The sequence below is a fragment of the Parasedimentitalea denitrificans genome, assembly GCF_011813015.1.
Lineage (GTDB): Bacteria > Pseudomonadota > Alphaproteobacteria > Rhodobacterales > Rhodobacteraceae > Parasedimentitalea > Parasedimentitalea denitrificans.
In genome coordinates this window covers 57,672-115,342 of the sequence record NZ_QHLQ01000007.1, presented here as the reverse complement: position 1 = coordinate 115,342, position 57,671 = coordinate 57,672, and the positions used below count along the sequence as shown (strand labels likewise).

Sequence of the window (57,671 nt, the reverse complement as noted above, 5' to 3'; positions counted from 1 at the left end):
ACGGGCGGAGCCCTACGCACCTGACAGTGCAAATCAAAGAACTGCGCTAGCAGGAACTCCCCTTGGGACGTGCCACGCAGTGGCCCGGACCGCGCCTGACCTTCCCCCCGGGAAGGCGCATTCGCACCTCCCCAAGGTCAGGCACGGGCCTGATGTTGTAAACCAAGATTACTCCGGCTTACGGAACTGTGAGCGAAGCATCTTGGAGGCAGTTGAAGCTTGAACGGGAAAATCTTGAAGTAAAACAGATCTTAGTTTTTCTCCACGCTCGATAATGTTGCTGAATTCACTTTTCGCTGCTTTTAAGGAGTTTGTGGGGAAGCGGACTGAAACGGCGGTGCCTCGAAGTTCAAAAGCGTGGTGGAACTGTTTGCGGTTCGAAAGCTTGAGGTGATCTCCATTTGAGAGGATGTGAAATTCTCCAAACTTCCCAAATATTTCACTCAATATGTACAACCCAAAACCGGAGTTTCCCCAGTAGTCGTCTTGACTGAATCTCTCGTCGCGAGAAACACCACTTATTCCGGGAAAAATAGCTATCTTAAGGCCGGCTAAATTGTTTTCAAAGTCGACGTACTCATTGTCCCAAAGCGTTTCTGAAATGCCAACACCGTTGTCCATAGCAACGATTTCTGCTTCGCCACTTTGAGGCCAGTACTGTCCAAGAAAAACGCATTCCGTTCCCTGGCTGTGTTCCATTGAATTTCTTACGATCTCACGGATGGAAAACTGAACTAGATCAAAAATGTCGCCTTTGTCCGTTTGCATAAGGACTTTTGCCATCTCGGCAGCAAATTCGTCGACTTTTTCTGCGACAGGGCGATCACCTGCTTCCTCACGTACTTTGTTAATGTCCCAAACGGTAATAGGGAAAAAATTCGAGGAGCCAGTGACTTCACCAACCTTTCGACCCTCTTCGATTCCGATGAAGTCAAAGAAACCTATATGGCGAGCGTACCCTAGAAAAGGCTTTTCGGTATTTTTAGGGAGAATGATCCCCAGTTCGACGTCTGGGTTGTCCAGCCTAAATTGGCGGATACGAGAAGCTAAATATAGCAATGGAAAAGGTTCAGCGAAGGAACACCAACGAAAATCAAGTTCGACCCTGTTAAAACCCAGGTTTATTGACTTCAACACTTCGTCAATCATTTTTAAGCTTTTGATTTGATTCGGAATTCTAACATTTTTAAGTTTCAATGGGGCCTCTTTAAAATTTGAGATGCGAAAACAGAAAGGGGCAGAGAAATTCTCCACCCCTTGGTCTAAAACCTTACCGCACAAACTTCTTATGCTTCAACCGCTTGGGCTCTAGCGCATCCGCTCCCAGACGGCGTTTCTTGTCTTCCTCATAGTCCTCGAAGTTACCCTCGAACCACTCGACATGGGCGTCGCCCTCAAACGCCAGCATGTGGGTACAGATCCGGTCAAGGAAGAAACGATCGTGCGAGATCACCACGGCGCAGCCGGCGAAATCGACCAGCGCGTCTTCGAGCGCACGCAGGGTTTCCACGTCCAGATCGTTGGTCGGTTCATCGAGCAGCAGCACGTTGCCGCCTTCTTTCAACAAACGCGCCATGTGGACACGGTTACGCTCACCACCCGATAGCAGGTTCAGCGGTTTCTGCTGGTCGCCGCCTTTGAAGTTGAACGACGAGCAATAGGCGCGCGAGTTGACCTGCGCGTCGCCCAGTTCGATGATCTCGGCACCGCCAGAAATGGCTTCCCACACGGTTTCTTTGTCGTTCAGGTCATCGCGCGACTGATCCACATAGGACAGCTTCACCGTGTCGCCGTATGTCACCGAACCCTCGTCCGGGGTTTCCTGACCAGTCAGCATGCGGAACAGGGTGGATTTACCGGCGCCGTTGGGGCCGATCACGCCGACGATGCCACCGGGGGGCAGATCAAACGACAGGCCCTCGACCAGCTGTTTGTCGCCATAGTGCTTGGCCAGATTTTCGACCTCGATCACCTTGTTGCCCAGACGCGGGCCGTTAGGGATAACGATCTGGGCGCGGGTCAGTTTCTCGCGCTCGGACTGTTCAGCCAGATCGTTATAGGCGTTGATCCGGGCCTTGGATTTGGCCTGACGGGCCTTGGCACCCTGACGCATCCAGTCCAGCTCGCGCTCCAGCGTTTTCTGCTTGGATTTGTCCTCGCGGGCTTCCTGCGCCAGACGCTTGGCTTTTTGCTCTAGCCAATCGGAATAGTTGCCCTCGTTCGGGATACCCTTGCCGCGGTCCAGTTCCAGAATCCAGCTGGTGATGTCATCCAGGAAATAACGGTCGTGGGTAACGATCAGGATGGTGCCTTTGTAGTCCATCAGGTGCTGCTGCAACCATGCGATGGTTTCGGCGTCCAGGTGGTTGGTCGGTTCATCGAGCAGCAGCATGTCGGGCGCTTCGAGCAGCAGTTTGCACAGGGCCACACGGCGCAGTTCACCACCGGACAGGTTGGCAATCTCGGCGTCATCTGGCGGGCAGCGCAGGGCCTCCATCGAGACGTCAATCTGGCTGTCCAGATCCCACAGGTTCTCGGCGTCGATCTTGTCCTGCAGCTCGGCCATCTCGTCTGCGGTTTCGTCCGAGTAGTTCATCGCCAATTCGTTATAGCGGTCGAGGATCGCCTTTTTCGACGCTACACCCAGCATGACGTTTTCACGCACGGTCAGGCTCTCATCCAGCTTTGGCTCCTGCGGCAGATAGCCAACTTTGGCGCCTTCAGCCGCCCAGGCCTCACCTGTGAAGTCCTTGTCGAGACCGGCCATGATCTTCATCAGGGTCGATTTACCCGAGCCGTTAACCCCGACAACACCGATTTTTACGCCGGGGAGGAAGGACAGGTGGATGTTTTCAAAGCACTTCTTGCCACCGGGGTAGGTCTTGGAGACACCCTGCATGTGGTAGACGTATTGATAGGCGGCCATGAGACAGCTCCGTGATGGGGGGAATGTAATTTGGAAGGAGTGATAGCGGATGGCGCCGGTGGGGGCAATGTTGTGTTGGCATTGCGGTGGTTTATTCCGAGCCTCCAGTTTTGTTTGGGTCGTGGGTGGCGTCAGTACCCACTTGGGCCGTAAGGCAAAGCCGCACGGCCCGCGCCCTGGGCTCCGCCCGTTTCGATCTGAAATGATCCCCCGGATCATTTCCAAGACGATCTCAACTCCCCCCGGAAGGCGCTTTGCACCTACCCAAGGTCAGGTGCGGGCCTTGGGAGCTGAAGCGTATCATACTCTTCTCAATACCATTGCTCAGTTTGGAACTAGGAAACGTCAAAATATTCGACATTTATCATGTTTCGCGGTTGTTACTTGTCGTTTGTCTTTTGAAAATGCAAGTAATCCCGAACCCCGTATGCAACGAGAGCTGTGAGGCAAAGAAAGATCATGCTCTTAACTTGAACCAAAGAAAGTCCATAGGTGTCACGCATGGTATCTTCGGTTGCAAAAATTATGGCTGCGATGCCGAAAACGAAGAGTGTCGAAAATATAATTGTTTTTCGAATGCCACCCTTTTGGTTCATCTTTTGCTTCAAATATTTCAAAATTTTCGCCCTTGAGTAGACGCTTGTTCCGATTTCATTGGTCATTAAATGCAATCCTGTTTGAGGCCTGGTACACCGAGAAAATAGACAGTTTCCCTACTGCCCATCTGCCTTTTATCCGTCTAAGCTACTCTGTCAAAGAAGGCATGCAGCGCAAATAGAAAAGCCCTTTTGGCAATGTTCTCCCAAGTCATGCTGCGGGAGGCCGAACTGCTTCAGAATGAAGATTGAGGAGAATGCGGCATAGGATGCAGTAAACAAAGCAAATCGAACGAATCTTTGTATTGCGTTTCTGTTCGTTTGGACTTTGGCGCGTGCGAAGCACGGGCCGCGCCCGACCCTCCCCCCGGGAGGGCGCTTTCGCACCCACCCAGGGTCGGGCGCGACCCTCGGTTGCACTTGGCTTCCCCCCTATTTCCGTGCATCAAGCCCCGGATGAGACATGGTTTTCCATATCTGCGTGCGGGCATGACTGTTGGTCTGTTGGGGGGGTCGTTTGATCCGGCCCATATGGGGCATGTGCAGATCAGCCGGGCGGCGTTGCAGCGGTTTGGGCTGGATCGGCTGTGGTGGCTGGTCAGTCCCGGCAATCCGCTGAAACGGCATCAGCCCGCTCCGCTGGACAAACGCATGGATGCGGCGCGGCGGATCATGCAGCATCCGCATGTGCATATCAGTGATGCCGAGGCACAACTGGGCACGCGCTATACTGCGCAGACCCTGCGGCACTTGCGGCGGATGTATCCGGGTGTGCGCTTTGTCTGGTTGATGGGCGCGGATAATCTGGCGCAGTTTCACCGCTGGAAAGACTGGCGACAGATCATGGATACGGTGCCGGTTGGGGTGTTGGCGCGGCCGGGTGATCGGATCTCGGCTCGATTGTCGCCAGCGGCGCGGATCTATGCGCCCTATCGGTTGAAAGGATCACAGAGCCGTTTGCTGGCCCACGCGACATGCCCGGCCTGGTGTTTTGTGAATGTACCGATGGTCGACGCCAGCTCATCCGCGATCCGGGCACGGGGCGAGTGGTCAGCGACGTAGCATCGCCGAGCCAAGGCCGGCGCTGATGACGACGGCCAGACCTAACCACGTCAGCATGTCTGGCAATTGTCCAAAAGCGGCCCAGCCCAAGGTGACAGCGGCGATCAGTTGGAAGTAGACCATTGGCGCCAGTTTGGTGGCCGCGACTTTGTTATAGGCAAACAGCAAAATCAGGTTGCCCAGCATCGAAAACGCTGCACTGCCCACGGTCAGGGCCGAGGTGCTTAGGGTGAATTCTGGCAGGTTTGTCAGGCCCAAGGGTAACATGAACAGGGCCGCAATGAGCAGTTGAATCAGGCTGAGTTCTAGCGGCGTCCCAAGATGGGCGAGCCATCGGCCGGTGGTCAGGAAGGCTCCGTAGAACCCACCAGCAAGCACCGCCCACAACAGGTTGATCGAGCCTCCGAAACCGGGGCGGACAACTAAGATAACGCCGGCAAAGCCGATGGCCATAAGCAGGGACCGCAGCCATGTGGTGGGTTCGCGCAGGAACACAGCCGATAGAACATAGCTGACAATAGGGCCAACAAAGAAGGCCGCAAAGACATCTGCCATCGGTTCGGTCCTGAGTGCGGTTTGGACCGAGAAAATGCCGCCGACCAATAGCAATGCCCGCAACCACATGCGCTTGTCCTTTAGCAGGGAATAGGCGCGGGGCGGGACAAAAGGGATTAACAATGCGCTGCCAACGACAAAACGTGACGATGCGATAAAGCCGGGTGTTGCAATGCCGCTGCCGGTCAGCAACTTGCCACACAGATCACCGGCAGGGATCATTGACATAGCGACGAACATGAGAATGACTGCCTGCAACATGGGCGCACCTTTAACAGGCAGTGTGCTTACTAAAAAGCCCAAATCGACAGTCTGACTGTTTGCCGTTTAGAAATGATTTTATTACACTATGCGTACTATGGTTACTCGACGATTTTTTCTGCTTTCTGGATCTGCCCTCATTGGGACAGGTGGTGCTTGGGCGAATGCTCCGGTCACGTCATTGCGGCCCCAAGCCCGACGTGAGGGCATTAGGATTAGCACTGCTGATGGGCTGAAGAGCATTCTGCGGGGGGCGGGGTTGCCGGGAGAGGTGGCCTGTGCTGTTGCAGACGTGGAATCGGGCCTGCGGCTTGAGGCGGAGAACGGCACGGCTGGGCTGCCGCCGGCCAGTGTTGCCAAGGCCCTAACCGCGCTATACGCGCTGGATACGCTAGGGGCTGATCATCGATTTCAGACCCGTGTTATCGCCACAGGCAGTATTATCGGTGGCGTCCTAAAAGGGGATTTGATCCTGGTTGGCGGTGGCGATCCGACATTGAACACCGATCATCTGGCGCAACTGGCTAAAACGCTGAAAACCGCCGGAGTGCGCGAGGTAAAGGGCGGGTTCAAACTGTGGGACGGGGCATTGCCCTATGTGCGCACCATTGACGCTGATCAGCCTGACCACGTGGGCTATAGCCCTGCAATTTCAGGGCTGGCCCTGAACTATAACCGGGTGCATTTTGAATGGAAGCGGGCAGGACAGAGCTGGTCTGTCAGTATGGATGCCCGCACCGAGAAATACCGCCCCGAAGTGTCTGTTGCTCGCATGAAAGTCGCAAAGCGGAAGGCACCGGTTTACACCTATGCCGACAGGGGTGGTGCAGATCAGTGGACTGTGGCCAATGCCGCGTTGGGCAAGGGCGGGTCGCGCTGGTTGCCGGTGCGACGTCCAACTGAATATGCTGGTGATGTTTTCCGCACTATGGCGCGTTCACATGGGATCGTGTTGTCAAAGCCGAAAGTTGTAAACTCTCTGCCGCAGGGCAAAGTACTGGCGCAACACAGCAGTGCGACCCTGTCGGTGATGCTGCGCGGGATGTTGAAGTATTCAAATAACCTGATGGCCGAGATGATCGGCATGTCTGCCACAGCAGCGGGTGGGCGTCGCCCCGGTTCGCTGAAGGCATCGGCGGACGCGATGAACCGATGGGCGGCTGCGAAATATGGCATGTCCAGCACCCGACTGGTGGATCATTCAGGTCTGGGCGAAGCGTCGCGAATGACGCCCAACGATCTGGTTGGAGCACTGATTGCTGCGCGCAAGGTGGGGCAGCTTAAACCACTGCTAAAGCCATTCCTGCTGCGCGATGCCGGTGGCAAGGTGAACAAGAACCATCCGATCAAGGTGAACGCCAAAACCGGTACGCTCAATTTTGTGTCTGGTCTGGGTGGTTTCATGACTGCCGCTGATGGGACCGAACTGGCCTTTGCTATATTTGCTGCCGATCAGGGTGCGCGATCACGCATCAAACGCGCCGACCGTGAAAGACCACAAGGGGCCCGCAGCTGGAACCGCAAGGCCAAGAAGATGCAGCAAAAGCTGATTGAGCGATGGGGATCCGTCTACGGCAGCTGAGGGTGTTCGGTCGGGGGCATATAATCTGTGCAATCTACAACACGGTCAGGCCAAGCCCTCGAAGCAGTTCGGTGGCTTGCTCTTTTGAGATGATTGCTCCTTTGAAGCTCGAAGCGCTGGAGAAACTAAGCTCGCCAAGATCGGCTGTTCTTAGGTCTGCCTTGCCAAAACGGGTTGTAGATAAATGCGCGTCATTCAAACGGCATCGATACAATAGGGCCTCGCGAAAATCGCAGTCGGCCAGATCTGCGCCTGAGAAGTCAATTTCTTCCAACTCACACTTACGAAAGTTCATTTTTCTAAGGAATGCATTGGACAGGATGGACCTGTGAAACTGCACACCGAGTGACCTTGCTTCATCGAAGTTTCCGCCCGTCAGTTTGCAATCTGTAAAACGTGCGCCTGACAAATACGTGCCTCTCCAATTAGAGAGCGACAGGTTGCAGTTGTCAAAACTGGCTTCGGAAAAGTCGCCGAAACTGAAATCGGCGTGCAGAGCGCGACAGGCCCTAAATTTCGCTCCTTCGCAGGTCATGCTTTTCATAATGCTGTCCCGGAAGGTGCATCCGTCAAACGAGCATTCGGTGAAATCCAGACCTGAAAGATCTGCGTTGATTATGTCGATACGCTGAAAGGTATTCTGCCCCTGGGACAGGTGGTGTTCAAAATCACTCCGCGTAAACCGCAGTTGTTCTTGCATCATTTGAGTAGTCGGCCACTAATTTTTTGGATGGGTAGGTCTGAGATGTCCAATCCTTCGATACAGCGCAGGTTGATGGCCCAGCCGTTAAAGGCGGCGTTTCCAGCGCTTAGCTCTTCCTCTGATACTGCGCGGGGGCGGCGGAAGGGCAGGATGCCACAGGTCTTGCAAAAGTAATCTTTGGCCGTTCCGGTGCCCCATTCGTACAAGGTCAAATCGGACAGAGGGGTATGCAGGGTAAACTGCTCTTCTTCGACACGGAAGATCAATGCACCGCGCTGGTGGCAAATAGAACAGTCACAGATGCGGGTGTGATCGATGTCTGCCTTCACCGAAAATCGGGTGCGGCGGCAGTGGCAGGCACCCTGCCAAATCTGGGTGCCGCCGGTGGTCATGTCTTAGATCACATGCCGCGCGCGGGCACCGCGTTCGATTGCGGCGGCGTGTAGGCGGTCGATGTTCAGCTCGTAGCGGATCTCGGCTAAGAACTCTAACTCGGTTTCGTTCAGGCGTCCGTCTGATGCTGCCACGTCGCAGGCCAGCGCATAGGCGGTTTCACACAGGCGCTCGGGCAGGTTATCGCGAATTAGGCCGAACAGCGCGTCCAGACCGTCTTCTTGTTCAAACAGGTCCAGCACGGTTTGCGACATCCGCTTGATCCGGTCGATGTCATAGTCTGCAAACACCGGCAGCATGTTCACGGCATTCTGGATCTCCATCAATTCCGAGGTGCGGATGTTTTCGTCCGATGCCGACACCGCCACCATGATCGCAACGAGGCAATCCTGCGGAGTAAGCGGATGGGGAGAGGACTCGGTCATGTGGCATCCTTTGAACTGGGTTGCAGAGCAGTGTGTTACCAATAGGATAGGGAGGCGGCGGTGTGGGTACAACAGTTGCCTGCTATTTATCGGCGTCAATCAGCCATGACGCTAGTTTGGCTGTTCTGCTGGATCAGGAAGCAGGATCAGTTTGAAAGAACGCCGAATCCTGATTTCGGCCAATGGCCTGCCAGTATCCGTCTTCCTCGGCCAGACCTTCGACTGTCAGGACGATGCCGTCGCGGTTTAGAATGTACAGGGAAGGAAAGGCATTGACGTTTAGCTGCGTGATGACGGAATCGGTGTCGTCAACCAGCACACGACATGGAACACCTGCTGCTTTCAGCTGATCTTCAATCTGGTTTTTGTCGTACCAATGGCTGTCTTCCGGGGCCTTGTTGTAGCCTGTGATGATATGCACATCGGCGATCTTGTCCGGGGCCAGTTGGTACAGAGCAATCAGATTTTCCAACTCCTGACGGAAAGGGCCATTGGTGCGATATTCCCCAAGGCAGTACACCAACAGGAACTGGTCGTCCTGCAGGTCGCTCAGCGTTTCGGGCAATGAAACCGGTGGGCCATCGGGCCAAGTGCCAAACGGATCATGCTGGGGTAGGCGATAGTTGCAAGGGAATGGTTTGCTCAAAAGGGGCGACCAAAGGATCAAGCCCTCTCGGTTTGCGATCGAGGCGTAAAGGCGTCGCAGCCCGTTTAGCTCTGGATACCCCGCAACGGCGGTTTCGGACATTTCCAGGGCTTCTTCGGTTGCGCCAATCCCCAGCTTCATCAAGGTATCAATGAACCAGATCAGGCCAAAATACTGGCTTGGCATGCGGTCAATGCCCTGTTCTTCGCGGCGCTGTTCGGCGGTATCAATGGCCTTGCGGGCCAGTCCGTCCATTCCCAGCGCCTTATAACTTAGGGCCAGAAGAACCAGGTTATTGTAGTCGTTCGATGCGAAAATTTGCGCCTGTCGACGTTCGGGATTCATGAATCGACCAAACAGTGACGGCACAAGGGGAAGGAGCGAGATTTCGAACGCATCCTTCAGTTTGGCAAATTCCCCCCAGTCGCCATGGTTCCAGATTGCGTGAAGCATGTACAAGTTCACCGAGCCCGATTTTATGTCGGCAATCAGCTGGTCGTTGACACTGGGAATGACTTTGATCCCATGCGGCCAGGGGCCGGCGGGAATGGACCAGATCTCATTCGTGCTAGGGTCTTGGACAGTTACGGTATTGATACCGTTCTGCTTTGATCGCGATAAGGCATCATCGGTGGGTGCCTGGCCGTCTATCTGCAGGATCAGCCAGCCGGGCATCAGTCCGATGGCCTGCGCGGGGCTGCCTTCAAACACTGCTGCGATCTCGCGGCATGACGAACGGGATTTCGTGACTTGTGGTAAAGGCCAGTTTTCAGCTGTGAGAGTGCGAGACAATCTGAGGTCTTTCCAGAAAAAATATGCTGCTGTCTGTAGTTGAATACTACGTAGGGTTGGTAAAATTATCCAAGGTTATTTTGCAGATCAGTCTGAAGTGGTTAATTTTTGCTCGGCGAAAGCGGTTGTCGGCATTGCGAACATTGACTCATGCTGCACTAGCACAATAGACCGTGCCAGTCTGCTGCATGGGGCAGCGGGCACGCGATGCGGCCCGATCCGGGCTCGCCGATGGAGAACAACATGTCTGAACTGCGCGAAACTGCTCTGAAGAGCAAAGCCTGGCCGTTTGAAGAAGCCCGTAAGGTGCTCAAACGTTATGCCAAGGGCGCGCCTGAGAAGGGATATGTGCTGTTTGAAACCGGTTATGGCCCGTCTGGCCTGCCGCATATCGGCACCTTTGGTGAAGTCGCCCGGACCACCATGATCAAACGTGCCTTCGAAGTGATCTCGGACATTCCGACCAAGCTGGTTTGTTTTTCGGACGATCTGGACGGCATGCGCAAGGTGCCAGGCAACGTGCCAAACCCAGACGCGTTGGTTGAGCACATGCAAAAGCCGCTGACCGCCGTGCCAGATCCGTTTGGTACGCATGAAAGCTTTGGCCATCACAACAACGCCATGCTGCGCCGGTTCCTGGATACCTTTGGCTTCGAGTATGAGTTCATCTCGGCCAATGATTTCTATGGTTCGGGCCAGTTTGACGAAGTGCTGAAGCGCGCGGTTGAAAAGTACGACGAGGTCATGGCCGTCATGCTGAAGTCACTGCGTGAAGAACGTCGCCAGACCTATTCGATCTTTCTGCCGATCCACCCGGAAACTGGCCGGGTTCTGTATGTGCCGATGAAAAAGGTCTGCGCCGAAACCCACACCATCACCTTTGATGATGAGGACGGCAAGGAATGGACGCTGCCGGTCACTGGCGGCAACGTAAAGCTGCAGTGGAAGCCGGACTTTGGCGCCCGCTGGGCTGCGCTGGGCGTTGATTTTGAGATGTACGGCAAGGACCACAGCACCAACACGCCGATCTATGACAGCATCTGTCGTATTCTCGGCCACCGCGCACCGGACCATTTCACCTATGAACTGTTCCTGGATGCCAACGGCCAGAAGATCTCAAAAACCAGCGGCAACGGGATTTCGATTGATGAATGGCTGACCTATGCTAGCTCGGAAAGCCTGTCGTACTTTATGTATCAAAAGCCAAAGACGGCGAAGCGGATGCATTTTGATGTGATCCCCAAGGCGGTGGATGAATATCACCAGCAGCTACGGGCCTATCACGGGCAGGACACCAAGGCACAGTTGAACAACCCGGTTTGGCATATCCACGGTGGCGACGTGCCACAGTCAGATATGGTGGTGCCGTTTGCGATGCTGTTGAACATCGCTAGTGTGTCCAATGCCGAGGACAAAGAAACACTGTGGGGCTTTATCAACAAGTACGCGCCAGACGCGACGCCGGAAAGCAACCCGACTTTGGATCAGGCGGCTGGTTTTGCCGTGGCTTACTTCAATGATTTTGTGAAGCCAGCCAAGACCTACCGTCTGCCGACAGATCAAGAGCGCGCGGCGTTGTCTGATCTCGCAGAGGCGCTAAAATCGCCTGAGGCGGCATTGGCAGCAATTGCAAAGAAGAATGAGATCGACGGCAAGGATGATGCGTTGCCAGAAGTTGATTTTGGTAGCGATGATTTCTTGCAGTCGGTGGTGTTCGCCATTGGTAAGATCCACGAATTTGACCCGCTGCGGGCCTGGTTCTCGGCTATCTACGAAGTGCTGCTAGGTGCGACGCAGGGGCCACGTTTTGGTGGTTTCATCGCGCTGTATGGTGTCGAAGACACCATTGCGCTGATCGACAAGGCGCTGGCAGGTGAGCTGGTCTGATTGCTGATATCAGGCAGCGATAATAACAATCTGCGGAGCCGGGTTTAGGCTCCGCAGACTTCAGTCAGGTGTCGTTAAAAGCTCTCCCAGATGTCATCTCGGGATGAACCACCATTAGCGGCCTTCGCAACTGGCGGTTCCTCAGCTTCGACTTCCCAGTCCATTCCATGCGCCGTTGGGGCGACCGGTTCAGGGGCAGGTCGGTTGTCGACCCGGTGACACTCAATATTGAAATGTGACACCATTTCGGACAGCTTTCTGGCGTCAGCGTCTAGCAAGTGGCTGGCTGCGGTGGCCTCCTCGACCATGGCGGCGTTTTGCTGGGTTACCTGATCTAGTTGGGTGACGCCGAGGTTGATTTCACCCAGCCCGGTTGATTGTTCCGTAGACCCAACCGCAATCTCGGACACCAGTTGCGAGATATGGCCGACGCGGCTTACAATGCTGTTCAGCGCCTCTCCGGCCTTGCCGACAAGATCAACGCCTTGTTCAACCTGTTTGGAACTGTCGCTTATCAGCTTTTTGATCTCCATTGCGGCATCCGATGAACGCTGGGCAAGGGCACGCACCTCTGATGCGACAACTGCAAAGCCACGACCGGCATCACCAGCGCGGGCGGCTTCGACCCCGGCGTTCAGGGCCAACAGGTTGGTCTGGAATGCAATGTCGTCAATCACTCCGATGATCTGGCTGATGTGGTGGGCGGACTTTTCGATCTCGGTCATGGCCGACACCGCATGCTGCACCACAACGTCACTTTCCTCGGCCTCAACTTTGGCTTCGTTTACGATGGTTTCTACACTGTGCGCCCCGTCAGCGGCGGACTTGACGCTTACAGTCATCTCTTCCAACGCGGCTGCGGTCTGCTCTAGGGTTGCCGCCTGGCTTTCGGTGCGCTGTGCCAGATCATCCGATGCGCGGCTGATTTCGGTCGCGCCACCACGGATACTTTCTGCCGAATTGATGACATCCACAATAGTATCGCTAAGCGTTGTCAGAGTCCGGTTAAAGTCATTGCGCAGCTGTTCGTGATCGGCGGGGAAGGGGTCAACCAGTGGGTTTGAGAAATCACCCTTTGCAAGATTGTCCAAACCACGGCTAAGTTTATCGACCACCTGTTGTTGTTCCTCTTGCTGTGCGGCGCGTTCATCTTCGGCGCTGCGAGCCTGTTTTAGATCATCTCTCAGGCTGACGAGGGTTTTGCCGATCTGGCCCAGTTCGTCGCCACGGTCTGCTGATGGGACATCTTCATCCAAATCACCCCCAGCTACCGCGTTCATGTTTTCGCAAATCTTGGCGATCGGGCGGGTGATGGTTCGGGTGGTGAACAACACGACTAGCATTATGCCAAGCCCGGCGAGGGCGACGCCAATCAGGATGTTGCGGGTCAAGGTATTCGCCGCAACCAGTGGGGCCTGAATGTTTTCTCGTACTTCAAGAACCCCGCGTACATCGCCAACCTGCCAATCGGATTTTGGGGTGTCAGGGTGTGCATTGTGGCAGGAAACGCAGCCCTCGGCGACCATTCGATCCGCCACTGCGACCCTTAGATGTGTCTCTCCGTTCGATACTTCGCGACGCTTGAAGGTGCCCTCAGGATTGGCGCTCAGATATTCCCAGGCTTCTTTCATGAAGCTGTCCATTTCGCGATCTGCTCGGCCTGGAAACGGATAAGCACTATACAGCGAGAGGCTGAGACCCTGACCTACCAATAAGCTGCTGACATCATGTACAAATGTTGCCGGTAGGGGAATAACACTGGGGTCGTCTTTATGGTCAATCCCCGGCGAAATATCAGTCGACGCCTTGACGTCCTTGATCACGTTTTTGGTATAGTATCCGCGTATCAGTTTGATTTGGTTGACGATATTTGTCGCTGCGGTGGTGGCGAAGTCAATTGTGTTCTTTTCCAAAACTCGGGGGACTGTAGCCCAGGCGAGACCAAGGCAAAGTATGATAAAGAGTGGGATTGGCATGGTCAGTCGAAAGGCGATCGATTGAATCATCTTCTGCATGTCTGGCGCTCCATTTTGTCCAAATCGATGCCTTCGCCATTTTAGGGGCCAGGATATTGAGGCTCCTGAGAGGGCATATTTTTGGGCTCACATTCTCATTTGTAAGCGTGAAACTACCATAAATCGGTTACGCAGGGCTTAAGTCGCAATTGCCGGATGCTGACCAAGCTTTGAAGGTGCTACACCGGCCTAGTTCTGGACAGTGTAGCACTGGCTTTACAGTATCTTAGAAGTCTTGCCAGATTTTACCGGCGCCGTCGTTTGCGGCCATGGCCAGAGGTTGGCCCTCTGATTTACAGTCATCCCAATCCCCGCCATGGGCCTGTGGCGCACCACTTTGGTTATGAGATTCGGGGGTTGGTATGCGATCGCCATCGCGGCGGCAGTGCGGATTGATACTAAATTCCGCTACCAGTTCGGACAGCTTGCTCGCATCCGTCGTTAACAAGTGGCTGGCAGCAGTTGCCTCTTCCACCATGGCGGCGTTTTGCTGGGTGACCTGATCCAGCTGGGTGACACCGACGTTGATTTCACCCAGTCCGGTGGACTGTTCAGCTGATCCTACAGCCATCTCTGACACCAACTCTGAGATATGGCCAACACGGTTGACGATGCTATTCAGCGCCTCGCCAGCTTTGCCGACCAGATCAACACCCTGCTCAACCTGCTTGGAACTGTCGATGATCAGTGTCTTGATCTCCATCGCTGCATCCGAGGACCGTTGGGCCAGAGCCCGGACTTCTGACGCGACAACAGCAAACCCACGACCAGCTTCGCCTGCTCGGGCGGCCTCGACGCCTGCATTCAGGGCCAGCAGGTTGGTTTGGAACGCAATGTCATCGATCACGCCGATAATCTGGCTGATGTGGCGAGCGGATTCCTCAATCTCGGTCATTGCCGAAACCGCATGCTGCACGACGACGTCGCTTTCTTCGGCTTCAGTTTTGGCTTCGTTGACGATGTTCTCTACACTGTGTGCCCCGTCGGCCGCGGATTTAACGCTGGCTGTCATTTGCTCAAGCGCTGCCGCCGTTTGCTCAAGCGTGGCTGCCTGGCTTTCCGTGCGCTGTGACAGATCATCTGCCGCGCGGCTAATTTCGGTCGCGCCGCCGCGGATACTGTCAGCTGAGCCAATCACGTCCATAATGGTTGAGCTAAGTGTGGTCAGAGTGCGATTGAAATCTTGACGCAGCTGTTCGTTGTCCGCAGGAAACGGCTTGTCTAGTGGTTTTGAGAAGTCTCCGTTGGCGAGGTTTAGCAGACCACCACTCAGTTGCTCGACAACATCGCGCTGTTGTTCTTGCTGCTTTACGACTTGCTCTTGCGCAATCGAGGCGGCCTTCAGGTCAGTTTTGAACCCCTCGAGTGTGCGAGCGATGGTTCCAAATTCATCACCTGCCTCTGAACCGGCAACAGGTTCATCATAATCCTTTTGCGCAATGTGTTCGACACTACGGGCAAGGGATGCAATGCGGCGGGCAACGCCGCGTGCCGCGAACCAAGACAACAGAGCAACGATCAAGGACACGACCACGACCTGAATTACGGATGACCGGAGCATTTCATTTTCTGTGGCCAAGGCCTCAGAGCTGTCTATCTCTAGAACGATCCCCCATGTTCTTCCCTTGAAGGTGAAGGGGATTGATTCAGCTTCTACCAGTTGGTCCGACAGGCCCTTAACTCCGGATAGGGAATGGTGCCCTTCGAGAAAGGATTCTGAGATCTGTGGTAACGTGGGCAAAGGGTCAAGAATTTGGTGGCCGCCAGAGTGGGGGGATGCGGTTAGCGCTACACCATCTTCACGTACAAGGTAGACCAACCCAGTCTCGCCCAGAATACTGGACTGAGACAGAATATCGGTCATGTGATCAATCGGGATCTGAAGTACAAATACGCCGAGTAATTCACCGCTGCGAAAAACCGGAGTGGAAATGAACATGGCAGGTGCCCCGTGGCTGGGAGCGTAGGCATCCATCGAAGTTAAATGGACTTCGCCTTCAGGCAGTGTTCTTGCCGCTCGAAAGGCTTCTCCGAGCCCTGAGGTGCTGTACTGGCCGGATTGGAAATTGGTTGCGAAGTCGTCTTCTTTGAAAACGGAATAGACCAAGTCGCCCTGAGGGTTCAGTAGGAAGAGGTCATAATACTCTAGCTCGCGTTGGAAAGTTTGAAACCCCAGATGGTACTCTTGGTGCAGGTCTGACCAAAGCGATTGGTCTGTGGCCTTTACGAGTTCATCCTTGGAACCCAATGGATTTGGGTTGTCGAAAATATAGGCGTTTCGCAGGTGTTCACCGGGAGTGTCACCCAGCTGCTGCCACGCTTGGTCAAATTCGCCTAGGGCTGTTCTGATGCTCTTGCTGGCAGCAATGGCCCGGGTTTCTGTTTCCACCCGTCCCAGCCAATCCTTCAGTGCATGTCGACGTTCGGATAACAGAGTATAAAAGGCAGTTTCGCGATTTTCTTGGAGAGCTGCATGGGATTGCCAAGCGTATATGAGCCCTGATGCGATAGTTAGCATGATCGTCGGTAGAGCAATCAAGAGCGGTAGTTTCTTACTTATTTTGAGGCCGTTCCACAGCGAGATTAGGCTGGTCATGATAGCGGATCTCTCTTTTAACAAGTGTTACTAGTTACATGGCCGAACAAAAGGTGGCCTGGTGGTAAAGTGCTCGTATTTCATTCGTGGGTTAGAAATCTTGCCAGATTTTACCGGCGCCGTCGTTTGCGGCCATGGCCATAGGTTGGCCCTCTGGCTCAACGTCATCCCAATCCCCGCCATGGGCCTGTGGCGTGTCACCTAAACCAGGAGATTCGGGGGGCGATACGCGGTCGCCTTCGCGGCGGCAGTGGGGGTTGGTATTGAAGTGTGACACCAGTTCAGACAGCTTGCTTGCATCTGCGATCAGCAGGTGACCGGCGGCGGTGGCTTCTTCGACCATGGCGGCGTTCTGCTGAGTTACTTGGTCCAGCTGTGTGACACCGACGTTGATCTCACCCAGACCGGTGGACTGTTCAGCAGATCCTACCGCCATTTCTGACACCAGCTCTGAGATATGGCTAACACGGTTGACGATGCTATTCAGCGCCTCGCCTGCCTTGCCAACCAGATCAACACCCTGTTCAACTTGCTTAGAGCTGTCGACAATCAGCGTCTTGATCTCCATCGCGGCATCCGAAGAGCGTTGGGCCAGAGCCCGGACCTCTGATGCGACAACGGCAAATCCACGACCAGCTTCGCCTGCTCTCGCGGCCTCGACGCCTGCATTTAGGGCCAGCAAGTTGGTCTGGAACGCAATGTCGTCAATCACGCCGATAATCTGGCTGATGTGGCGGGCAGAGTCCTCGATCTCGGTCATTGCCGAAACTGCATGCTGCACGACGACGTCGCTTTCTTCGGCCTCGGTCTTTGCCTCGTTGACAATGCTTTCCACACTGAGTGCACCATCGGAGGCGGATTTGACGCTGGCTGTCATTTGCTCCAGAGCCGCCGCTGTCTGCTCTAGGGTTGCTGCCTGGCTTTCGGTGCGCTGTGACAAGTCATCTGACGCCCGGCTGATTTCCGTTGCACCACCGCGAATGCTTTCGGCGGAATTGACCACATCATTGACGATTATGTTCAGGCTGTTTTGGGTGTGGTTAAAGTTCTGGCGCAGCGGCTCGTGCGCCTCGGGGAATGCTTCGTCGATTGGCTGCGATAGATCGCCATCAGCAAGTTGTTTCAGACCCTTATTGAGTGAGAGGATAACCTTTTCCTGCTCAATCCGAGCCTGATCTATTTCTGCCTGCATGTTTTTCTGATCTGTGACAGACTTACAGATGAACGAGAACGCATCCCACAGCTGGTTGACTTCAACAATGAAACTGCTGGTATTGTTGTTTTCAGTGATATTCCCGTTTGCGACTGCTGTCAGTGCATTTGAACATGCGGTTAGGCGTTGGGACAGGACACGCGCCATGTATACGCCAAAGGTTGCAAAGGCGAGCAAGACAACACCGGATATTGCCGCAGTGGCTGTGATTGTTGAATTGACTGACTTCTCTGACTGGCTAAACACCGCATCGATTTCAGCACTGTAATCATTCATTAATTCCACATAGATCGGATGGAATTTGGAATAGATGGATGACAGCGCGCTTCTAGTTTGAAGTTCTTGGCCCTTTAGGTCGGCGAGCGTTCCAAAAGTTGCACCATATGTTGCAATCAGTTCTTTGGCTTTTGTGGCGACCTCAGGGCTTTCAAATTGGGCGTCTGAAGTGGCAAGAAATGCATCAATCGACTCTTTAAGGCGGCCAGCGTATTTGAGATCACTACGCAGGAAGAAATCTTTCTCGTGTCGACGCATGGCCAGAACCTGGACAATCAGTTCTAGCTTTCCAACCTCTTGCATCATGGTTTCCACCTCGCGAACGCTTGCGCGCAGTTGTCCACGCAGGCCGGAGTTTTGGTCTAGTCCAATTTCCTTGGATAGCGTTACGAGTGCCGTGAACGTTTCGGTATATTCGTTGAGCAAAGCCTGCGCATGGGCTGTGTCTTCTTGACCGTGGGCATCGCCAACAGATTCGAAGTGGTGGCTGACCTTTTCAAGGATTGTATAAGCATGGCTCATGCTTTCGGCGTGCTTTGCCACATATTTCTCATCATGTCGCAGCAGGAAGTCTTTTTCGTATCGACGTGCTTCCAACAAGACTGCTTCGAGGGTTGAAGCCTCAAGCCTCAATTCGTTCAGCTCTGCTTCCTCTAGCGCTATGTCCTTTTGATAGTGCGACAGTTGGATCATTGCTGCGATCAAGCCGAGCATACCAAGGGTCGCAATTGCTATGATGACATAGAGGGATGTCTTCATCCGTATTGATTTCTTCATGACCTACAAACCTTTTAACAAACTACCGACTCAACTTATGCGAATGTGGTGAAGAAACGGTTTAGTGCGGGTTGTGGTGATTGAGGTCAGGCGTGAGATGGCCAATCCAGGATCGACGAAAAAAGGCGCCCCAACTGGGACGCCTTCTTTTTTCTTATGATACGCAGAGAGTTAGCCGATGATCGCGTTCAGCGTGGCGCTGGGGCGCATGACGGCTGCAGTTTTCACCGGATCAGTGTGGAAATACCCGCCCAGATCAGCAGGCTTGCCTTGGGCGGCTGCCAGTTCAGCTGTGATCTGCTCTTCTTTGGCAGCCAGATCCGCTGCGATTGGCGCAAAGTGAGCGGCCAGTTCAGTGTCATCGGACTGTGCTGCTAGGGCTTCGGCCCAGTAGCGGGCGAACCAGTAGTGGCTGTCACGGTTGTCAGGCTGGCCAACCTTGCGCGAAGGCGAGCGGTTGTTGTCCAGAATACCCTGTGTCGCGGCCTCGGCTGCTACACCCAGCACACCGGCCTTGGCGTTGCCCTGGCTGTCAGCCAGGAAGTTCAGGCTTTCACCCAAGGCGCAGAATTCGCCCATCGAGTCCCAACGCAGGTGGTTTTCTTCGACCAGCTGCTGCACGTGCTTGGGGGCAGACCCACCAGCACCGGTTTCGAACAAGCCGCCACCGTTCATTAGCTTCACGATCGACAGCATCTTGGCCGAGGTGCCCAATTCCAGAATTGGGAACAGGTCGGTCAGGTAATCCCGCAGCACGTTGCCAGAGATGGCGATGGAGTCGTTGCCAGCAGTGATAGTCTTCAGCGACTGGGCTGTTGCCTCACGTGGGGCCATGATCTGGAACTTGTCGGCTACACCAGCCGCATCCAGAACAGGGGTGACATATTCGATCAGCTGAGCATCGTGGGCGCGGTTTGCGTCCAGCCAGAAGATCGCCTCGGAACCAGTCAGGCGCTGACGGTCCATGGCCAGCTCGATCCAGTTCAGGATCGGAGCCTTCTTGGCAGTGCAGGAGCGCCAAATGTCGCCAGCTTCGACGTCGTGGCTGTGCAGGGTGTCACCATTGGCCAGAACCACACGGATCACACCGTCGGCAGGGGCTTCGAATGTGGTCGGGTGCGAGCCGTACTCTTCGGCCTTTTGCGCCATCAGGCCAACGTTGGCGACAGAGCCAACAGTTGTCACATCCATTGCGCCGTTGGCTTTGAAGAAGTTGATAGACTCATCATAGATGGTGGCATAGCAGCGATCAGGGATCACACAGTTGGTGTCGCCCTTGTTACCCGCAGCATCCCAGCCTTTGCCGCCAGCGCGGATCACCGCTGGCATCGAGGCGTCGATGATAACATCAGACGGAACGTGCAGGTTGGTGATGCCTTTGTCGCTGTCGACCATGTACATGCCGGGGCGGTCAGCGTTTACAGCTTCGATGGCAGCCATGATATCGGTGTTGCCAGCAACGCGGTCCAGCAGGTCGCCCATGCCAGAGTTTGCGTTCACACCCAGTGCTTCCATTTCAGCGCCGAACTTGTCGAACACTGGTGCCAGCCATGCCTTGACCGCGTGGCCAAAGATGATCGGGTCCGAGACCTTCATCATGGTGGCTTTCATGTGCAGCGAGAACATGGTGCCGTCGGCTTTGGTGTCCTCAATCGCACCAGCCAAGAAGGATGCCAGCGCCTTGGCGGACATGAATGTCGCGTCGGCAACAGTGCCTTCTTCCAGCGGCCAGCCGTCTTTCAGCGCAGTGACGGAACCGTCCTTGGCAACGAACTCGATTTTCGCGTCACCAGCCTGTGCAGCAGTGATCGTCGCGGATTTTTCGTTGGCGTAAAAGTCGTTGCCCGGCATGGACGAAACTTTGGTTTTGCTGTCGCCAGCCCATGCACCCATCGAATGTGGGTTGTTCTGAGCGTAGTTCTTCACAGCGCGTGCGGAACGACGGTCCGAGTTGCCTTCGCGCAGAACTGGGTTCACGGCGGAACCTTTGATGGCATCGTAACCGGCGCGAACAGCTTTTTCTTCGTCTGTCGATGGCTCTTCTGGGTAGTCGGGCAGGGCGTAACCCTGTGACTGCAGTTCAGTGATCGCAGCAACCAGCTGTGGAACCGAAGCCGAGATGTTTGGCAGTTTGATGACGTTGGCCTCTGGTGTTTTCACCAATGTGCCCAGTTCAGCCAAGTCGTTGGCTTGGCGCTGCTCTTCGGTCAGGCTGTCAGGGAAAGCCGAAATGATACGGGCTGCCAGGGAAATATCCTTGGTCCCAACGTTTACACCAGCGGCGCCTGCGAACTTGCGGATGATCGGCAGCAGCGAGGCGCTGGCCAGCTCAGGGGCTTCGTCTACGATGGTATACAATACGTCGGAGTTTGATTTATCTGCCATGTTCCATAACCTTTCAGCGATATTGGAAGCGTAGTATTTCGGCGCAGTGTGACTGCACCTTATTGGATCTCATATTGCCGCAAGAGAGTCAGGGATTCGGAATCTCGCGGTCTACGTTATGGGGACCATGTAGAACAAGCGGCCCCAACGTTCAATTGCCCGTGGCCAAATTTGCCGGAACATATTGCCGCGTTTGCGGAAATTTGTAGAAAAGCCCCCCTTGGCACAGGCAAGGAGGGCTTTTTATATTGGTGTGAAGCCCCCGAAGTTGGGGCTGGCCTGACTTCAGTCTAGAAGTCCTGCCACAGATCTTTGGCAGCGGAGCCTTCAGTGGCCGCGGCTCGCATTGGCACGGCTTCCACTTCCCATCCACCATCGTCACCATGTGACGTCGGCGCGGAGGGCGCGGCCGCTAAGGAAGTTCGCACTGGCGATACCTTTGACGAGCCGCTTGTAATCGCAAAGTGCGATACCAGACCGGCAAGTTTTGTGGCATCGGTGTTCAGCAGGTGACCTGCCGCAGTTGCCTGTTCCACCATGGCTGCGTTTTGCTGGGTCACTTGGTCCAGTTGGCTCATCCCGGTGTTGATTTCGGTCAGGCCGGTTGACTGCTCGCTGGCACCCTCGGCAATGCCCGATACCTGCTGCGAGATGTCAGTGACCTTTTGAACAATGCTGCTTAGGGCGCCACCGGCCTTGCCGACAAGGTCCACACCGCGTTCAACTTGCTGAGACGAGTCGCCAATCAGAGTTTTGATCTCGGTCGCAGCATCAGACGATCGCTGCGCCAGAGCGCGTACTTCTGAAGCAACAACAGCAAAACCACGGCCAGCGTCGCCTGCACGGGCCGCTTCGACCCCGGCATTTAGGGCCAGCAGGTTGGTCTGGAAGGCAATATCGTCAATCACGGTAATGATCTGCGAGATGTGATTAGAAGACGTTTCGATCTCCTTCATGGCCTCAACGGCGTTTTGGACAACAGTGCCGCTGTTCTGCGCTTCGGTTCTTGCTTCTTCCATCAGGTTTTCAACACTGCGTGCCCCTTCGGCCGCTGACCGGACACTGGCTGTCATTTCTTCCAGCGCGGCGGCGGTTTCTTCCAGCGTGGCGGCTTGGCTTTCGGTGCGGTGAGACAGATCATCCGAGGCCTGACTGATTTCAGCCGCACCGTTGCGAATGCTTTCAGAGGACTCGATAACCTGAACAACAGTGCCGTTCAGCGTTGCCAGGGACTTGTTAAAGTCCTGTCGCAACTGTTCGTAATCGGCAGGGAAGGCTTTTTGGATCTGAACAGTGAGGTCACCACGTGACAGAGAGGCCAGCTGTCGGCTAAGGGTTTCAACCACACCGCGGCGTTCCTTGTCACGGGCAACTTGGCCCTGTTCCATTTCCTGTTGTTTTAGAAGGGACTGTCGGAACACCTCGACGGTTTGCGCCATGTTGCCCACTTCGCTGCGGTTGTTCGTTGCAGGCACGTCAGTTTCGATCTCGCCATCGGCCATGCCTTGCATGCGTGCCTGCAAAGCCGCCAGAGGCCCGGTAATGCTGCGTGCGATCATGAAGCCGGCACCAGCGAGTAGAAATAGACAGGCCGCTAAAGTGGCGAATGCCGCCTTACGCACCCAGCTCAGACTGGCTTCGATGTCTGAAACGTAAGAGCCAGTGCCGACAATCCAGCCCCAGGGCTTATAAAGTTGAACATAGCCGATCTTCAGCTCCGGCTCTTCCGCATCTGGTTTCTGAAACCAATAGCGAACCGGGCCTGACCCGCTTGGCGCGGTGGCAACTTTGTGCATTTCTTTAAAGATCTTTAGGCCATTGATGTCCTCAAGGGCGGACTGGTCGGTCCCTTCCCATTGGGGCCGAAACGGATGGGCCTGAACGATGTTGTCCAGATCGTTGACAAAGAAGTAGCCGGCAGTCCCAAACCGAAGTGAATTCAGTTGGTCGCGCCCAAGCTGCTGTGCTTCTGTAAGTGTCAGTTCACCTGAACCAACCCTCTCTTCTAGCGCTATCAGCAGGCTTATTGCTGTATCGGTCTCATTGTGGAGCTCCATTTCACGCATCGAGTAGGCGTTATCGACAGCACGTGACAGCAAGAAAAAAGTAAGCAGGGAAACGATGGCCAGGGCCAGCGCAATCACTGCATAGATACGGGTAGACAAACGATAGAGTGCAGTAGTCATCGCAGATGAGTTCCTCTCGGTGCGTAATCCGATCCACCGCTAGGTATCGCCCCCTAAGAAAACCTTAGCGCCCCCCGGAATGGGGGCGTATCGCAGTCAAATGCAGGCGGAATGCTTTCTGAGGGTGAGCGCGAATCCCGCCACATCTCCCTTAGGTGGTTGTGTGGGAGGGGGCGTCTGAAACCCAAAGAGACTATTTCGCAAGAGTGATTCTAGCAGATTGTCAACGCCAGGTTGATGGATTTTCTCCGCGGACCAGCCTGCGTTTCAATTTTATCCATGCTTTTTTGGCCTTTGGCACTAAACTGGCCAGGCATCACACCTTGCCGGGCACTGACCGGTTTGAGGAGATGCAGCCATTTGTGACGATTTAAAATTTTGTCAGGGGGTAACATTGAACACCGAAACCAATACAGCCAACCAAGTCGCGCCAACCGTCGGGCACATGATTTTTGGCGATGGAACACCCAAAAAAGCCCTAGCTACGGCGCTTGTGGTTGGGTCCATTTTGACCCTGATTAATCATGGAGATCAACTTGTTGTAGGGGATATGCCGCCGGTATGGAAAGTGATGCTGACCTATCTGACACCTTATTGCGTGACGACCTGGGGTGCGGTGACTGGCAAATGGGCGCAATGGAAACTGGATTTCTCGCCGCCTGGAAGTGACCGGGATGCTTACCCAGGAGGGCGAAATGAAAGTTGAGGATCTTTTCAATCAAAGCAACATCGTCGATCTGAGCTTTTTCAACTTTAGAAATGCGATCACAGCAGCATATTACGCTAATCAGAGCTTTGAAATCCTCAAGGTGAACAAAAACTTCCTGCGGTTCTTCCCAGTCTTGGGCAATGTTTCCAACGCTTACTTTCCTGATGTGTTGGAACAGTTGGGGGTGCCAGGACCCCAGATAGATACCTGGATTACGGGTATCCGAGAGCATGGGGCAGTACGAATTCCGGAAATTCACATCTCGGACAATGGCAACAGTCGGGTCTATGCTCTGATGTCGGCGCGGACCGAAGATGAGAGCTTTTCCTATTTGAATGGAATTCAGGGGCAGTTTGTTGATCGAACAGATGAGTGGAACCTGCGGCACGAACGCGAGGAACTGCTGGAGCAGAAAATCCGTGACCGTGAGATCATCGAGGAAAAGAGCGCGCAGCTGGAACACTTGGCAACACGGCTAGCCAAGTATCTGTCGCCGCAGATCTATGAGAGCATCTTCTCAGGCAAGCAAGACGGCAGCACCTCAACCAAACGCAAGAACCTGACTATTTTCTTCTCCGACATTGAAGATTTCACCGACCTGTCAGAAACATTGGAGCCCGAACGCCTGACTGCGGTGATCAATTCTTACCTGTCCGAGATGTCTTCGATTGCCATCCAATGTGGCGGTACCATCGACAAATTCATCGGTGATGCGGTGATGGTGTTCTTTGGCGATCCTGAAAGTGACGGCGAAGAAGAAGATGCGCTGAAGGCGGTTGAAATGGCGATGCAGATGCAGCAACGCGTGGGCGAGCTGCAAAGCTATTGGAAAAAGCTGGGTGTGCCCCAGCCTATGCGGGTGCGTATGGGGATCACCTCGGGGTACTGTACTGTTGGAAACTTTGGGTCGGACAAGCGGCTTGATTACACCGTACTGGGCAGACCTGTGAATCTGGCTGCCCGGTTAGAGGGGTTGGCTGACCCGGGGAGCGTTTTGATCTCGGAAACGACTTGCAACTTGATCTCTGAACATGTGGCCTGTGAACCTGTCGGCGAGGTCAATCCCAAAGGGTTCTCGCGGCCGGTTGAGGTGTTCAAGGTTCTGGAGTTTCGATCAGACAAACACCGGGATCGGTTGTTACACCGGAGGTTGTCGCGCAGCGGTGATCATGTCGAGGTGAACGTGATCGACAGCAGTGATATTCGCGCCGCTATCGAAGAACTGCGCCGGATCCAGAAGGAGTTTGAGCAGCAGTTGGGGGGCTAGAGCGGCGTCCATTTGTTCTGCAACGCTGGTATATAATCACAAAGGTCAGGCGCTGCCCGGTGCGCCCGGCGGGACACTTGTAACAGCCGTTGTTCCTTAGCACTCTGTTTCAGATCGTTGCCATCAGCTCGCGCAATGAAGATACATTCATCCGCTTATAAGCCCGCTTGCGGTGGGTGATCACCGTGGTTTCGGCCACTCCCAAAATTTCAGCTATCTCGGCGGCGGTGCGGCCTTTGATGGTCATCGCCGCAACCTCGCGTTCGCGGTTGGTCAGGTCCGGGAAGTTGACGGCCAGACGGGTCTGCACGTCCTGCCCTTGCCATGTGTTGCCCCGTAGGGAAAAGGCGATATGGCGTTCGCTTGTCGCGAGCAAAACCCCCAGAACACTTGTCGCGGCGTCATGAATAGCGGTCGTAAAAGGGCCGTCTTCGATGCTGGAGTATAGGTTTACAGCGAGCCCAAATTTGGGAGTGCGGCGGATCAGGGAAATCCGAGCCGAAATTCCCGGCCGCTCATAGCAATCCCGCCGATAGGTGAAGGATTTGATGCTGTCATCGTGTTGAACCGTCAGAAAGTCACCGTTGCCTTCGGCGCCAGCCAAATAGGCTGCATTCCGGTCATCAGCACTGTGACGCTCATACCCCTTGGCTGCGCGGTCGGCCCGGCGTTGGCCCAGTAGACAAGCAGTATCAACCAATAGGGGATGATCCCGATCGCCCTGACAAAACAGCGAGATGAAGCTGGCCCCGGTTGTTGGCTGAGCAAAGTTGAGGGCTGCGGTGATATAATTCGGCGAGCCCATTGCAGCAGTCAGCCGTGTGACCTCTGCGGCGTCAAACGCAGCAGGTGGTAGGGCGCGCGCCATTTTCTGATCAATGATCATGATCGGGTCCACCGTTTTCTGTAAGCCACTTAAACAGGGCCGGTTTGTCTTGCTTTGGCGTAAACCATCACATGAACCATCCCGCAGGTCAAAGTTCCTCATCAATGAGGAATGTCTGGTGGTCAGAGGTGGTCATAATAGGTGGACCAGACCAAGACCAAAAGAAGCAGGGAGAGCAGCGGTGTTTTCAAAGGACCACATCGAGTATGAAGCCGTGGATCTGCCAGATCGCATGGAAATGAGCGACGCAGAGATGTTGGGGGCAGCCAAGGCATTTTATGACAACATCAAACGTCGCCACACGGTCCGGGACTATTCGGATCGGCCAGTGCCGCGCGGGGTGATCGAAGAATGTATCCGCGCGGCTGGCACCGCTCCGTCGGGGGCAAATCACCAGCCGTGGCATTTTGTGGCGATCTCGGATCCTGAGTTCAAGCACCGCATTCGCCTGGCAGCCGAGGAAGAAGAACAAAAATTCTATGACGGCGGGGCAGGGGAAGAATGGCTGAAAGCACTGGAGCCGATTGGCACCAATGAAGATAAGCCGCATCTGGACAAGGCCCCGTGGTTGATCGTGGTGTTTGCCCAGCGTTGGGGACATTTCGATGATGGCGAGCGGTTTAAAAACTACTATGTGCCGGAAAGTGTCGGCATTGCCTCGGGGTTCTTATTGACAGCATTGCATCAGGCCGGACTTGTTACGCTGACCCATACGCCGAACCCTATGCGGTTTCTGAACGAAATGCTGGGGCGTCCAGCGTCAGAAAAGCCGATCATGATAGTCGCAGTTGGCCATCCAACTGAGGATGCCAAAGTGCCAAAGGTCGCCAAGATGAAAAAGCCGCTGGATGAAATCCTGACGGTGGCTGAATAGGGGGCCGCCTGACCTAGCCGCGCAAACAGATCGAAGTGGTTTCCCTCCCCTAAATTTACACCTCGACGTTGCACGTCAATGAATTTGAGGCGACACTTCGGCAATACTAAAATCAAGGAGCCTTTTATGGCCTGGATCAAAACCATCCCCTACGACGAAGCGGTGGGGAAGCTGAAGATGCTGTACGACCGGGTCAAAGGCCCCGATAACAACGTCGACAACATCATGATGATGCACAGCCTGCGCCCCCATTCGATGGAGGGGCACATGGCGATCTACAAATATGTGTTGCATCACACGGGCAATACCGTTCCCAAGTGGTTTTTAGAAACACTGGGGGTGTGGGTTAGCCGTTTGAACGACTGCGACTATTGTGTTGAACACCACTTTTCAGGCCTGAAACGCCTGTTGCAGGACGATGCCAAGGCCGACGCATTGCGGGCAGCGATCGAGGCCCGAAACATTGATGCCGCTCCTTTGGATGAGGCGCAGAGGCTGGCGATGGACTATGCGCGTCAGCTGACCCGTGACCCCGGAGGGATGACACATGACATTGTGCTGCAAATGCGTGCGGCGGGGTATACTGACGGCGAAGTGCTAGAGATCAATCAGGTCACGGCCTATTTTAACTACGCCAACCGCACTGTTTTAGGGCTGGGTTGTTCAACCAAGGGCGACATTCTGGGCCTGTCGCCGAACAAGTCGGATAACCCTGACGATTGGAGCCACACATAGGGCGGGCTGATCTCCTAATACCGTTTCGCCCGGCGGCAACGCCGGGCGCGCCTGACCTTCTCTAGGTTTTTGGTTGGCCAGCTTATACGCGCCAGCGTAACAGCCGACGTTCGATTAGTCCGATGCAAGTGCTGAGCGTCACACCCAGGATCGACAAAATAGTAACCCCGGCAAACAGGCGCTCTAGATCGTACAGTGATCCGGCCTCTAGGATATAGGCGCCAATTCCGTATTCTGCGCCCAGCATTTCAGCCGCGACCAGCAAGATGATGGCAATTGCCAGACTAATGCGCAGCCCTGACAGAATGCCGGGCATGGCGCCGGGCAGCACGATCTTGCGCACAATCGACCACCAACTGAGGTTAAAGCTTTGGCCCATACGGATCAGACCACGATCCACATTGTCCACCGCGCCGTAAGTCGCGACAACGGTGGGGGTGAAAGTGCCAAAGGCGATAAGCGCGTATTTGGAGCCCTCATCAATGCCGAACCAGATCACAAACAACGGTAGCAGCGCGATTTTGGGAATTGGGAACAGGGCAGCCACCAGCGGCACTAACCCGGCGCGGACATAGGAAAACAACCCGATCATTACCCCCACGGCGATACCGACGCTGGCCCCCAGCGCAGCGCCGACGATCAGGCGGGACAGTGACACACTCAGATGTTTCCACAGCAAGCCTGTGCTGTAGAGCTCGCCAAAGGTTTTCAGCACATCCGAGGGTTTGGGCAGGGTCAGTGCCGAAATCCACCCTTGTCGGGTCCCCATCTCGGCCAGTGCGATGAGCACGACAAAGACCACCAAGCCAACCCAGCGGCGCGAAGAGGGGGCAAAGCCGCCGCCGCGAAATGGGACGGGGCGGATTGTAAAGGTGTTGACTTGGTCAGACATGGATCAGCTCCGCATCTGCTGCCTGCGCTTCTTCGCGCATCAGCTGCCACAGGTATTTCTGTTTTTCTTCCATCTCGACATTGCCCAGCCCACGTTGTTCCAGTGGTTGGTCCAAATGCACGATCTCGCGGATCTCGCCGGGGCGTCGGGACATCACTACGATGGAATGGCCTAGACGCACGGCCTCGGCCAGATTGTGGGTGACGTAGACGGCGGTGAAAGGTGTGCGGGTCCATAGGTTGACCAGATCGTCCATCAGCAACTCGCGGGTTTGACTGTCGAGCGCGGACAGGGGTTCGTCCATCAGCATGACTGCCGGGTTCACGGCTAGTGCGCGTGCGATTGCCACCCGTTGTTTCATGCCGCCGGACAGTTGCTTGGGCAGGGCCTTGGCAAAATCGCTAAGCTTGGTGCGGGCTAGCACGTTCTGGATGATGTCATCGGCGTCTTGGCTAGGAATGCCGTGATCCTCTAGCACCAGAGAGATATTGCCATGCACAGTGCGCCAGGGCAGCAGGGCAAAATCCTGAAAGACATAGGTCAGCGGGTTCAGGCAATCGGTCGGTGGAGTGCCGACCTGCAGGATCTCGCCAGCGCTGGGCTGTTCCAGACCGCCGATCAGGCGCAGAAGGGTGGATTTTCCACAGCCTGATGGGCCAACGATGCAGACAATTTTGCCGGATGGGATTTCAAGCGAAATGTCCCGCAAGACTTCGGTTTGGTCATAGCGGTGGCTGACGCCTGATAGGCGGATGTCCATAGGTAACGTCCTGTGGGTGTTGGATCTGAAAATGCCATGACACTATGGGGAGCAGGGCGGCGCTTGACCTTGGGGAGGTGCAAAGCGCCTTCCCGTGGGGAAGGTCAGGCGCTGCCCGGCCTGTCGGCCGGGCATAAGACTTTTGAAATTAACCCAGTGTCTTGACGTAGCTGCTGTCCACAACTGTATCCAGGGTGATGTCACCACCAACCAGACCTTCGGACTGGAACCAGCTTAGCTGATCTTGCAAGGACGCGGTGTTCATCGCGGCGCCTTCGTTCAGGCGCATGGTGCCATTGATGATCGACTTGGCCGCCTTTTCACGTGGGCGATCAGCATAAACGTACTTGTGGATCAGATCGACCATCTCGTTCACGCCGTCATCGCCATGGGCGCGGTCGATCATGGTGCTGTTGTAATCGGAAACACCCTTGGAGAAGCCTGCCAGAAAATCACCAGTCATGCCACGTTCATCCGCAGCGTTCTTGGCCGAGGTGAACACGGTGGTAACCTGATAGTCGGGCAGAACGTCGGATACGTTGCCGATGATGTGGACTGCACCGGAACCAGCCAGTGGCTTGGCAATGTGCGGCACGATCGACCATGCATCAATCTGGCCCGATTTCAGCGCACCGATGATGGCGCCGACCTTTTGCAGCGGCTTGAAGGACATCGAGATGCCTTCTTTTTGCGCCAGCTTAGAGCCCATGTAGTGGAACGACGAACCGGCGCTGGTGATGCCATAGCTTTTGCCGTCCAGCATGGCCGGGCTAGTCACACCAGCCTGAAATGCCGCGTCAGAGACCAGGTATTTCTGACCGTCGATGCCTGCTTCCTCGGACAGTGCGCCACCGATGATTTTGATCGCCCCCTTATCGGCCAATGACACCAGACCGCCAGACATGGCTGTCACGGCGTAGTCGACATCACCCGAGGCAATCGCCACTGCCATTGGTGTGGCCGCCTGAAAGAACTTTAGTTCGACATCCAGACCGGCCTCTTTGAAATAGTCACGCTGTAGCGCGATGAAGCTGGCGGAGTGGCTGGTGAAACGCAGTGCGCCTACGGTGATCTTGCGAACCTGCGACAGCGCCGGAGTGGACAGGCCAGCGGCAGCAACAGTGCCGCCCATCAGTGCCAATGCCTTGCGGCGATTCAATGAAATCATGGTTTTCCCTCTCAAAGTCATGGCCCTTGCCGCGACGTATCGATCGGATGGTCGCGGTAACAATTGGCCATATCTTGACCGCAGGGATACCCAAGTCAATCCAAGGAATTGGGAAATCGCTCATCATGTTCAATAACGCCGCGAACGTGCGATTTCCGCACGAAAACCGTCAAAATATGCGGAAATTGGCGAGGTTACAGGGGCCTCTCGGCCGGGGGAAATTACTCGCGCAGTTCTTCTGGGGTAACACCCCATAGTTTTGCCTTTGGCGCCCAGCCACGGTAGCCGCCTGCGGAGATGCGGCACCAGTTCTGTGAGCATGATCCTAGTCGTGCAACCACGCCCAGTTCAAAGGCGGCAGTAATTGGCGCGGTTTCGTTGGGCTGTGCCCGAACGGTCAGCATGTCTTCTTCGATCAACACGGTGCGGGTACCTGACAGCAGCGCATAATGCACCCAGCCGCCAACGCCATCGCGGTCGCGAACCCGGCGCCAATGTCCGTACTCGGCGGTGATTTCCAGCGGCATGTCACGGCGTTTAAACACCCAGTCGATCCGATGAGTCAGCGACGGGCCACGGCGAACGTTGCCCTCTGACGCCTTCATCGACACATAACGGGGCAAGGGCAGGTTGGTCACCGAGCCGCGAATCTGATCTGGTGCCGTGTTTGCAGCCGCATGGGTGACGGAGGACATAAGCAGCACGCACAGCGCTGCCACCAAAGGGCGCAATCTTAAAACCGAAAATGTCACTGCCTGCTGCTCGCTCTTGTTATCGTTGCCTGTTTTCCACCGCGCCTGAAGCGTTTTCTTGCCGTTGCCTCTGCCGGGGATCCCGCGGGCTGGTTCCAGAAAACTGCGTCACTTGGCATCGATGGGATGCAAGGGTTCTTGTGCCCTGTGCCATCCTGCGCCACGATGGCACAAAACAGGCTAAATAGAAATGCTATGGGAGTGGGCAAGTGGCAAGAGAACGTCTGAGTGTTGTCGTAACGCGACGGTTGCCGGAACCGGTTGAGAAGCGGTTGAGCGAATTATTTGATGTTACCTTGCGCACCGAGGACACGCCATTAAGCCGCGCAGAATTGGTCGAAGCGATGTCGCAGGCAGATGTGCTGGTGCCGACTGTGACAGACAACATTGATGCGCGTTTGCTGGGGCAAGCCGGTGAGCGATTGAAATTGATCGCTAATTTCGGCGCTGGGGTCGACCACATTGATGTGGCTACCGCCCGCCAACGCGGAATTTTGGTGTCTAACACTCCGGGCGTGCTGACCGATGATACAGCCGACATGACTATGGCGTTGATCATGGCAGTGGTGCGCCGCATTCCCGAAGGCCTGTCGATCATGCAAAAGGGCGAATGGCAGGGGTGGTCGCCAACAGCCCTGCTGGGTGGTCGTATAGCTGGCCGTCGTCTTGGCATTTTGGGCATGGGGAGCATTGGTCAGGCCGTGGCGCGCCGAGCATCCGCCTTTGGCATGCAGGTGCATTACCACAATCGCCGTCGTTTGCGCAGTGAAACCGAACAGGCGCTTGAAGCGACCTATTGGGAAAGTCTGGATCAGATGGTGGCCCGAATGGATGTCATCTCGATCAACTGCCCATCGACGCCTTCGACCTTTCACCTGATGAACGCCCGCCGTCTGAAATTGATGAAGCCAGAGGCGGTGATCGTGAACACCTCTCGTGGGGAAGTGATCGATGAAACGGCACTGACACGGATGCTGCGCGCGGGTGAAATCGCCGGTGCTGGTCTGGATGTCTATGAGCAGGGCACCAACATCAACCCGCAACTGCGCGAGCAGCTCAATGTGGTGCTACTGCCGCATATGGGGTCCGCGACACTGGAAGGGCGGATTGAGACCGGTGAAAAGGTCCTGCTGAACATCAAGACATTTGAGGACGGCCACAGACCACCAGATCAGGTTGTGCCTGCGATGCTCTGATGGCCTGCAGGGGGAATTGGGATGCGTGCCTTCCTGGCGATTGAGCTGCCTGATCAGGTCACGTCTGCCCTGTCTCAGGTGGCATTGTCCCTACCTGTCGGCAGGCCAACCCTCGAGGAAAACCTGCACCTGACACTGGTGTTTCTGGGTGATCAGTCTGACGCGCAACTGGAAGACCTGCACTACGAACTAACAGATATCCCGGTTCATGAGTTTGAGCTGGGTTTTGACGGGCTTGGCAGTTTTGGAACAGGTGCACCTAAGGTTCTGTTTGCACGTATCGCTGAAAACAAGGTGCTGACGGATCTACACCAACAGGTACGTCGTGCTGCGCATCGCACAGGTATCGTACTGGCCCGGCAACGCTATAGGCCGCATGTGACGTTGGCGCGGTTCGGACGTGGATTGCAATGGCGGGACGCTGAACGCCTTGAGGGTTTTATCGCAGACCATAGCCAAGTGGATATTCCAAGCTTTTCGGTAGCTGGGTTTTCGATGTTTCAATCCACATTGCACCGCGATGGGGCAATTTACGAGCCACTGGCGGATTACGGTGGGATTGATTTAGGTTGATTTTTTAGAGCCGAAAACGCGGAATGTCTTTTCAATTTTAAGTACGTTGCCGACGGAATCACCGGGGCTTTTTACTACCTCACCTTCCGAGTTCTCCGACCGCTTGAACAATCCGGTTACAGTTTCATCACAGGTGACCGTTTCAAAGCGGCAACTCGTCATCATCGAAGCTAGGGTGGAAGCGGTGTAGTCAGCAACATGAGCTATATGAAAGTACGATCTCAGATCGTTACTGTAAGATCCATCTGCGACAATGTTCAAACCTGGAACTTCTACAAAGGCGTAGTCTTCTGGCGTCATCGCTGAACGGATGCGATGCAATAGATCTTTGGGGTTAGGGACATGCTCAAGTACATGGGAAAGAATAAAGATTTTTGGCCCGCTAGGTATCGTCGAAGGAAAATGCGCAACCTCGGCGTTTAACGAATGAGTGTCTCGGGCGAACTGAATTGCATTCGCATCCAAATCACACCCTTGTACCGCCTTACAGTGCGCCGACAAGTAATTCAGAATTCCACCGGACGAGCATCCAATTTCAATGATACTGAAGTTTGACAAGCTCTGGCCCGAAATTGCGGTGTTCAGAAAGCCAAGAAATCGCTCGCCTTTTTCTTCCTGCTCTTCGCTGAACTTAGCATAGTCCACGTCCAACGATTTTGTGTAAAGCTTCCTGTAGTGATTTTCGTAGAATTCGTTGAGAAAACTTTGGCTCAGCGCTGGGTAGGTTTGAACTAGGCCGCAATCGTCGCAAATTTGCTTATTAAGGTCAAAGCCATAGCGGTCGCACTCGGCCAGGAGGCTAAAGTTTTCCCCACTGCATAAGATGCAGCCCTTTGTTACCAAATCTGTTTTCAAATAGAGTTCTCGGACTTGTCTGATCTGTTGGCGTCGGCTGCTAGTGGAACGCCTGATAAATCCGAAAATTTTGCCAAACCTGAAGTGTTTTAGTGCTCGAGAACTCATGAATAATCCTGCTTCGTGGGCGCTGTTTATTCGGCGTTCCAAGTGGAACGCCTAGTACTTCTAGTGGAGTTAAATTTAAGTCTGATCAAGCCTTTTTCTGCCTCCTGACGATCTTGAGCCTAACGAGGGGGAACCTCGTGGTCGTGTTTTCCAGAAAATTCTAAGGTGCTGATTAGGATGGGAAGGTTAGGAGTGCGGAGCGTTTGGAGCTGAAAAACGGTTCAGTTTTTTGCTCCGCTTGCCTAGGCTCCTCCTATTCGGTTTGTTTGGAGGTAATTATGCGTCATATTTTTCTAGGTCTATTGGCCAGTACTGCAATTGCAACCCAAGCCTATGCGCAGCAAGCAGCGGATGCGGTAGCGCCGGAATCAGCGACAAGTGGTGTGTTTGAAACTCTGTCGCCTGCGGTGGCGGCTTCGCTGAAGGCTAAAATGGCGGACAAACCGGTTGAGGCCGAGAACTGGATGATTGCCGCAGCCAACCCCCACGCGGTTGAGGTCGGGGCCGAGGTGTTGCGTGCTGGTGGATCTGCGGCGGATGCGATGGTGGCCGTGCAGGTTGTACTGGGACTGGTTGAACCTCAGTCATCGGGACTGGGTGGTGGTGCCTTTTTGGTTTGGTACGATGCCGAAAGCGGCAAGCTGACAACGCTGGATGGACGTGAAACCGCGCCTCTGGCGGCGACGCCAACCTTATTTCAGGATGACAATGGCGAACCGCTGAAGTTTTTTGATGCCGTTGTGGGTGGTCGTTCGGTTGGCACCCCCGGCACGCCAGCCTTGATGGCCGAGGCACATCGCCGTTGGGGACGTGCGGAATGGGCAACCCTGTTTGAGGCCGGAACGAAGCTGGCCAAGGATGGGTTCAATGTGTCCCCTCGGTTGGCCAGTTTGATCGAACGTGACGCAGATCGGCTGTCGCGGTTTCCAAGCACGGCGGATTATTTCTTCCCAGATGGGGTAGCATTGCAAGCGGGGGATCTGCTGTCCAACGACGAATACGCCCATACCCTTGGCGTGTTGGCCGAAAAAGGCGCCGAAGGTTTCTACTTTGGCCGCATCGCGGATGAGATAGTCGGCGCTGTGACCCATGCACCGGGCAATCCGGGCGTTTTGTCGTTGCTGGATATGGCAGTGTATCAGGTCAAGGAACGCGAACCGGTTTGTGTTGAATACCGATCGTTTGATGTGTGTGGCATGGGGCCACCATCCTCGGGCGCGCTGACGGTTGGGCAGATATTGGGGATGGTCGGTCACTATGATCTGGCCGCGTTGGGCGCTGACAATCCCGAGAGCTGGCGGTTGATCGGGGATGCCTCGCGGCTCGCCTTTGCTGACCGTGGCCGGTACATGGCCGATAGCGATTATGTACCGATGCCCACCAACGGCTTGGTGGATGCTGAATACCTGACGCAGCGGGCTGCCCTGTTATCCGGTGATGATGCTCTGCCCGAAGTGGCGCCGGGGTCGCCTGAATTTGACCATGCGCTTTGGGCTGATGACGAGTCGATAGAGCTGCCGTCGACCTCGCATATCTCGATTGTTGACCAGTATGGCAACGTGCTGTCGATGACGACAACCATTGAAAACGCCTTTGGTTCTCGGCTGATGGTGCACGGGTTCTTGCTGAACAACGAGTTGACCGATTTCTCATTCCGCAGCCACCGCGATGGGGTGCCGATTGCCAACCGACTGGAGCCGGGTAAGCGCCCGCGTTCGTCCATGGCGCCGACCATAGTGATGAAAGAGGGCAAACCGGTGATGGCCATTGGTTCCCCTGGTGGCAGTCGGATCATCGGCTATGTCGCCAGTTCGATCATTGCTTGGGCGGACTGGGGTTTGAACGTGCAGCAGGCCATTTCTTTGCCCCATGCGGTGAACCGGTTTGGCAAGTATGATCTGGAAGAGGGCACAGATGCCGAAATGTTGGAAGAGACACTAACCCAGATCGGCTATGAGGTAAGTTTTAGGGGGCTGAACTCGGGCCTGCATGCCATCGAGATTGGTGACACACTGCTGGGTGCGGCCGATCCACGTCGTGAGGGCATTGCGCTGGGCGAATAGCAACTGCTACCGGGTTGTGGGTATTGAACTAACTGGCGGCAATGCCCTAATCTTAACATGTGAAGTTTTGGCGCCGGCGCGCTACTCAAAAGGAGCCTACCAATGGTGCATGCAACGTCTCTTCCACGCAACGAGGCTGGGATTAAGGCCGCCATTGGTGTGCTCAAGCAGCTCTTTGGTGACCGTCTGCAAACTGGCGAAGCCATCCGAGAACAGCATGGCCACACCACCACTTGGATCGATAACCAAATGCCCGATGCGGTGGTCTTTCCGGTCGACACAAATGAGGTGTCGCAGATCGTCAAAGCCTGCGCTGAATACGCTGTGCCGATCATTCCCTTTGGCACTGGCACCTCGCTAGAGGGGCACGTGAACGCACCTGCTGGTGGCATATCTGTCGACACCAGCCAGATGAACAAAATTCTTGAGGTCCACGCCGAGGATTTGGACGTTGTGGTGCAGCCTGGTGTGACCCGTGAACAGCTAAATACCTATCTGCGTGATCAGGGGTTGTTCTTTCCCATTGATCCCGGTGCAAATGCATCGCTGGGCGGCATGGCTGCAACCCGCGCCTCGGGCACCAACGCGGTGCGATATGGCACCATGAAGGACAATGTTCTGGCGCTAGAGGCGGTTATGGCCGATGGCACCGTGATCCGCACTGCACAACGGGCCAAGAAGTCTTCGGCGGGTTATGACATGACGCGGTTGCTGGTCGGATCAGAGGGAACCCTGGGCCTGATCACCGAAATCACCCTGAAATTGCAGGGCATCCCCGAGGCGATCAGCTCAGCACGCTGTTCGTTCCGCACCATCGATGATGCCTGTCGCGCGGTTATGATGACAATCCAGTACGGCATCCCGGTTGCCCGGATTGAGCTTCTGGACGAGATGAGCGTGAAGGCGGCCAATGCCTATTCCAAGCTGGAGCTGCCAGAAACACCGCTGCTGCTGCTCGAATTCCATGGTTCAGAATCTGGGGTGGCAGAACAGGCTGAGACCTTCAGTTCCATCGCAGAAGAGTTCAACGGTTTTGACATCGCCACCACGTCCTCTACCGAGGAGCGCAACAAGCTGTGGCAGGCGCGTCACGACATGTATTGGGCCAGCCTGCAAATTCGTCCCGGCGCCAAAGGGATTTCGACCGACGTTTGTGTCCCAATCTCTCGGCTAGCGGAATGCGTAGTGGCGGCGCAGGACAAGGCAACCGATATGGGATTGATCTCGCCCATTGTTGGCCATGTTGGTGACGGAAATTTCCACTGCCTGCTTTTGATCGACATCGATAACGCCGAAGAGCGGGCGCGGGCAGGGGACTTTGTGTCGTGGCTAAACCAGATGGCGATATCGATGGACGGCACCTGTACTGGGGAACATGGCATCGGTCAGGGTAAGCGCGCATATCTGAATGCGGAACTGGGTGAAACGACCCGTTTTATGGCCGCAATCAAGGTGGCGCTGGACCCGGAGAACATTCTGAACCCTGGTAAGATTCTGGTCGATTAACAGGTGTTCGACCAGTCGATCTGATCACATAGGTGGCGCAAGGCACAGCCCTGCAACCTGCCATAATTTTGTACCACTTTATCCTGTACCTTTTCGGACAGGGCTGTGGTGCAATCTTGGGGCAGGCAAATGAGTGTGCGGAAATCGTTAGGGATCATTGTTGTCTGTACGCAGGCCGTTGTAGCCGTGGATTACAATATGCAGGCCCAAAAAGCTGGTCTGGGCCCTGGGGAACTAAGCATGAAGGACTACAGTGCCATTGTCCGGGCACGCTATAACAAGCCAGACATCACGGCATCCAGCGCGATTGCAGTCCGGCATGGTAATCAGGACCGTTTGGCACAGATTAGCCCCGCCTTAACGGGGCACGATACAGCTGTGGAGGCAAAGCCGCAGAGCAGCGAAACCGCACCCGAACCAGTTTGTGTCCGCCGCGGAAATGCGCTGAACTGTAATTAGGGTCACTGGGGCTTCGGCCAAGGATGCCTTGGTGACGCCTCAATATTGTCGAAATTTTTAATCAAATTGCATTGAGGAAGAAACCGACGCCCATCGCGCCTTTATGGAGAACCCTGATGGCGATTGTTCAGAATATCTGTTTTGCAGCAACCTGTGGCCTCGTCGCTCTCGGCGTGGACTATCACCAGCAGTCACGCCGCGCTCAGATGCCGCTAGGTCAAATGGGGTTGTCGCAATATGCTTCGGTGCTCAACACTCGGCTGTTTGCGATTGAGGGGGTCTCCACAATCAACCTGACCGCCTTTGCAGATTTGACCGCCAGCCTGTCTCTGGTCAATGGTGAAGAACCTGCGGACCCGACATTGCCGCAAGTTATGGGTGATCCCGACCGGCGTGAAAGCAGAACTGGCGTTCGTGTCAACAAGGGCTTGTCTCGCGACACGACGCGCCCCGTCGCCCGTTCCTCGATCAGTGGCTGTGTACGGCGCGGGACAATCCTGAACTGCTGAGGCGCCCGGTTCAATTCCCAAAACGCTCTTGCACCAGCCCATACGGCGCAACAGAACCCCACAGCTTCTTTTTGCTAAAAATACTCATTTTCCAACACCTCGTCAGAAAATAGGCTGTTGAATGAGGCGTAAGGTCGGTTTTGACAGTTTTTGCGTCGGATGGATTTCGCACACAGGATTAGGCTTGGGCATAACCATATCCAGCTGAGTCATTTTTCCGGAGAGCGGGCCTTATGAAAACCCAAGTCAAAGCATTGGTCGTCGGCGGTGGTGCCGTAGGCACGTCAATAGCCTATCATCTGGCCAAAGCGGGCTGGGACGACGTCATGCTGATCGAACGCGACGAGCTGACCTCGGGCTCGACTTGGCACGCCGCTGGTCTGTTGCCGTTGTTCAACATGTCCTACGCGACAACCCACATCCACAAATACTCAGTCGATTTCTACAAATCGCTTGAGGAAGAAACCGGCCTGAACGCTGGTTTTGCGGTGGTTGGCAACCTGCGCATGGCACAGACCGAAGAGCGCATGGATGAGTTTAAGCTTTATGCGTCCACCGCTGAAACTTGCGGCGTGGATTACGAGTGGCTGACTGCAGACCAGATCAAAGAACGCTGGCCGCTGATCCGTACCGACGATCTGAAGGGCGCGATTTATCACACCGAGGACGGCTATATTAACCCGGCCGATGTGACCATGGCGATGGCCAAGGGCGCGCGTCAACGTGGTGTGGACATTCAGCGCAAAGTTCAGGCTGATGCCTTCCACTGGAACGGCACCCACTGGGAAGTCACTTGCACCAAGATGGTGGAAAAGGGCGGCAACCTGGTGCCCAGCGACGAACAGTTCGTCATCACGGCTGAACATGTTGTGACGGCATCGGGCAACCACGCCCAACGCACCGCCAAGATGCTGGGCATCAAGATGCCTGCGATCCCGGTGGAACACACCTTTATCGTCATGGACAAAGACCCCGAGCTGGTCAAATGGCGCGAAGAGGGCAACCCCGAACACCCCGTTGTGCGCGATGCCGACTCGGAATCATATGCCCGCGAGGAACGCGGTGGCTGGATCCTGGGTATCTATGAACACGGCGCCCCTGCGCGGTTTGAACACGGCGTACCCGACAGTTTCCGCGCTGATCTGTTCCCGCTCGATCTGGACCGGATCGCAGAACAATACATGGCGATGACCGAACGTGTGCCGTCCTGCGCTGAATCCGGCCTCAAGGACGATTTCAACGGTCCTATCTGCTACACCCCCGACGGCAACCCATTGGTTGGTCCAGCTCCGGGCCTGCGCAACATGTGGCTGGCCGAGGGCTTCTCGTTTGGCATCACCGCCGCTGGTGGCACTGGCTATTACTTGGCGCAGATGATGGTTGATGGCGAAGCCGAGATCGACATGGCCTCGCTTGATCCTAAGCGTTACTCCTCGAATTGGATGACCACCGAGTTTGCCTCGCGCAAAAACGAAGAGTGCTACGAGCACGTCTACATCCTGCACCACCCGGACGAAGAACGCCCAGCCGCGCGTGGCCTGCGTACCTCGCCAGCTTATGACCGCCAGAAAGAACGCGGCGCGCAATTTGGCTGGGTCAACGGCTGGGAACGTCCGAACTATTACGCCCCGGTTGGTTTCAACGACGCTGAATCACGCAGCTTCCGTCGCGGCGGTTGGTGGAAACATGCGGTTGAGGAAGCCAAGGCAATCCGCGAAGGCGTGGGTCTGGTCGATGCAACTGCGTTCACCAAGCATGTCGTCAAGGGGCCGGGTGCCACTCAGTTCCTCGATTGGTTCACCTGCAACAAACTGCCCAAAGTAGGCCGTATCAACCTGACCTATGCGCTGACCGCAGCAGGCACCACCCGCACCGAATACACCATCGTGCGCAATGGCGAGAATGACTACTACCTCGTCTCGGCGGGTGCCTGGACAGAATATGACGCTGACTTCCTGCGCAAAGCCGCCGAAGATAAAATGGAAGAGTTCGGCTACATCGAGATCCAGGACGTTACCACCCAGTGGGGCGTCTTTGCCATCGCCGGCCCCAAGTCGCGTGACGTGCTGAAAGAGATCATCGTTGACGCTGATCCCGACACAGCGCTGAGCAACAAGCGCTTCCCATGGCTGTCGGCCCGGCAGATCGAGTTGGGCATGTGCCCAGTCAACGCGATCCGTGTGGCTTATACCGGTGAACTGGGCTGGGAGCTGCACCACCCGATTGAGATGCAGAACTACCTGTTCGACCTGCTGGAGAAGGCCGGTGAGAAGCATGGTATGAAGCTGGTGGGGGCCCGCGCGCAGAACTGGCTGCGTCAGGAAAAATCCTACCGTGCATTCGGCACCGAACTGGGCCGTGATGCCACTCCGCAAGAGGCCGATCTGCCGCGCTTTATCGACCTGGAAAAAGACTTCCACGGTAAAGAGGCGATGCTGGAAACTGGCGTTCGGGTAAAGTGCTGTACCCTGTTGATTGATGGGCCAGAGGATGCCGACCCTTGGGGCCGCGAAGTGCTGTACACGCCGGAAGGCGAGCGGGTAGGGCGTTTGACCTCGGGCGGTTATTCGGTGGCTTTCGAGAAAAGCATTGGCATGGGGTATGTCAAACCAGAACTAGCGGTGCCGGGTACCAAGTTGAAGGTAAAGATTATGGATCAGCTATGGGACGCCGAGGTGACCGTTGACAGCCCGTATGATCCGAAGAACGAGACTATTCGGGTGACTGGTTGATTTTTGAGCCGGGCCCTTCGGGCCCGGCAATCCATCTGCTTGATGGATTGAAGAGATTACGGGCTGAGCCCCGGATTTGTCAGAATTGCGCGTTTACCGGCTATCCCATCAGCTGAAGGCAAGGCAGGTACTCAAAACCTTCTGGCAATGTCTCCTGAGATTCTGCCGTTACGGGTGGCGGTGTCGCTCCGTTGTCATAGGTCACCGAGCCAAGCGCGATGCCTCCTTGGACACTCGACGTGATTTGGATAGCTGTCACGTCCTGAGTGTACTGGCACCGAACAAAAGCCGCAGAAAATGTAGCGCCAATTGCGAACCGTCGTTCACCAATCATGTTTCCATCCGAGTTGAAGGCCTTTACTCGAATATGATTGTCATCCTTGGCAGGGCGGTCAGTCTGCTCCATTCTGAACAACCTCTCTACCTCGATCCCAAAAGCATATTGGGCAACGGGAAAGACGATTGATAACGGAGAGGTTCCTAGGATTTCTTCGGTAATGGTTTCCACTTCGGCCGTCGCGCCATAGCCCGTATAGCGATTGTAACGTGTTATCCGACCTGTTGTTAGTCCGGATCGGGTAACTGTCATGAAAGGTGGGGCTAGCCCTTTTCGATTTTTGGGAAAGCGTTTGATCTTGGGCCCAAGATCCGAAGTCGTTCCGGTAAGATTACCACTCATGTATTGCCCTTCAAAGCTGTAGCCGATGGTCAGATCACCTACATCAAACGGCCTGATTTTTGGGGCAAAGTTAAATATGGTTGTACCAATTGTCCGAAAATCAATACCGCTCGACAGATAAGCCAATGCGGAGTCCAGAGGTGCTCTGTTCAGACCCTGGCTGACGCTGGGATCGACGTTCTCCCCCGCAAACAGCGGAGAGATAAAGAGGCACATGAAAAGAGTGATGCTTTTGTGGGTAATATTGCGGGGTAACATATGCATTTGAGTTTTGCCTACTCAATAGGGATGTCAACATAACGCCTATAGTGCGCAATCATAAGTGGAATGTCACGAAGCAGTTCTATCACTTCTTGTGTATGGGGTTGTTCATTGTCGATACCCCTTGATCCCAAAGTGAAACCATCTGTGTGTCCGGCTGGACCTGTTTGGCTTGCTGCGTGGCGCATGCTCTGATCTGCTTTCCTTTTATGTCAAAAAACTTTGCTGTTTGTCGCGTCGCCGCGTAAACGGGGCTAAACAAAATAAGCGTGCGGCTTTTGGCTGCGCACAATCTGGATTATTCGTGTTGTACCTCCCTTCGGGATGGGGCAGAAAACGACTATCCTTTACTAAAAGGCGACATACTTCATGCGGATGCGCGATACATTTATTAAACCGATGCACCCCGAGGGCCGCAAATTCGTCGCTATCTTTGCGGCGATCACCCTTGTGCTGTTCCTGCTGGCCGATTTCCTGGGCTGGATTGGTGTTGGTCTGACTGTGTGGTGCTACTATTTCTTTCGCGACCCAAAACGTGCCACTCCGACCCGTGAGGGGCTGTTGGTTAGCCCGGCCGATGGCATCGTGTCGTTGATCGAAAAGGCGGTTCCTCCGGCTGAACTGGGTATGGAAGACAAAGCCCTGACCCGTGTGAGCGTGTTCATGAGCGTTTTCAATTGCCATGTGAACCGGACCCCAATTGCTGGCAAAGTCACCGCTATTGGCTATCGTCCGGGCAAGTTCCTGAATGCATCGCTGGACAAGGCGAGTGTTGACAACGAGCGCAACAGCCTGTGTATCGAGATGGCAGATGGACGTCAGATCGCCGTGGTGCAGATCGCTGGACTGGTGGCGCGTCGGATCGTTTGTTTCGTCAGCAAGGGTCAGCAGATGCAGACTGGTGAACGCTTTGGCCTGATCCGCTTTGGCTCGCGTTTGGATGTTTACCTGCCTGAGGGCGTAGAGCCACTGGTTAACCTGGGCCAGACCATGGTTGCAGGTGAGAGCGTGATTGCTGACTTCACATCTGAGGAAGGCGCCCGCGTCGCGCGGACTGCGTAAGCCATGACCGAGAATGCTCGCAGCCCAAAGTCTAAAATGCCTATTGTGCACCTGCTGCCGAACCTGCTGACTATTGCCGCCATTTGTGCAGGACTGTCGGCCATCAAGTTCGGCTTTCAGGGCAATTTTGAGCTGGCGGTTTATCTGATTTTGCTGGCCTGCGTGCTGGATGGGTTTGACGGTCGCATTGCACGGCTGCTTCAAGCCCAGTCGCAGATCGGGGCCGAGCTGGATTCATTGGCTGATTTCCTGAACTTCGGGGTTGCTCCGGCACTGATCCTTTATGTCTGGGGACTGGAAGATCTGAGCCGCATCGGCTGGATAGCGGTGCTGATTTATGCCACCTGCTGTGTGATGAGGCTGGCGCGGTTCAACGTGTCCAGCAAGTCAGGCGATGACGAGGTCGACAACAATTACTTTGTTGGTGTACCTGCGCCAGCCGGGGCATTTCTGGTTATGCTGCCGATGTTTGTGTCGTTCCTGTTTCCCGAATTGCCAACTGTCCCGCCGATGGTGGTGGCGGTGTTTACGGTCATCGTGGGCTTGCTGATGATCAGTCATATCCCGACGTATTCCTTCAAGAACCTTACGATCATGCGCGATCAGGTCAAATTTTTTGTACTCGGAGTTGTCTTGTTCGCGGGGGCACTGCTGACTTATCTTTGGGCAACGTTGGTTATTCTGAATATCGTTTATATTTTTAGCATCCTTTGGGCGCTGCAATCGTCCAGGAAGACAAAGAAAATGCAAGGGTAGACTATGGAAATCAATGCAGTGAAAACCTCCTATGCAAGGTGGGCACCGGTCTATGACAAGACGTTTGGTGCGATCACCAATGTAGGGCGCCGTCACTCAGTTGCTTATGTAAATGAACGCAGTGCAGGCAATGTGCTGGAGGTTGGCGTTGGAACCGGAATGGCCCTGCCGTTATACGATTCGAGAATGAACGTCACCGGCATCGATTTCAGCGATCACATGTTGGAAAAGGCGCGCAACAAAGTCCGTGAAAAAGAGTTAAGCCACGTCAAAAGTCTGCGACAGATGGATGCGCGGAATTTGGATTTTCCTGACGATCATTTTGACACCGTTGCCGCCATGCACATTGTTTCCGTCGTGCCCGAGCCAGAGCGCGTGGTGTCGGAAATGGCGCGGGTTTGTAAGCCCGGTGGCCATATCGTAATCACCAACCATTTTGCGCGCGACAAAGGTTTCTTAGCCGCAGTTGAGCGGTTGTCGGCTCCGTTTTCTAACATACTGGGATGGCATTCGGATTTTGAGGTTAGCAAAGTATTGGGCGAGCCAACCCTATCACTGGTTGAACGCAAAACCCTGCCGCCGATGGGCATGATGACATTTCTGGTGCTGGAAAAGTCTCTCGCTGCATAAGAACACGCCCCCGTTTAGGAGGGCGTAACCTAGACACGACCTTAGCCTCAGTTCGTTAGTTCATCATAGCAAGCCATGGCCTTGGCGGCGTACATCATGGACGGGCCACCTCCCATCTGGATCGCCATTGCCAATACATCGGCAACTTCGCTGCGGGTTGCATCGGCTTTGATCAGCGCCTCGATATGCAGGCCGATGCAGTCTTCGCAACGTCCGGTGACGGCGATGCCCAGTGCCACAAATTCTTTCGTCTTAAAATCCAGAACGCCGCCCTGTTTGACCGCTTTGCTCAGCCCGCCAAAGGCCTGTGTCACCTCAGGGATGGCACCATTCAGGTTACGCAATCCTGTGCGGGTGTCTTTCAATTTATCTTGCCAGCTCATGGTCGTTCCTTACTATACGTATTCTGTTTAATGAATGCGTATAGGTGAAGATACGTGACCTCTTTGATTCAGATCAGGTAGACGCCTTTTTTGAAACAAGAGCCAGATTGTTGGCTGGCATTTCGACAGATTTGACCAAATCCAATCCGGCGCTTTGCAACCAGCTTATGGTCTCGACGTCATCCTTATACCCGGTCTCGGGGTCGTTGGCGGCTAGGCTGGCGTGGAAGGCGGTGTCGCCTGCACTGGTCAGTTTGCCGTCGCGCATGAAGGGTCCGTAGATCACCAGTTGGCCATTTAGGGCCAATGCAGTTGCGGCCTCGGAAATAAGGATGCGGGCCTCATCTTCGCTTATCAAATGCAAAAGATTGCTGAGCATGATCAGGTCTTGTTGTCTGTCCAGCTGGCTCCCCCAACCGGGCGATGTCGCGTCCAGTTCGCGGGCCGTCAGGATGTTGCCCAGCCCTGCCTCGTGGGCGTAGGCATCAATACTGGCCCTCCGCTCGGGGGCCACTTCGGTAGGTTGCCAGATCAGGCCGGGCTGGCGGGCGGCATAGCCCACCACGTGTTGGCCTGTGCCGCTGGCAATCTCTAATGCGTAGCCTTGCGTTGGGGCTACTTGTTCCAACAAATCGCACAGTGGGGCCATGTTGGTGGCAGCCGAAGGAGCAAACAGTTTGCCGCCCTTAGGGCTAGCGACCGAGGCTGTACCGGGGACCGAGCGAATGGGCATCAGCGAAACCGTCCGGGCGACAATTGAGCGATGATTTCTGGCTCCAGCTCGGATGCGCACCCTCCGACTAAATCAGCTACAAGGCGTGATGCGGCGGGGGCGGTCTGAAAGCCATATCCGGCTTGGGCTGCGCTCCAGATGAAGGTGGGCTGGTCGGGGTCGGGACCCAGCACCAGTGCCTTGTCCGGGGCAAAGCTGCGCAGCCCAGCCCAGTTGCTCTCTACCCGTGTCACCGGTTCGGTGACCATCTCTTCGTAGCGCGCCAGACCTTCGGCCAGTACCATGTCATCGGCATAGGCATCATGTGGCGTTGTCAGCTCGGCATCGGCGGGTGAGACGATCAATTTGCCAGCATCGGGCTTTGCATACCAGCATTCGCCTGCACCGATTAGCATCGGCCAAGTGCTGACATCATGGCCGCCGGGTGCGGGCAGGCGGGCCATGGAACGGCGTAAGGGCTGAATACCGATTGGGGTGACCCCAGCCATTTCCGCTATCTGATCCACCCAAGCACCGGCTGCGTTGACCAGTTGCCTGCATTCGTAGGATTCGCCACTTGCTGTTACTTGCCAGCCATGGTCAGTCTTGTCGATCTTGGTCACCGTGGCCTTCGTGATTACCTGACCACCATTGCCGCGCACCACTTTGGCATAATCTTGGATCAACCGATCTGTATCGATATCCTGTGCCGTATCGTGAAACGCAGCGCGACCGGTCGCTTCAAGGTTCAGGATAGGCACCCGAGTGACCGCCTCATCAAGACTGATCTCTTGTAGATCCAAGGCTTTGATGTCGCTTTCAAACACCTCGATCTGATCGGTGCGTGCCACCATTAGCAATCCGCGTGGCGTCAAATAACCACCATTGGCATTGTGGAAATGATCGGCACTGGCACGACTAAGGGCTACGGTAGACGTATTGCCATAGTCCTGTTCAAACAAGGCAGCCGAGCGGCCAGAGGCGTGAAAGCCAAGTGCCTCTTCCATGTCTAAAACGGTGACGGATCCGTGGTCTGAAAGCCGGGCCGCCGCACTAATTCCAGCAATGCCGCCACCGATAACGATAAAGTCTGTCATTCAATTGGTCCTGTTGATCCACCTGTCAGCCGCTGTAGCATTTCTGATGTTCGGGCTTTGATGGACAATTGCACGGCAACTTGAAGTGAGAAAGCTAAAATCGAACAATCTGAATAGTGGCAAATTCACCTTTGTTTTTCGGCGCATCTAATGCCAAGGTACTGCAAAGCAATAACTAGTTAGATTTTTTTGGAGGAAGTGCTGTGTCTTTAGACGTTACCGCCACCACACACGCCATGGCGACCGGGCATATCCCCGGGTTTTTACCCGGCGCTGATGGCAGCGATCCGCTGTTTACTGGGATGGTGGTGTTTACCATCTTGCTGGTGCTCTTGATCGGGGCATTTTATTTCAAACTACACGCCATCCCCGAACATATGGCGCATGAAGATAATCACACCCAAATGCAGGTCATCGGCATTCTAGCCCTGTTGGCGCTGTTCACTCATAACAACATGTTCTGGGTGATTGCTTTGCTTGTTGCAGCGTTCCGGATGCCGGATTTCCTGACCCCGCTGCAATCTATTGCCCGCTCGCTGGACTCGTTGAACCGACGCGAGCAATTGGCATCGGGCAATGCTGGCCTTGATAAACCTAGGTCAGCCGCGACATCAGACGTTGCACAACAGCAGACAAAGGGAGAGACAGATGCTTGAGCTCCTTTTCTGTTCCATGCTGACGGTCCTGCCTGATTTCCTATTTCGCCGCTACGCGCAGGGCAAAAGGATCGGCGAAGAGATAAACCTGTTTTCGGTCTGGTATGAATTGCGCTGGGGGATCACCGCCTGTGCCATCCTGACCATCTCGTTGATCACAACGATCTTTTACTACCATCCGGCCACAACCAATGTGGGGTCGTTCTTTCGCACCGTGACCATCCTGCCGGAAACCAGCGGTCGGGTTGTCGAAGTAATGGCAGATAACAATGAGTTGGTTGAGGCTGGTGATGTGATTTTCCGTCTTGATGATGCCAGCCAGGTTGCCGCCGTTGGAACCGCCGAGGCGAGGGTAAACGAAACAGTCGCCGCTCTTTCTGTCGCCTCAACCGATTTGGCCTCAGCGGACGCCGGTATTGCCCAGGTCCAGGCCGCCCTGCAGCAGGCCAAGGATGATCTCGCCCGAAATCTGGAACTGAAAGAACGCGGTTCTAGCGCCGTGCGCCAGACCGAGATCGACCGGTTGGAAAATTTGGTCAACAAACGCGAGGCGGAACTGGATGCTGCCGAAGCAAACAAGGCGTCGGTTCAAGAGAATATCTCGGTTCTGATCCCTGCTCAGATGGCAAGTGCTGAGGCCGCCCTGAAACAAGCCGAGGCCGAATTAGCCAAGACCGTAGTTCGTGCCAGTGTACCGGGACGGGTTGAACAGTTTGAATTGCAAGAGGGTGATTACATCAATCCAATTCTGCGTCCGGCTGGTATTCTGGTCCCAACCGAATTTGTTGAGCGTGAACGCTTTGCTGCCGGATTTGGTCAGTTGACGGCAAACGTGATTAAGCCGGGTATGTATGCAGAGATGGGCTGTTTGTCGAAACCCTTTACCATTATTCCGATGGTTGTGATTGGTGTTCAGGATGTCATTTCTGCCGGTCAGATGCGACCGTCGGATTCCCTGCGCGATGTGCAAGACACAGCCCGACCGGGGACGCTAACCGTGTTTCTGGAGCCACTTTACGATGGGCAGGCTGATGACATTCCGCCGGGCAGCAAATGCTTGGCCAATGCCTATACCAATAACCATGACATGCTGGATGATCCGAAGCTGAGCACCGGTAAATGGTTGTTCCTGCATATGGTTGATACGGTGGGTATCGTTCATGCGCTGTTATTACGGATTCAGATGTTGATGCTGCCAGTTCAGACGCTGGTCTTCTCGGGGCACTGACGCAGACCTGCGCGATTGGTGATAAACGCATCTGGGAGCTCAAGAATTAGCTTGGGCTGCCAGATGCCCTGATTAAGCTTCTAGCTGGAGACCCTGAAACCCCATGGGAGGGAACGTAAGGAAAAAGCAGTAAGACAATGGCTTGCGGTTTGAGCAAAATTTTAGCAAGGCTATAAGCATCATACAGCTGAGGAATTCACCATGCGCCCAATCACCAGGGAGCCATCTGCGCCTATATACTATTTTTGCCATGGGGTTCCGGGCAGCCCAGCCGATGCTGAACTGGTTGTCGACGGATTGCCAAATGGGGCCAAGCTACTAACCCCGAATTTGTTCGAAGCCACAAAAGTGGGGAGCGAGCTTGGGAAGACCGTGACTGCCCAGTTTGACGAGATGGTGCCGGACAATGATGCGCCGGTTTACGTTATCGGATTCTCCATCGGCGCTATGGTGGCCTGTCATATCGCAGCGAACAGACCTGAACGGGTAAAGAGGTTGAGCCTGATATCTCCAGCAGCCCCGTTGCAGATGGGGGAGTTCCTACCGCAAATGGCGGGTGCCCCGGTGTTTAAAATGGCAGAAAAACTGCCCTTGGTCTTTGCGGGCGCGACGATGTTGCAAGGGCTGATCCTGTGGATGTTCCCCGGCTTTCTGATAAAGTCCCTGTTTGCCAAAAGCGGCTGGCAGGAAAAAGAACTGCTGAAAGAAGCCTCTTTCCGTCAGGCGATGAAACAGTCGCTGGACAACAGTTATCGCCGCTACCCCTGGGACTATCGCCGGATCGTCAAGGCCTATGTGCGCGACTGGTCCGGGGTACTTGAACAGATCAAATGCCCGGTCGATCTGTGGCACGGTACCAAAGACAGCTGGGCGCCGATGGAAATGTCAGAAGCCCTGATCGATGCCATTCCTGGTGAGTGTGAGCTGCACAAGATCAAAGATGGGGAACACTATTCTACGCTCGCTAAGTACTGTGTGGATGGATAGCGAGTTGGTGAACCGATGAGATTTGCCAGGCCTCAAATACTGAAGCCTGACGTCCTAATTTAAGCCTTTAAGGGTTCAGCACGAGGTAAACGTGCCAACACCGTGATGGTAAGAACCAGAACCAGACATTCGGCTATCACTCCTGCATACCAGATGCCTAGCTCTCCCATCAGATAGGGGAGCGCCAGGATCAGTGGGATCGAGAAGCAATAGGTTCGGGATAGCCCCAAGACGGCAGCCCTCGCCGCGTCTCCGATAGCCTGAAAGTAAGTGGCGATCATCATCAACGGGCCAAACAGAAACGTCGTGAAGGTGGCGATAGGCAGGATCCGTGCCAGTTCGGCTCGGATCTGCGCATCATCGACAAACACTCCTCCCAGCCAAGGGGCGGAAGTCAGATATGCCGCCTGCACAATGATGCAATAACCGAAGGCAATTGTAACAGCTAGTTTGTTAGCAATCCGGGTTCGGTCTAGGCGGCCTGCACCGAAATTATTCCCGACAATCGACTGATAGGCAAAACTAAGACCCAGCAAGGGTAGAAACGTGAACGTCAACAATCGGGTCAGGATGCCAAAGGCGCCGCTGATCGGCTCAAACTGATCACCTGCCCAAACCTGTAGACTGTATAATGTGATGCCAGCCGACAGCGACAAGCCGATATATCCCAAGCTGGAAGGCGCCCCAAGAGCAAGCAGTTCAAGCCAGTAACGATGTACCAGCTTTGTCATCGACCAGCGTTGGCCTGTACGGGACCGGGATCGGTATACCAGAATCGCGGCCAAGCCGCAGATCTGCGACAGGACAGTGCCATAGGCTGATCCATTCACCCCCCAATGCATTTTCACCACAAACAGCCAATCGAACAGGATGTTTAAAAGTGCTGCCATAAGGGTAATAGCGGCCATCACGGGCAGCTGTCCCTCGGCGCGCAGGGCGTCAATGTTGATTGCCAGTACAAAGGCCAGCGGCGAACAGAAGATCAAAATAGCCATATAACCCCATCCTAGGTCGGCAAGGATCTGTGATCCGTTTGCGACCCACAGTGACAGGTGTGATCCAACTGCAGCAAAGCCAACAATCAGCACTGCACAGACCAGCAATGCCAGCTGCAAGGCGCTGCCAAAAATCACCTGCGCCTCGGCATGATCACCGGCCCCGATGCGACGGGCGTAGATGGACGAAAAGCCATTGGATACTAGGGTCGAAAGCGCCACTAGCATCATATAAAGCGGGAACATCAGGGTGACTGATATGACAGCATCCGTGCCAACGTAAATCCCAAGGAAATAGGCATCGACCACTGTGAACAATCCGTTCACCGTCATGACCAACACAATTGGCAGTGCGGTTTTCAGAAACAGCGGCAGGATCGACCCGGATAGATAGATATTGTTGGTCGGCGGACCGTCGGGAACCGGCCCCGCAACAGATGCGGAGGGTATTTTCTTAGACATCAAAAACCTCGTTCAGTTTTTAGGTGCGGATTTCAGGCTGGTGCTCGCATTTCAACTGGCCGCAAAAACGGAAGTCGGCTTGGTTTGTGTGATTGAGACTTCACCGTGGGATAATCCCGCGAGCGGCAGGGGCTCAGTCCCTGTATGAGTGTGTTGCTGGAATGGGGACCGGCTGTCAACCGTGCTTATTTATCTGATGAGTTGTAGTCTGAAACTACTGGCGATCTGTAGGGATAAAAAATTCAATAAATATATCGAGCATGTGGGTTTGAAATTTGACGCAAGCATTATGCATACTGATTATCGTTTTGAAAATGCATATGATTTGTAGGTTTGATATGCGAGTGGAACGCGCGAAGCCTTTTGGGGCTGTAAGTGAAAAAGTTAGTGTTTCTAATGCACTGTGAAGCCACCGAGGCCGAAAAGGAATCTGCATCAATGCCTGACGGAAAACACCCTTTGGGCTTGAAAAAGCTGATTTCGCTGTCGAATTTGAGTACCAAAACCAAAGTGCTGATGGTCGCTGCGGCCCCCCTTATTCTTACGATCGGGATAGGTGTTGTCGCCAGCCTGAATCTGAACCGCATGTCAGATACCGCCCGATGGGTGCTGAATACGCAAGCGGCAATGGCAAATGCCCAGACAATTATTTCTGCAGCTGTGGATATGGAAACCGGCATGCGCGGGTATTTGTTGGCGGGCAAGGAAACCTTTTTGGAACCCTACGAACACGGTTCTAATGAGGTTTATGAATCCATGGCCCTGCTAAGAGAGCAGGTCAGCGACACCCCGGATCAGGTAGTCAGGTTGCTTGAGGCAGAGCATGTTCTGAAGCAATGGCAAACAGAGGTTGCCGAAAAGCAAATCAGGCTGAGGCGTGCAATCGATACAGCTGCAACAATGAACACAATGGCAAAGATGGTCAGGAAGGGCGAAGGCAAGCTCTATTTTGATACGTTCCGCCTGCAAATTAGGGTTTTCATAGAGGCAGAAGAGGCACGTCTGCAGCAGAGGATTGAGGCGGTTTCACGCCAAGGGGACCAAGGGACAACCAGCGCAGAGATTACCGAAAAAGTAGCTCAGCTGGCAGAGGAGAGCCACCATGTGGTCGAGATGGCACAGGGCACCCTCGCGGCGGCGGTTGACATGGAAACCGGTATGCGCGGTTTCCTACTCGCTGGCGATCCAGAGTTCCTTGAACCGTATGAAGCGGGGCAAATGGCTTTTCGGCGACTTGTGAATAAACTTGCTGCGGAGGTTCAAGGCAATCGAACACAGGTTGTCCGAGTTAAAGAGATTCAGCGCCTCAATACAGAGTGGCGCACCAATATTGTTGAACCCGCATTGCACCTGCGTCGCACAATTGGCACGGCCAAGACCATGGACGACATGGCAATTCTCGTTGGCGAGGCCCGTGGGAAGATGTTTTTTGATCAGTTTCGCGAGATCATGGCGGCCTTCACTGCCGAAGAAGCCAAGCTGATGGAAGTTCGCAGCTCGGAAAACGAGCGTATGGTTTATGCCACCAAAGTAACACTCGCGCTTTCAGTTATAGCAGCGTTGATGTTTGGGGCCAGTTTGGCATGGTTCATCGGTTCGCGCATCGCCAATTCAATAACGTCGGTTACTCGATCCATGGCGCACCTTGCAAAAGGTGAAACCGGGCATCCGATCACAGGACAAGAGCGCCGCGATGAAATTGGCGCGATGGTACGAGCACTGGGCGTTTTCCGTGAATCCATGATCCGTGAAAAAGCGCTTGAGGTGGCTGTAAAGGAACGCACCGTTGCGGCCGAGGCTGGGATCAAGGCCAAGTCCGAATTCCTTGCAATTATGAGCCATGAAATCCGAACGCCCATGAACGGCGTATTGGGAATGACGTCGCTGCTTATGGAAACTGAACTGGACGAGGAACAAGAGTTATTTGTTCAGACCATTTCAGATTCTGGCCAATCGCTGTTGGTGATCATCAATGACATTCTGGACTTTTCCAAGCTGGAGGCCGGAAAGGTTGAGTTGGATGAGGCAGGCTTTGATCTCGAACGGTTGGTGCGAAGTGTTATTAATTTGCTGTCACGGCGTGCATCAAACAAGAATGTCGATTTAGTGATGAACTACGATGCCGGGCTGCCAAAGATCCTGATTGGGGACGAGGGGCGCATCAGGCAAGTCATTACCAATCTGGTTGGCAACGCCGAGAAATTCACGCCAGAGGGCAGTGTGACAGTAGATATTTCTGGCACAACGGCACAGGGTAGCGTTGCACTAGAAATTGCTGTTCATGACACGGGCGTCGGTATTCCGGATGACAAGTTACGGCATATCTTTGAAAGGTTTGCGCAAGCGAATGGCGGCGAAAGTCGCAAATTTGGTGGTACCGGGCTGGGGCTAGCAATTGCGTCTGATCTGTCGCGCTTGATGGGCGGAGACATCGTGGTTCAATCCGAAGTGGATAAAGGCTCAACCTTCACCTTTAGATGCTGTTTGAAAATGGCGAGAAACATAGAGCTGTTTTCCCAAGACGAAGATCCCGAGGTCGCCGCCATAATCAAGCAGGACTTGGTTCAAGTTGATGATGCGAATTCTCCTCCTAGAAAGATTTTGGTTGCAGATGACAACCGTACCAACAGGCTGGTGCTTGAGAAGATGTTAAAGCAACTCGATACTGAAATTATCTTTGCTGAGGATGGCAGCGATGCAGTGCAGAAGTTCGTGGCCCATCATCCGGAACTTGTATTTATGGATATTTCGATGCCCAAATTGACCGGGCTAGAGGCAACCAAAGAGATCCGTTTCTATGAGGCCGAACACGGATTGTCGGGCTGCCCGATTATCGCGTTGACCGCAAACGCGATGGCTGGAGACAGAGAGAAGTTCATCGATAACGGAATGGACGATTATCTTAGCAAACCCGTTAGGAAAGCGGACTTGTTAGAGGTGATCTCGCTGTGGTCAGAGCGTGATGGTGCTGGTGGGCACTCCGCTCTTTCGAGGGGAAGTGAACTATCGCGGGCCGTCGCACAATAACATGCTAAATGTTGGAATGTGGTACGAGCTGTGACTAAAGGCAGAACCTAACAAGTGTCACACCTGCGCCTGACCTACCCGCCATGCCTCATGCGTGTTTTAAGCACGACGAAGGCGCTTCACGCCTCCCCAAAGTCAGGCACTGGTGTTTGGGGTGATCTTGATTAAGCGAGCACTTGATTTGTCCGAGGAGGTCGGTGAGGGGCCGTTCGCTGCGCTCGTACAAATGACGGCTCTACGTAATAGAATACCAAGAGCAGATCTTATTGCTTTGCGAACACCATCTCCGCAAAATAAAACTATGCGATATTTTCGCGATAAAATAAGTGTAACCTGCCAGCAGCGAACTACGTTAGATTGTTCAGGCGAACTAATGTAGCCAGGAGTAATGATGGTGCGTTCTTTATTCTTGGGTCTAACGCTATTTTTTCTGGCAGCATGTGAGCCCCAGCCATTTGAAGAAGAAAAACCGCGAATCGTTATGCAGCCGACAGGAACTGTCGAGGCCGCGAGTCTTGTTTCAGCCTTCAACCAAACTTGCCTGCCTCACTTTCCGGACAATGAGGCAATTGTCGTCGCTTTCAAAAGAACGGGTTACTCCATCGTTGAGGAACCGAGTGACGATATCGAGAAAGATTTCTGGCGGTTTTCAAATAGGAACAGAAATATTTCAGCAGCTTCTGGAAATTCAATAATCTTGTGGCATGGTGCTAACAGCGCCGGGGAATCCGAACCATTCCAATTTTGCCAGATTGAAGCAGAGTTATCCAATCCAGAGCAGGCTGAGACTGCCTTGGAGCAATTGGTGACACCATCTGGCAAAAAGGTAGAACTTCTTGTCAACGAAGTGGTCTCAAGCACGCGCGACGGGACGGTACAGAACTCCTCAGGGACCTTCCGTGTCTCTTTTGAACAATCATTAATTGTCCATGGGCTCAATCAAGGGAAATTGCCCGAGAAATGCGGCGGATTGGAGAAATGCTTAGTATGGGGGCGAGCACGGTTGAGTATTGAAACGGCGATACAATATTGACGAGTTGAACTTTGTCTCAAATATCTGAGATAAAGCGCTATTGAATGCAGGGTTTGGCTATCTGAAGGTCGACTGTCCTGATTGATTTGCCCAACCGGCCCCCCAACAAAAAAGGCCCGCCAAAAAGACGGGCCTTTCTATATCTCACAAACGATCCGCTTACTGCGGGATGTCGCCTTCGATGCCTTCGACAAAGAAGTTCATGCCAGCCAGTGTGCCGTCATCAGCAGTTTCGCCGTCGGCCAACCAAGCAGAACCGTCCTGCTTGTTAATTGGGCCGGTAAAGGCGTGGTAGGAACCGTCTGCCAGTGCGGCTTTCATGGTCAGGGCCGCTTCTTTGACGTCAGCCGGAACCGCGTCTGAGATCTCGCCGATACCAACCATGCCAGCGCCGATGCCGTCCCAGGTCATCACGGATTCCCAGGAACCGTCCATGACAGCCTGTGTGCGAGCTACGTAGTATGGGCCCCAGTCATCGATGATCGACGATACGCGTGGCTTAGGACCGTACTCAGCCATGTCAGATGCCTGACCAAAGGTGATGACGTTGCCAGCGGCCTGAGCGGCTGCCTGTGGCGCGGTCGAGTCTGTATGCTGCAGGATCACGTCAGCGCCCTGTTCGATCAGAACCTTGGCAGCGTCAGCTTCCTTGGCCGGGTCGAACCAAGTGAACGCCCAAACGATTTTGAACTGAACGTCAGGGTTAACTTTCTTGGCGTGGATATAGGCAGAGTTGATGCCACGGATAACTTCGGGGATCGGGTAAGAGCCGATGTAACCGATGATGTTGCTCTCGGTCATGTTGCCAGCAATGGTACCCTGAACGGCGCGACCTTCGTAGAAACGAGCCGAATAGGTCGACACGTTTGGTGCGGTTTTATAACCGGTGGCGTGCTCAAACCGTACATTCGGGAACTTTTTGGCGACGTTGATGGTTGGATCCATGTAGCCAAACGAGGTGGTGAAAATCAGGTCAGCGCCTTCCAGTGCCATCTGAGTCATTACACGCTCAGAATCTGGTCCCTCGGCCACGTTCTCGACGTAGACGGTTTCAACCTTGTCGCCAAACGCCTCAACCACCGCCTTGCGGCCCTGATCGTGTTCATAGGTCCAGCCGCCATCGCCGACGGGGCCTACATAGACAAAGCCCACTTTGGTTTTGTCAGCCGCAACAGCGCCTGTAGCCAGGCCCAGGGCCATGGCGGCGCTGGTCAGAAGAGTAGTCAGTTTCATAAAGGTTTCCCCCAGTTGGTTTCTGTTTGGCCCCCGGTAACAGGGGCAGGATAGTGCGCCGCCCGGAGTTATCGGGAGGCGTGGAAATTGCGACCCAAAGCGGCCGGTGCGCTGCTTTTGTCAGCGGAAAGAATGACAAGTACAACGATTGTAATCACATAGGGTGACATTGCCAGATATTCGACAGGAATGGCAACGCCTGCTGCCTGCAGATTCAGCTGCACAACCGTCACTCCGCCAAAAAGATAGGCACCTAGTAGGGCACGCCATGGTTTCCAGCTGGCAAACACCACTAGGGCAAGGGCAATCCAGCCGACACCAGCTGTCATGCCTTCGGTCCACTGTGGCACTCGGATCAGGCTGATATAGGCCCCGCCAAGGCCCGCACAGGCGCCGCCGAACATGATTGCCAGAACACGGATGCGGATCACCTTGTACCCCAATGCGTGCGCCGCCTCGTGGTTTTCGCCGACAGCCCGCAAAATCAGGCCAGCACGGGTGAATTTCAGCAAGGCCCAGACTGCTGCCGTAAGTGCAAGACCAAGATACAGGATCGGGTCATGGCCAAACAGGATTGGTCCGACGACGGGCAGATCGGTTAACAATGGAATGTCCAGCATGCCCATCTGTGGCGGCTTAATGCCCACATAGCTTTGCCCCAGCAGTGCCGACAGACCCAGCCCGGACAACGTCAACGCCAGCCCGGATGCAACCTGATTTGCCTTTGCCACCTGAGTCAGCAGGACAAACAACAGTGAAAACACCGCACCAGCTAGGGCCGAGGCGATGAACCCTAGCCAAGGCGAGCCACTTTCCACGGCCGTGGCAAAACCACTGACCGCGCCGATGATCATCATACCCTCAACGCCCAGGTTCAGAACGCCGGATTTTTCTACCACCAGTTCGCCGATAGCGGCCAACAGGATCGGGGTAGCTGCCACCATTAGCGAGGCGATCAGCAGGACGGGATTAATTGCGCTCAAGTCCATTTCACGCCACCTCCACTTTGCGTAGGGTCACGCGGAAATTTGTCAAAAGGTCCAGTGCCAGCAGGAAAAACAGCAACATACCCTGGAACACTTGGATCGCGGCGGCAGGCAGGCCCAGATTTGACTGGGCGATGTCGCCACCAATATAGGTCAGCGCCATT

49 protein-coding genes (1 of these 49 only partly in view) are annotated in these 57,671 nt (G+C 54.6%); 22 read left to right on the top strand and 27 right to left on the bottom strand.

Going from position 1 to position 57,671, the window contains the following annotated elements; all coding sequences use genetic code 11:
• Nucleotides 1–168 precede the first annotated feature (168 nt).
• The 3 genes from DL239_RS09285 to DL239_RS09275 all read right to left on the bottom strand — a co-directional run bounded on the left by DL239_RS09285 (nt 169) and on the right by DL239_RS09275 (nt 3,588).
• On the bottom strand, nt 169–1,197 hold the full coding sequence (locus DL239_RS09285) for an ATP-binding protein (protein ID WP_167683728.1): 1,029 nt from the start codon (nt 1,195–1,197) through the stop codon (nt 169–171).
• 73 nt (nt 1,198–1,270) lie between these two features.
• Complete coding sequence (gene ettA / locus DL239_RS09280; protein WP_167683727.1) at nt 1,271–2,926, bottom strand: energy-dependent translational throttle protein EttA; 1,656 nt, start codon at nt 2,924–2,926, stop codon at nt 1,271–1,273.
• A 380-nt stretch (nt 2,927–3,306) separates the two neighbouring features.
• The gene (locus DL239_RS09275; RefSeq protein ID WP_167683726.1) at nt 3,307–3,588 is read right to left on the bottom strand and encodes a hypothetical protein; all 282 of its coding nucleotides are present in this window, start codon (nt 3,586–3,588) and stop codon (nt 3,307–3,309) included.
• Nucleotides 3,589–3,978: 390 nt separating this feature from the next.
• Here DL239_RS09275 and DL239_RS09270 point away from each other — a divergent pair, with 390 nt between their 5' ends.
• Complete coding sequence (locus DL239_RS09270; RefSeq protein WP_167683725.1) at nt 3,979–4,584, top strand: nicotinate-nucleotide adenylyltransferase; 606 nt, start codon at nt 3,979–3,981, stop codon at nt 4,582–4,584.
• On the opposite strand, the gene DL239_RS09265 is transcribed toward DL239_RS09270, so the two are convergent.
• On the bottom strand, nt 4,573–5,400 hold the full coding sequence (locus DL239_RS09265; protein WP_167683724.1) for a DMT family transporter: 828 nt from the start codon (nt 5,398–5,400) through the stop codon (nt 4,573–4,575). The two genes, DL239_RS09270 and DL239_RS09265, sit on opposite strands and share 12 nt — an antisense overlap.
• A 97-nt stretch (nt 5,401–5,497) precedes the next feature.
• Here DL239_RS09265 and dacB point away from each other — a divergent pair, with 97 nt between their 5' ends.
• Entirely contained in the window at nt 5,498–6,982 is a 1,485-nt protein-coding gene (gene dacB, locus DL239_RS09260) for a D-alanyl-D-alanine carboxypeptidase/D-alanyl-D-alanine endopeptidase (RefSeq protein WP_167683723.1), read from the top strand.
• A 34-nt stretch (nt 6,983–7,016) separates the two neighbouring features.
• On the opposite strand, the gene DL239_RS09255 is transcribed toward dacB, so the two are convergent.
• The 4 genes from DL239_RS09255 to DL239_RS09240 form a co-directional block, all read right to left on the bottom strand.
• Nucleotides 7,017–7,682: a pentapeptide repeat-containing protein gene (locus tag DL239_RS09255; RefSeq protein ID WP_167683722.1), complete on the bottom strand. Its 666-nt coding sequence runs from the start codon at nt 7,680–7,682 to the stop codon at nt 7,017–7,019.
• Entirely contained in the window at nt 7,682–8,077 is a 396-nt protein-coding gene (locus tag DL239_RS09250) for a GFA family protein (RefSeq protein ID WP_167683721.1), read from the bottom strand. Before DL239_RS09250 ends, DL239_RS09255 begins: the two co-directional genes overlap by 1 nt.
• A gap of 3 nt (nt 8,078–8,080) precedes the next feature.
• On the bottom strand, nt 8,081–8,503 hold the full coding sequence (locus DL239_RS09245) for a tellurite resistance TerB family protein (protein WP_167683720.1): 423 nt from the start codon (nt 8,501–8,503) through the stop codon (nt 8,081–8,083).
• 133 nt (nt 8,504–8,636) lie between these two features.
• The gene (locus tag DL239_RS09240; protein ID WP_167683719.1) at nt 8,637–9,941 is read right to left on the bottom strand and encodes a TlpA family protein disulfide reductase; all 1,305 of its coding nucleotides are present in this window, start codon (nt 9,939–9,941) and stop codon (nt 8,637–8,639) included.
• Between the two features lie 243 nt (nt 9,942–10,184).
• On the opposite strand from DL239_RS09240, the gene DL239_RS09235 reads away from it, so the two are divergent.
• On the top strand, nt 10,185–11,828 hold the full coding sequence (locus DL239_RS09235) for a lysine--tRNA ligase (RefSeq protein ID WP_167683718.1): 1,644 nt from the start codon (nt 10,185–10,187) through the stop codon (nt 11,826–11,828).
• Between the two features lie 74 nt (nt 11,829–11,902).
• On the opposite strand, the gene DL239_RS09230 is transcribed toward DL239_RS09235, so the two are convergent.
• The 5 genes from DL239_RS09230 to DL239_RS09210 form a co-directional block, all read right to left on the bottom strand.
• Entirely contained in the window at nt 11,903–13,843 is a 1,941-nt protein-coding gene (locus DL239_RS09230; protein WP_167683717.1) for a methyl-accepting chemotaxis protein, read from the bottom strand.
• Nucleotides 13,844–14,069: 226 nt separating this feature from the next.
• The gene (locus DL239_RS09225; protein ID WP_167683716.1) at nt 14,070–16,439 is read right to left on the bottom strand and encodes a methyl-accepting chemotaxis protein; all 2,370 of its coding nucleotides are present in this window, start codon (nt 16,437–16,439) and stop codon (nt 14,070–14,072) included.
• 91 nt (nt 16,440–16,530) lie between these two features.
• Entirely contained in the window at nt 16,531–18,705 is a 2,175-nt protein-coding gene (locus DL239_RS09220) for a methyl-accepting chemotaxis protein (RefSeq protein WP_206188408.1), read from the bottom strand.
• A 171-nt stretch (nt 18,706–18,876) separates the two neighbouring features.
• Complete coding sequence (locus DL239_RS09215; protein WP_167683715.1) at nt 18,877–21,090, bottom strand: NADP-dependent isocitrate dehydrogenase; 2,214 nt, start codon at nt 21,088–21,090, stop codon at nt 18,877–18,879.
• A gap of 290 nt (nt 21,091–21,380) precedes the next feature.
• Complete coding sequence (locus DL239_RS09210; protein WP_167683714.1) at nt 21,381–23,276, bottom strand: methyl-accepting chemotaxis protein; 1,896 nt, start codon at nt 23,274–23,276, stop codon at nt 21,381–21,383.
• Nucleotides 23,277–23,670: 394 nt separating this feature from the next.
• Here DL239_RS09210 and nrtS point away from each other — a divergent pair, with 394 nt between their 5' ends.
• Both nrtS and DL239_RS09200 read left to right on the top strand, forming a co-directional pair.
• Nucleotides 23,671–23,982, top strand: coding sequence for a nitrate/nitrite transporter NrtS (gene nrtS / locus DL239_RS09205; protein ID WP_206188407.1), 312 nt, complete (start codon nt 23,671–23,673; stop codon nt 23,980–23,982).
• Entirely contained in the window at nt 23,972–25,252 is a 1,281-nt protein-coding gene (locus DL239_RS09200) for an adenylate/guanylate cyclase domain-containing protein (RefSeq protein WP_167683713.1), read from the top strand. The genes nrtS and DL239_RS09200 overlap by 11 nt, the downstream gene beginning before the upstream one ends.
• A gap of 109 nt (nt 25,253–25,361) precedes the next feature.
• Here the strand turns inward: DL239_RS09200 and DL239_RS09195 are convergent, their stop codons facing one another.
• The gene (locus tag DL239_RS09195; protein ID WP_167683712.1) at nt 25,362–26,138 is read right to left on the bottom strand and encodes a helix-turn-helix transcriptional regulator; all 777 of its coding nucleotides are present in this window, start codon (nt 26,136–26,138) and stop codon (nt 25,362–25,364) included.
• Between the two features lie 181 nt (nt 26,139–26,319).
• Between DL239_RS09195 and DL239_RS09190 the strand changes: the two genes are divergently transcribed.
• Together DL239_RS09190 and DL239_RS09185 are read left to right on the top strand one after the other, a co-directional pair.
• On the top strand, nt 26,320–27,012 hold the full coding sequence (locus DL239_RS09190; protein WP_167683711.1) for a nitroreductase family protein: 693 nt from the start codon (nt 26,320–26,322) through the stop codon (nt 27,010–27,012).
• A 126-nt stretch (nt 27,013–27,138) separates the two neighbouring features.
• Nucleotides 27,139–27,747 carry a carboxymuconolactone decarboxylase family protein gene (locus DL239_RS09185; RefSeq protein ID WP_167683710.1) on the top strand — a complete coding sequence of 203 codons (609 nt, stop codon included), beginning with the start codon at nt 27,139–27,141 and terminating at the stop codon, nt 27,745–27,747.
• Between the two features lie 82 nt (nt 27,748–27,829).
• On the opposite strand, the gene DL239_RS09180 is transcribed toward DL239_RS09185, so the two are convergent.
• The 4 genes from DL239_RS09180 to DL239_RS09165 form a co-directional block, all read right to left on the bottom strand.
• A complete protein-coding gene (locus tag DL239_RS09180; RefSeq protein WP_167683709.1) occupies nt 27,830–28,639 on the bottom strand; it encodes an ABC transporter permease in 810 nt (269 codons plus the stop codon).
• Nucleotides 28,632–29,399, bottom strand: coding sequence for an ABC transporter ATP-binding protein (locus DL239_RS09175; RefSeq protein ID WP_167683708.1), 768 nt, complete (start codon nt 29,397–29,399; stop codon nt 28,632–28,634). Before DL239_RS09175 ends, DL239_RS09180 begins: the two co-directional genes overlap by 8 nt.
• 148 nt (nt 29,400–29,547) lie before the next feature.
• Nucleotides 29,548–30,567 (bottom strand): ABC transporter substrate-binding protein, encoded by a 1,020-nt coding sequence (locus DL239_RS09170; protein WP_167683707.1) that lies wholly within the window; start codon nt 30,565–30,567, stop codon nt 29,548–29,550.
• 221 nt (nt 30,568–30,788) lie between these two features.
• Nucleotides 30,789–31,262, bottom strand: coding sequence for an SH3 domain-containing protein (locus tag DL239_RS09165; protein ID WP_167683706.1), 474 nt, complete (start codon nt 31,260–31,262; stop codon nt 30,789–30,791).
• A gap of 266 nt (nt 31,263–31,528) precedes the next feature.
• On the opposite strand from DL239_RS09165, the gene DL239_RS09160 reads away from it, so the two are divergent.
• Together DL239_RS09160 and thpR are read left to right on the top strand one after the other, a co-directional pair.
• Complete coding sequence (locus tag DL239_RS09160) at nt 31,529–32,515, top strand: 2-hydroxyacid dehydrogenase (protein ID WP_167683705.1); 987 nt, start codon at nt 31,529–31,531, stop codon at nt 32,513–32,515.
• 21 nt (nt 32,516–32,536) lie between these two features.
• Nucleotides 32,537–33,088, top strand: coding sequence for an RNA 2',3'-cyclic phosphodiesterase (thpR, locus tag DL239_RS09155; RefSeq protein WP_167683704.1), 552 nt, complete (start codon nt 32,537–32,539; stop codon nt 33,086–33,088).
• Here the strand turns inward: thpR and DL239_RS09150 are convergent.
• Nucleotides 33,080–33,943 carry a class I SAM-dependent methyltransferase gene (locus DL239_RS09150; protein WP_167683703.1) on the bottom strand — a complete coding sequence of 288 codons (864 nt, stop codon included), beginning with the start codon at nt 33,941–33,943 and terminating at the stop codon, nt 33,080–33,082. The two genes, thpR and DL239_RS09150, sit on opposite strands and share 9 nt — an antisense overlap.
• Nucleotides 33,944–34,329: 386 nt before the next feature.
• Here DL239_RS09150 and ggt point away from each other — a divergent pair, with 386 nt between their 5' ends.
• The 5 genes from ggt to DL239_RS09125 all read left to right on the top strand — a co-directional run bounded on the left by ggt (nt 34,330) and on the right by DL239_RS09125 (nt 41,320).
• Nucleotides 34,330–36,114 carry a gamma-glutamyltransferase gene (ggt, locus tag DL239_RS09145; RefSeq protein WP_167683702.1) on the top strand — a complete coding sequence of 595 codons (1,785 nt, stop codon included), beginning with the start codon at nt 34,330–34,332 and terminating at the stop codon, nt 36,112–36,114.
• A 102-nt stretch (nt 36,115–36,216) separates the two neighbouring features.
• Nucleotides 36,217–37,620 carry an FAD-binding oxidoreductase gene (locus DL239_RS09140; RefSeq protein ID WP_167683701.1) on the top strand — a complete coding sequence of 468 codons (1,404 nt, stop codon included), beginning with the start codon at nt 36,217–36,219 and terminating at the stop codon, nt 37,618–37,620.
• A gap of 129 nt (nt 37,621–37,749) precedes the next feature.
• Nucleotides 37,750–38,079: a hypothetical protein gene (locus tag DL239_RS09135; RefSeq protein WP_167683700.1), complete on the top strand. Its 330-nt coding sequence runs from the start codon at nt 37,750–37,752 to the stop codon at nt 38,077–38,079.
• A gap of 116 nt (nt 38,080–38,195) precedes the next feature.
• The gene (locus tag DL239_RS09130) at nt 38,196–38,588 is read left to right on the top strand and encodes a hypothetical protein (RefSeq protein ID WP_167683699.1); all 393 of its coding nucleotides are present in this window, start codon (nt 38,196–38,198) and stop codon (nt 38,586–38,588) included.
• A gap of 233 nt (nt 38,589–38,821) precedes the next feature.
• Nucleotides 38,822–41,320: a GcvT family protein gene (locus DL239_RS09125; RefSeq protein ID WP_167683698.1), complete on the top strand. Its 2,499-nt coding sequence runs from the start codon at nt 38,822–38,824 to the stop codon at nt 41,318–41,320.
• 100 nt (nt 41,321–41,420) lie between these two features.
• On the opposite strand, the gene DL239_RS09120 is transcribed toward DL239_RS09125, so the two are convergent.
• The gene (locus DL239_RS09120; protein WP_167683697.1) at nt 41,421–42,263 is read right to left on the bottom strand and encodes an NAD-glutamate dehydrogenase; all 843 of its coding nucleotides are present in this window, start codon (nt 42,261–42,263) and stop codon (nt 41,421–41,423) included.
• 366 nt (nt 42,264–42,629) lie between these two features.
• Here DL239_RS09120 and DL239_RS09115 point away from each other — a divergent pair, with 366 nt between their 5' ends.
• Genes DL239_RS09115 through DL239_RS09105 form a run of 3 tightly spaced genes read left to right on the top strand, consistent with a single transcriptional unit; the run spans nt 42,630 to nt 44,708 of the window.
• A complete protein-coding gene (locus DL239_RS09115) occupies nt 42,630–43,322 on the top strand; it encodes a phosphatidylserine decarboxylase (RefSeq protein ID WP_167683696.1) in 693 nt (230 codons plus the stop codon).
• A 3-nt stretch (nt 43,323–43,325) separates the two neighbouring features.
• Nucleotides 43,326–44,078, top strand: coding sequence for a CDP-diacylglycerol--serine O-phosphatidyltransferase (gene pssA, locus DL239_RS09110; RefSeq protein WP_167683695.1), 753 nt, complete (start codon nt 43,326–43,328; stop codon nt 44,076–44,078).
• A 3-nt stretch (nt 44,079–44,081) separates the two neighbouring features.
• The gene (locus DL239_RS09105; RefSeq protein WP_167683694.1) at nt 44,082–44,708 is read left to right on the top strand and encodes a class I SAM-dependent methyltransferase; all 627 of its coding nucleotides are present in this window, start codon (nt 44,082–44,084) and stop codon (nt 44,706–44,708) included.
• A 47-nt stretch (nt 44,709–44,755) separates the two neighbouring features.
• Here the strand turns inward: DL239_RS09105 and DL239_RS09100 are convergent, their stop codons facing one another.
• The 3 genes from DL239_RS09100 to DL239_RS09090 form a co-directional block, all read right to left on the bottom strand.
• The gene (locus DL239_RS09100; protein ID WP_167683693.1) at nt 44,756–45,091 is read right to left on the bottom strand and encodes a carboxymuconolactone decarboxylase family protein; all 336 of its coding nucleotides are present in this window, start codon (nt 45,089–45,091) and stop codon (nt 44,756–44,758) included.
• Nucleotides 45,092–45,164: 73 nt separating this feature from the next.
• Nucleotides 45,165–45,824 carry a DUF938 domain-containing protein gene (locus DL239_RS09095; RefSeq protein WP_167683692.1) on the bottom strand — a complete coding sequence of 220 codons (660 nt, stop codon included), beginning with the start codon at nt 45,822–45,824 and terminating at the stop codon, nt 45,165–45,167.
• The gene (locus DL239_RS09090) at nt 45,824–46,900 is read right to left on the bottom strand and encodes an NAD(P)/FAD-dependent oxidoreductase (protein WP_167683691.1); all 1,077 of its coding nucleotides are present in this window, start codon (nt 46,898–46,900) and stop codon (nt 45,824–45,826) included. The genes DL239_RS09095 and DL239_RS09090 overlap by 1 nt, the downstream gene beginning before the upstream one ends.
• A 203-nt stretch (nt 46,901–47,103) precedes the next feature.
• On the opposite strand from DL239_RS09090, the gene DL239_RS09085 reads away from it, so the two are divergent.
• From DL239_RS09085 to DL239_RS09075, 3 genes are all read left to right on the top strand, one after another.
• Nucleotides 47,104–47,556, top strand: a complete 453-nt coding sequence (locus tag DL239_RS09085; RefSeq protein WP_206188406.1) for a hypothetical protein — start codon at nt 47,104–47,106, stop codon at nt 47,554–47,556.
• Nucleotides 47,549–48,784: an HlyD family secretion protein gene (locus DL239_RS09080; RefSeq protein ID WP_167683690.1), complete on the top strand. Its 1,236-nt coding sequence runs from the start codon at nt 47,549–47,551 to the stop codon at nt 48,782–48,784. The genes DL239_RS09085 and DL239_RS09080 overlap by 8 nt, the downstream gene beginning before the upstream one ends.
• A gap of 201 nt (nt 48,785–48,985) precedes the next feature.
• The gene (locus tag DL239_RS09075) at nt 48,986–49,771 is read left to right on the top strand and encodes an alpha/beta hydrolase (RefSeq protein WP_167683689.1); all 786 of its coding nucleotides are present in this window, start codon (nt 48,986–48,988) and stop codon (nt 49,769–49,771) included.
• Nucleotides 49,772–49,830: 59 nt separating this feature from the next.
• On the opposite strand, the gene DL239_RS09070 is transcribed toward DL239_RS09075, so the two are convergent.
• Complete coding sequence (locus tag DL239_RS09070; protein WP_167683688.1) at nt 49,831–51,228, bottom strand: MATE family efflux transporter; 1,398 nt, start codon at nt 51,226–51,228, stop codon at nt 49,831–49,833.
• A gap of 438 nt (nt 51,229–51,666) precedes the next feature.
• Here DL239_RS09070 and DL239_RS09065 point away from each other — a divergent pair, with 438 nt between their 5' ends.
• Both DL239_RS09065 and DL239_RS09060 read left to right on the top strand, forming a co-directional pair.
• A complete protein-coding gene (locus DL239_RS09065) occupies nt 51,667–54,255 on the top strand; it encodes a CHASE3 domain-containing protein (RefSeq protein ID WP_167683687.1) in 2,589 nt (862 codons plus the stop codon).
• 391 nt (nt 54,256–54,646) lie between these two features.
• A complete protein-coding gene (locus DL239_RS09060; RefSeq protein ID WP_206188405.1) occupies nt 54,647–55,288 on the top strand; it encodes a hypothetical protein in 642 nt (213 codons plus the stop codon).
• Between the two features lie 159 nt (nt 55,289–55,447).
• Here the strand turns inward: DL239_RS09060 and DL239_RS09055 are convergent, their stop codons facing one another.
• The 3 genes from DL239_RS09055 to DL239_RS09045 form a co-directional block, all read right to left on the bottom strand.
• Nucleotides 55,448–56,521: a BMP family ABC transporter substrate-binding protein gene (locus DL239_RS09055; RefSeq protein ID WP_167683685.1), complete on the bottom strand. Its 1,074-nt coding sequence runs from the start codon at nt 56,519–56,521 to the stop codon at nt 55,448–55,450.
• Nucleotides 56,522–56,589: 68 nt separating this feature from the next.
• Nucleotides 56,590–57,510, bottom strand: coding sequence for an ABC transporter permease (locus DL239_RS09050; RefSeq protein WP_167683684.1), 921 nt, complete (start codon nt 57,508–57,510; stop codon nt 56,590–56,592).
• Between the two features lies 1 nt (nt 57,511).
• On the bottom strand, nt 57,512–57,671 hold the end of the coding sequence (locus tag DL239_RS09045) for an ABC transporter permease (RefSeq protein WP_167683683.1). Its footprint extends 923 nt past the window's final position; only the last 160 of its 1,083 coding nucleotides appear in the window; its start codon lies beyond the right edge, outside the window; it ends in the stop codon at nt 57,512–57,514.

Bases quoted from the DNA above. Each gene is read 5' to 3' on its own strand.
- ettA (WP_167683727.1), bottom strand. From the start codon at position 2,926: ATGGCCGCCTATCAATACGTCTACCACATGCAGGGTGTCTCCAAGACC.
- DL239_RS09275 (WP_167683726.1), bottom strand. From the start codon at position 3,588: ATGACCAATGAAATCGGAACAAGCGTCTACTCAAGGGCGAAAATTTTG.
- DL239_RS09270 (WP_167683725.1), top strand. From the start codon at position 3,979: ATGAGACATGGTTTTCCATATCTGCGTGCGGGCATGACTGTTGGTCTG.
- DL239_RS09265 (WP_167683724.1), bottom strand. From the start codon at position 5,400: ATGTTGCAGGCAGTCATTCTCATGTTCGTCGCTATGTCAATGATCCCT.
- dacB (WP_167683723.1), top strand. From the start codon at position 5,498: ATGGTTACTCGACGATTTTTTCTGCTTTCTGGATCTGCCCTCATTGGG.
- DL239_RS09255 (WP_167683722.1), bottom strand. From the start codon at position 7,682: ATGCAAGAACAACTGCGGTTTACGCGGAGTGATTTTGAACACCACCTG.
- DL239_RS09250 (WP_167683721.1), bottom strand. From the start codon at position 8,077: ATGACCACCGGCGGCACCCAGATTTGGCAGGGTGCCTGCCACTGCCGC.
- DL239_RS09245 (WP_167683720.1), bottom strand. From the start codon at position 8,503: ATGACCGAGTCCTCTCCCCATCCGCTTACTCCGCAGGATTGCCTCGTT.
- DL239_RS09235 (WP_167683718.1), top strand. From the start codon at position 10,185: ATGTCTGAACTGCGCGAAACTGCTCTGAAGAGCAAAGCCTGGCCGTTT.
- DL239_RS09230 (WP_167683717.1), bottom strand. From the start codon at position 13,843: ATGCAGAAGATGATTCAATCGATCGCCTTTCGACTGACCATGCCAATC.
- DL239_RS09225 (WP_167683716.1), bottom strand. From the start codon at position 16,439: ATGACCAGCCTAATCTCGCTGTGGAACGGCCTCAAAATAAGTAAGAAA.
- DL239_RS09220 (WP_206188408.1), bottom strand. From the start codon at position 18,705: ATGAAGAAATCAATACGGATGAAGACATCCCTCTATGTCATCATAGCA.
- DL239_RS09215 (WP_167683715.1), bottom strand. From the start codon at position 21,090: ATGGCAGATAAATCAAACTCCGACGTATTGTATACCATCGTAGACGAA.
- DL239_RS09210 (WP_167683714.1), bottom strand. From the start codon at position 23,276: ATGACTACTGCACTCTATCGTTTGTCTACCCGTATCTATGCAGTGATT.
- DL239_RS09200 (WP_167683713.1), top strand. From the start codon at position 23,972: ATGAAAGTTGAGGATCTTTTCAATCAAAGCAACATCGTCGATCTGAGC.
- DL239_RS09195 (WP_167683712.1), bottom strand. From the start codon at position 26,138: ATGATCATTGATCAGAAAATGGCGCGCGCCCTACCACCTGCTGCGTTT.
- DL239_RS09185 (WP_167683710.1), top strand. From the start codon at position 27,139: ATGGCCTGGATCAAAACCATCCCCTACGACGAAGCGGTGGGGAAGCTG.
- DL239_RS09180 (WP_167683709.1), bottom strand. From the start codon at position 28,639: ATGTCTGACCAAGTCAACACCTTTACAATCCGCCCCGTCCCATTTCGC.
- DL239_RS09175 (WP_167683708.1), bottom strand. From the start codon at position 29,399: ATGGACATCCGCCTATCAGGCGTCAGCCACCGCTATGACCAAACCGAA.
- DL239_RS09170 (WP_167683707.1), bottom strand. From the start codon at position 30,567: ATGATTTCATTGAATCGCCGCAAGGCATTGGCACTGATGGGCGGCACT.
- DL239_RS09165 (WP_167683706.1), bottom strand. From the start codon at position 31,262: ATGTCCTCCGTCACCCATGCGGCTGCAAACACGGCACCAGATCAGATT.
- thpR (WP_167683704.1), top strand. From the start codon at position 32,537: ATGCGTGCCTTCCTGGCGATTGAGCTGCCTGATCAGGTCACGTCTGCC.
- ggt (WP_167683702.1), top strand. From the start codon at position 34,330: ATGCGTCATATTTTTCTAGGTCTATTGGCCAGTACTGCAATTGCAACC.
- DL239_RS09140 (WP_167683701.1), top strand. From the start codon at position 36,217: ATGGTGCATGCAACGTCTCTTCCACGCAACGAGGCTGGGATTAAGGCC.
- DL239_RS09135 (WP_167683700.1), top strand. From the start codon at position 37,750: ATGAGTGTGCGGAAATCGTTAGGGATCATTGTTGTCTGTACGCAGGCC.
- DL239_RS09130 (WP_167683699.1), top strand. From the start codon at position 38,196: ATGGCGATTGTTCAGAATATCTGTTTTGCAGCAACCTGTGGCCTCGTC.
- DL239_RS09125 (WP_167683698.1), top strand. From the start codon at position 38,822: ATGAAAACCCAAGTCAAAGCATTGGTCGTCGGCGGTGGTGCCGTAGGC.
- DL239_RS09120 (WP_167683697.1), bottom strand. From the start codon at position 42,263: ATGCATATGTTACCCCGCAATATTACCCACAAAAGCATCACTCTTTTC.
- DL239_RS09115 (WP_167683696.1), top strand. From the start codon at position 42,630: ATGCGGATGCGCGATACATTTATTAAACCGATGCACCCCGAGGGCCGC.
- pssA (WP_167683695.1), top strand. From the start codon at position 43,326: ATGACCGAGAATGCTCGCAGCCCAAAGTCTAAAATGCCTATTGTGCAC.
- DL239_RS09105 (WP_167683694.1), top strand. From the start codon at position 44,082: ATGGAAATCAATGCAGTGAAAACCTCCTATGCAAGGTGGGCACCGGTC.
- DL239_RS09100 (WP_167683693.1), bottom strand. From the start codon at position 45,091: ATGAGCTGGCAAGATAAATTGAAAGACACCCGCACAGGATTGCGTAAC.
- DL239_RS09095 (WP_167683692.1), bottom strand. From the start codon at position 45,824: ATGCCCATTCGCTCGGTCCCCGGTACAGCCTCGGTCGCTAGCCCTAAG.
- DL239_RS09090 (WP_167683691.1), bottom strand. From the start codon at position 46,900: ATGACAGACTTTATCGTTATCGGTGGCGGCATTGCTGGAATTAGTGCG.
- DL239_RS09080 (WP_167683690.1), top strand. From the start codon at position 47,549: ATGCTTGAGCTCCTTTTCTGTTCCATGCTGACGGTCCTGCCTGATTTC.
- DL239_RS09075 (WP_167683689.1), top strand. From the start codon at position 48,986: ATGCGCCCAATCACCAGGGAGCCATCTGCGCCTATATACTATTTTTGC.
- DL239_RS09070 (WP_167683688.1), bottom strand. From the start codon at position 51,228: ATGTCTAAGAAAATACCCTCCGCATCTGTTGCGGGGCCGGTTCCCGAC.
- DL239_RS09065 (WP_167683687.1), top strand. From the start codon at position 51,667: ATGCCTGACGGAAAACACCCTTTGGGCTTGAAAAAGCTGATTTCGCTG.
- DL239_RS09060 (WP_206188405.1), top strand. From the start codon at position 54,647: ATGGTGCGTTCTTTATTCTTGGGTCTAACGCTATTTTTTCTGGCAGCA.
- DL239_RS09055 (WP_167683685.1), bottom strand. From the start codon at position 56,521: ATGAAACTGACTACTCTTCTGACCAGCGCCGCCATGGCCCTGGGCCTG.
- DL239_RS09050 (WP_167683684.1), bottom strand. From the start codon at position 57,510: ATGGACTTGAGCGCAATTAATCCCGTCCTGCTGATCGCCTCGCTAATG.